The following is a 55,573-nucleotide window of genomic DNA, read 5'->3' on the forward strand; positions in this document are numbered from 1 at the left end:
GATCTGGTGAACTGGATCGCAGGCGGCGGGATCTGGAGCCCGGAGGTCCGCCCTATCTACCATCTGAGCGCGGTGCTGAAACCCGGCGATGTCGTGCTGGCGGCGGGGCTGTCGCTGTTCCTGTCCTTCGTCGTCACCCTCTTTCCGGCCTGGCGGGCCGCCCGCATGAACCCGGTGGAGGCGCTGCGCTATGAATGAGGCATTGCGGCTGGAAGGCGTCACCAAGGCCTATAATCGGGGCCTGCCCGGCGAGGTGCAGGTGCTGCATGGGGTCGATCTGGTGATCGGGCGGGGCGAGGTCGTGGCGCTGGTCGCCCCGTCGGGCGCGGGAAAATCCACGCTTCTTCATATCGCAGGGCTGCTCGACAGCCCGGATGGCGGGCGCGTGATGATTGGCGGGCAGGATTTGACGGGCCTCGGTTCTGCCGCCCGCACCCTGACGCGGCGGGAATCGGTGGGCTTTGTCTACCAGTTCCATCACCTGCTGCCCGAGTTCAGCGCGCTGGAAAACGTGATCCTGCCGCAGCTTGCCAACGGTGTCGCGCAACGCGCCGCCGAAACCCGGGCCCGCCGTCTTTTGGAGGCGGTGGGCGTGGCTGACCGTGCGGGCCATCGCCCGGCGCAGCTTTCGGGGGGGCAGCAGCAGCGTGTGGCCTTCTGTCGCGGTCTGGCCAATGCACCGGAACTGCTGCTGGCGGATGAGCCGACCGGCAACCTTGATCCCGGCACCTCGGATCAGGTGTTTGGTGCCCTTATGGGGCTGGTGCGCGAGACCGGGCTTTCGGCGCTGATCGCGACCCATAACCTTGATCTGGCGGCGCGGATGGACCGCATCGTGCGGCTGGAAGCCGGGCGCATCCTGTAAGCGCAACCCTTGCGGCGCGCGCAAGGCCATGGTCTTCTGGACAAAAATCCGGAGTAGCCCATGCGCCTTGCCCAGCTTGCTTTGCTTGCCAGCCTGATCCCGCTTGCCGCCTGCCTGAAACCAGAACCCAAGACCCCTTCGGGGGCCGAGGATTTCGCCGATTACTGCTCGGGCTGTCATGGCGCGGGTGGCAAGGGCGATGGCCCGATGGCGGCCAGCCTTGGCAAGCGCCCGGCCGATTTGACCCGACTTGCCGGGGCGAATGGCAAGATCGCCATGGCCCCGGTGATGAGCAAGATCTACGGCGCAACCAATGTGCATCCTGGCGATCTGATGCCGGAATTCGGCACCCTGCTGGAAAGCGACAAGGTCGTGCTTTACGACAGCGGCGACGGCATTCCGACGCCCACGCCGCTGCGCTTGGTGCAGGTGGCCGAACATATCCAGTCGCTGCAGGAGTAGAGGCGCTGACGATGTTTGCTCGTCATCGCCGCTTTGTTCTGGCTTTCGTGATCGGGCTTGCATTGGCGGGCGGGGCGCTGGTCTTTCGCCTCGCGCCGGGCGAGGCCGTGCTGGTCGGGGCCAATGGGTTCTTCCTGATCTATCTGGCGATGATGGCGCAGTTCATCGCGGGGCAAAGCCCGGATGCGCTGCGCCGCCACGCCGCCCTGTCGGATGAGGGCGTGCCGCTGATCGCGGGGCTTGCGCTATGCGCCGTGGCGCTCAGCCTGACCGCCATTGGCCACGCCCTGTCACGCGGCCAGGCCTGGGAGGCGGTGCTGGCCATCGCCTCGGTGCCGCTTGGCTGGATGACGCTGCATGTGCTGGCGGCGTTTCATTATGCGGCACTCTGGTATGATGGTGAGGCGCGCGGCCTAGATTTTCCCGGCGCGGATGCGGCACCCGAGCCGGACGCCTGGGATTTCCTTTACTTCAGCTTCACCATCGGCATGACCGCGCAGGTTTCCGATGTGGTCATCACCCGCCCGACGCTGCGCCGCCTGGTTCTGGCGCATGGCGTGGTGTCGTTCTTCTACAATACGGTCATTGTTGCCCTGGCGGTGAATGCGGCCATCGGGTGAGGGGGCGCCCGCCCCCCGCTCCGGCCCGTGATTTGCGCAAACCCGCCCGCCTCTCAGTCGCCCCGATGATGGATTGGATGTTTTTTTAAATCAGTATGTTGCTGTCTCCCGTGTGCAATTCACGTTCATGCTTTGATCGCAGAATTTCGTGGTCTGGCGCGGGGCAGCGTAGTTTTCGACCCTGAGTTAGATTGGAATCTGACTAAAGGATGACGAGTCTTCGTCCGCGACGTGCGTCGATAGGAGCATGAGAGCGGGTGCCCGCAAGGAAAGAGAAGGATGAGGAGCGTAGGACGACGACGTCTTCGGCGCCCGTAGACCGACCACAAACTTTGAACAGGGCTATAACCTCAGCGCCTGCGGGCACACGAGTCAGCGCGGAGGGATCGGTCGCCCTCGGAGAGCTTATGTTTTGCTGGTTCTGCCGGTCAGGGCGTCGTGCAAATCCCGAACCTCGCGGTTGAGCGCGATCATCTCCTCTGCGGCCATGCCCGCCTTTGTAAACAGGGCTTCACCAAGGCAACGGCTCTCGCTCTTCAACGCTGCCCCTCGCGGGGTCAGCGCGACCGAGACACTGCGCTCGTCATCCGGGCGGCGGGTGCGGGTGACCAGACCGGCTGCCTCCAGCCGCTTGACCAGCGGCGTGATCGTGCTCGGCTCCAGATCCAGTCGTGTCGCTATAGCGCCGACGCCGCGGCCGTCCTCCTCCCAAAGCACGCTCAGCACCAGATATTGCGGATAGGTGATCCCCAGCTGGTCGAGCAGCGGCTTATAGAGACGGTTGATCGCCATGGAGGTCGCATAGAGCGAGAAACAGAGCTGGTCTTCGAGGGTCAGATCATGGGCCATGAGGCTGCTTATCGCGAAATTCGTTATCGCGACAATAAAAAGCTGGACAGGGTCGGGCGGGCGATCTAATAAACATTATCGCAATAAATATTATCGAGAATCAGGAAGAAAGGCGACCATGCCAGTCCAGGTTCTCTATCGCACCAAAGCCACCGCAACCGGCGGCCGTGAGGGGCAGGCCCGCAGTGAAGACGGCAGACTTGAGGTTGTGCTGTCGACGCCGAAGGAACAGCATCGTCTTCTACAATCTGACGCTTGCGGGTCAGGCGCTGCTTGAAGTGGACGGAGGCCCGCCCATCCTGCTTGAGGAGGTCGATTTCGCGCTGATCCCTGCCGCCCGGCGCTTCACGATCTCAAGCCCTGATTCCGTCCTGCCAAAGGGGCAGTTCTCCGAGCCTGTGTTGCTCGCGCCCGGGCAGATGCGCATCGGTGATCCTGATCTTCCGGTTACGACCCAGCAGTTGGTGGGACACTGCACCTTTGGCGCGCGGGATGCTGCGCTGCTGCTGACATTGCTGCCCGATCTGGTTGTGATCCGTGGCGAGGCGCGGCTGGCGATGCTGATCCGCCTCGTCGCCGATGAGGCGCGGGCAACACGGCCGGGGCGCGAGGTGGTACTGGAACGGCTGCTGGAAGTTCTGCTTATCGAGGCTTTCCGCGCATCCAGCGGCATCACGGCCCCACCAGGCCTGCTGCGGGGCCTTGGCGATCTGCATCTGTCCATCGCCTTGCGCGCCATGCACTCCGAAACATACTGCCCCGCAGCGATCGCTGGGCGCGGGGGGCGGCCGGAGCTTGGCGAGGTCGGCCCTTATCTGCCGGTCGTCATCGATCAATGCTGTGTGGCCGTATACCCGGAAGTCGACATCCGACCGGTATCGCAGCCGAGTCAAATTCGGTTCCGCTGTGGGGTTCCGCTCAGGCAGCTTCAGGAGCGGATCGTCAGAGCTATCTGACGCAGTCGTCTCCTTTGCTACAACAGGTTGCTCGGAGCCTGAGGGAACGTGCGGCAAACGTATCTGCGACTTGGATCACTCTTCGCTTGCGCGAAAGGCGATTGGGCGGCAGCCTCAACCTCATTCGCTTTGAACCAGCCCATTCCGAAACAGCAGGCCCTTGCCATGAGCCATTTCATCCTGCGATCTGCAGATCTTGAGGCACAGCGGCGGGTCGCCGAATTCGAGGCCGCCTGCGCCCATATCTGCCAGTTGCAGATCGAGCCGGGCGAGGGCGAGTTTGTGTCCAGGACCTCGATTGCGCTCGCGGGCGGGGTGGTGATGGCCGATACCGCCCATTCCGATTGTGTGACACATCGGACCATGGCGCTGGCTGCGGGCACCGGCGACAACCTGCTGCTGCATATTCCGTTCTCGGGCGGTTTCACCATCCGCCAACGCGGCGGGTCCGAGCAGGAGCTGCGGCCGGGGCAGATCTATCTCGATCCCAGCGAAGTGCCCGGGATTGCGCGCTTTCATGGGCCGGAGACGCATGGCTTCTATCTGTCGATCCCGCGCGGTGTTCTGGGTGCCGCAGGCGGGCTGCCGCTGCGCGACCAGATCGCGCTGACCCCACAATGGCGCCTTCTTCTAACCTATGCGCGGGGCGTTCATGCCGAGGCGGGGCACCTGCCGCCCGAGGATCTGGAGGCCTGCGCCACCCATATGCAGGATCTGGTGCTGATGGCGATCGGTGCCGATCGCGACACCGAGGCGATCGCGCGCGGGCGTGGTGTGCGGGTTGCGCGGCTACGCGCGATCCGCGCAGATATCGAGCGCCATCTTTCCGAGCCGGACCTGAATGCAGACCAGGTTGCGGCGCGTCACGGTATCTCGCCGCGCTATCTGCGCTCGCTCTTTGCCGAGGCGGGCACCTCTTTCGGCGATCATCTGGCCTTGCGGCGGCTCTTGCAGGTGCAAAGACACCTGAATGATCCGGCGCTGACGGGCCTGCCGATCTCGCGCATCGCGCTTGAGGCGGGGTTTGGCGACATTTCGGCCTTCAATGCCCGCTTCCGGCAGGTTTTTATGATGACGCCCAGCGATATGCGGGCGCTTGCACTTGAGCGCTGGCGCGAGGGGGGGTGACCTGCGGGGCAGTTCCGTCTGGCCTTGGTTTGGTGCCGCCTGGCCCGAGACTTGGGCCCGAAATGCGGTCAGGCTCACGCGCATTGAACGCCGGAGAGCCCCATGAAGTCCTTTCTTCCCCTGATCCTTGCCGCAGGGCTGGCCGTGCCTGCCGCCACTGTCCGGGCCGAGACCCCGGCCACCATCATCGTCATGGACGGCTCCGGCTCGATGTGGGGACAGATTGACGGGCGGCCAAAGCTGGAAATCGCGCGCGAGACAGTCAGGGAAGTGCTGGGTCAGATCCCGCCGGATCAGGCGCTTGGGCTTCTGGCCTATGGTCACCGCGAAAAGGGCAATTGCGGTGATATCGAACTGATGGTGCCGCCGGCGCAGGGCAGCGCCAGCCAGATCAGCGATGCGGTGGGCGCGATGCGTTTTCTGGGCAAGACGCCGCTTTCTGACGCCGTCCGCCAGGCCGCCGAGGCGCTGCGCTATCAGGAAGCCGCGGCCACTGTGGTTCTGGTCACTGACGGGTTGGAGACCTGTTCCGCAGACCCCTGCGCTCTGGGGCGCGAACTTGAGGCGGCAGGGCTGAACTTCACCGCCCATGTGATCGGCTTCGGTCTCTCGCAGGCCGAGGGCGCGCAGGTGGCCTGTCTCGCGCAGGAGACCGGCGGGCGCTATTTCGAGGCGGGGGATGCCGGGTCGCTGTCTGACGCGCTGACCGCGACGGTTGCCGCGTCCGAGCCGCTGCCCGAGACCCCGAAAATCACCCGTAGCTATTTCCCCGGTGCGGCCCTGATGGAGGGGATCGCCCTGTTTCCGACCGGCGGCACGACGGGCGCCGAAGATGTCTCGCTTGCCCCGTTCGATTTCGCGCGGGACGGCACCGTCGCGCATTGCGCGGCGCAGTGCGACGGCGATGCCCAATGTGCCGCCTGGCGCTATGAGCCGCCGGGCAGCCTTTTCGTCGAAGAGGCGCGCTGCTTCACCTATGGTGCTTCCTCCGAGATGGATTATAGCACCTATCCGCTGGAAGAGGGCTGGGCCTCGGGGATCAAGGACGGCGTTCTGATGCTCATCCAGCCTTATGTGGCACAGGAGGCGCTGCCAGATGCCGCGATCACCGCGCCGCCTTCGGCCGCCATCGGCGCATCGATCCAGGTCGGCTGGACCGGGCCTGCGGCAGAGCTGGACACGATCGAGATCGGCCTGCCGGGGGATGGTGAGCGTTGGGCCTATGCCTATGTGGCCAGCGGCAATCCCGTTTCGCTGGTGATCCCGGGCGAGCCGGGCGATTATGAACTGCGCTACAAGTTCCGCGACCACACCGTCATCGCCACCCTGCCGATTGCGGTGACAGAGGCACCGGTCACCATTAACGCGCCCGATCAGGCGTTGGCAGGGGCTGAGGTCGCGATCCATTGGACCGGGCCGGATGCCGACTATGACAATATCCAGATCGCCCTGGCGGGCAGCGACAGCTATGTCAGCTACGGCTATATCCGCGACGCCAATCCGCTGATCCTGACCATGCCAGAGGAGCCGGGGCTTTATGAACTGCGCTATAAGCTCAGCGACACGCAGGTGATCGCCACCCGCCCCATTGAGGTGCTTCCGGCGGGCGCTGCATTGCCTGACCCGGCCTCCGATGCCGCTTTGGCTCCTGTTCCGGTCGAGATCTCGGCCGAAACCGGCGGGCTTGATCTCGCTGTGACCTGGTCGGCCACGCCGGTCGCGGGCCAGAACCTGCCGCCAGAGGCCTGGGCGCTGAATCATGGCGTGACCGGCCCGGTGGGCGCCGATTTCCTGCCTGGCCGCTACGATGTCCTGGGCGATGCGGGCGACACTGTTTTTGCCGGGCAGATCGAGGTCGTCGCCGGTGGCGAAAACCGCTTCACCATTCCAGTTTCCAATGACCTCAGCCCGGCGGGGGAAGAGCAGATGGCTGACGCGGGCGAGGCCTCGACCGCAGAGGCACCCGGTGCGGACCCTGTCACCCTCAAGGTCTGGAACACCAGCCGCATCACGCTCAGTTTCGAGGACGGGCCGACAGGTCTTGGCTTTGCGCTACCTCCCGGCTGGGGCGCGGATGAGCCGTTCTTTTATGAAACTGCGGGCGGGGTTCGCGCCGACAATCCCACAATGGGGTTCTGGCTCAAGGATGATCTCGGGCAGGGGGCGCTGATCCTGCTGAACCCGATCCGACAGGCACCCGGACCCTGTATCGCGACCGCCGCCGGTGATCTGTGCCATGTCGGAACCGTAGCCGCGCTGGCTGCTGCCGAGGCCATCGCCCCGACGCTCAGCGTGAAGGGAGCGGCAGAGTGAAGCGCCTTCTTTTTCTGTTCATCCTAGCGGCATTGCCGATGGCCGCTAAGGCCGAAGGCAAGATGATCCTCGCCTCCTGCGCGGAAGGCCAGGGTTGTTCCTGCCGACTGTCAGAGATCACCCTCTCCGAGGCCATCGTGGTCCTTGGGCTGGAAGGGGGCGCGGGTGATGTCGTGGTCGAGGCCCCCGACGGTTCCCTTAGCCTCAGCACCGAGCACCCCGATGATCTGAACCGCCGCTATGGCGGCAGCGGCAATTGCAGCATCACGCTGTTCGATCCGCCGGTGCCGCAGGACGGGCTCTGGAGCTTTACCCAGCGGCCCCTGACCACGCGCGGCGCCTGCCTGCCGCAGGTCAAACCCATGGTCGATCCCATGATTGCGGCTATGGCGGCGGCGAGGCGGATCGTGTGGGGCGGCAGTTTCCACCCGGACCGGTTCCGTTTGTCCGAGGGCGGCAGCCCGCTGGTCTGGCACCAGACCGGGCCGGTTGATTACGCCTCTGAAGTTCGGGCGACCGATAGCCCGATGATCACCGCACGCTACCGTGCCACCCTGCTATCCGAGACCACGGCCCTTGCCACGGTCGACATCCTGCTCAGGGGTGGGCCGGCAGCACTTGGCATGGAGAATTGCACTTTCACGGCCGTGCTTGATGCCCGCCAGAGCGGTGACTGAGTTTTCAACCTTAATGAGATCCAAGATGAAACGCATTTTCCTTTCCGTAATCCTTGCCGCGCTTCCGCTTGCGGCGCAGGCTGATGAGGTGACCGATGCCCTTGCGGCGGCGCAGACTGCCTATGCTGCGGGTGATCTGAACGGGACGGCGGCGCAGATCACCACAGCGTCCAAGGCAATCCTTGCCCTTCAGGCGGCAAAGCTGGCGGGCTTCCTGCCGGAGCCGCCAGAGGGCTGGACGCGCGAAGTCGATGCCTCCGCCGCCGAAGGCATGGCACTGATGGGAATGGCTGGCAATTCCGTTCAGGCGCGCTACGAAGATGCCCAGGGCAAGGCCTTCACCCTGACCCTGACGGCCGACAGTCCTTTGGTGGCGCAGATGGCTGGCATCCTTGGCAACCCGCAGATGATGGCGATGATGGGCAAAGTGGTGAAAGTCGCGGGCCAGGACATGCTGGAACAGGACGGCTCGCTCTCTGCGCTGGTCGGGAGCCGGGTGCTGGTCCAGGCGCAAGGCGCGGACAGTGCCACCATGCAGGGCGTGCTTGGGGCAGTCGATTTCACCGGCCTCGCGCATTACGACAGCTGAGAAGGCCGGCATCGAAAGCAGCAGGCCGGGGAGCGATCCCCGGCCTGTTTCATTTCTGTCGGAAGGGCGCTCAGTCCCAGATCTCGTGATCCACGCCCTTCGAGATCGCCGGGTGATCGGCGGCGCGGAACTTCGGGTCCAGTCCGGCGCGACGCTGCTCGAAGTAGTTCTTCGTCAGCGCCACGACTGTCCCGGAAAGCGCGAGGATCGCGATCAGGTTGATCGTCGCCATCAGCCCCATCGAGGCATCGGCAAGGTCGAAGACCGTCGCAACTGCCTGAAGCGCGCCCCAGACCACCATGCCCAGCACCACACAGCGCAGCACCATCAGGCCGGTCTTGCTGCCGATCCCAAGGAAGGACATCGCCATTTCCGAATAGGCATAGTTCCCGATGATCGAGGTGAAGGCGAAGAAGAAGATCGCCACCGCCACGAAGACCGGGCCGACAGCGCCGATATGATCGGCCAGCGCCGATTGCGTCAGCTGGGTGCCGGTCAGCTCGCCCCCCGGGACATAGACGCCGGACAGCAGGATCATCAGCGCCGTCGCCGTGCAGACGAGGATGGTGTCGATGAAGACCCCGAACGCCTGGACGAAACCCTGGCTGGCCGGGTGATGCGGATTGGGCGTGGCGGCGGCCGCAATGTTCGGCGCAGATCCCATGCCGGCTTCGTTCGAGAAGAGGCCGCGCTTCACGCCGTTCAGCATGGCGGCAGCGACACCTCCGGTCACCCCGCCGGCAGCCTCGGCGAAGCCGAAGGCATTGCCGATGATATGCCAGAGCATCGCGGGCACTTCCGTGATGTTCATGATGACGACGATGATCGCCACCAGCAGGTAGATCCCCGCCATGAAGGGGACGACATATTCCGCCACCTGTGCGATCTGCCGGATGCCGCCGAAGATCACCACGGCGGTCAGGACAGCCAGGCCGAGGCCGGTCGCGATTTTCGGCAGACCGAAGGCACCCTGCATTGCATCGGCGATCGAATTGGCCTGAACTGCGTTGAAGACCAGCCCGAAGGACAGGATCAGACAGACCGAGAAGACAGCCCCCAGCCAGGGCATCCCGAGGCCCTTCGCGATATAGAAGGCGGGCCCGCCACGATAGACGGCCGAAGTGTCACTTGTGTCCTTGACCTTGAAAAGCTGCGCGAGCGTCGATTCCGCATAGGCCGTGGCCATGCCGACAAAGGCTACCACCCACATCCAGAAGATGGCACCCGGCCCGCCAAGGACCAGAGCCACCGCCACGCCGGCGATATTGCCGGTCCCCACGCGCGAGGCAAGGCTGGTGCAGAGCGCCTGGAACGGCGAGATGCCCTGCCGGTCCGTCGAAGGTGCGGCGGTGATCGAACGGATCATCTCGCCGAAATGCAGGATCTGCTGAAAGCGCAATCGGATGGTGAAATAGATCCCCACCGCGATAAGCCCGTAAATCAGGACATAGCCCCAGAAGACGGTGTTCAGGAAATTGATGATCGTCGTCATCCGCACGCTCCTTACTGTTCTAGATCACAGATCTGTTACGTTAGGCTCTTCTGAAAGGGATACCAGAGCAATCTTCGGTCTGCCTGGTGGGTGCTGGACGGGCTCTGAACCGGAGATGCAGCTGCGTGGGGGCAATCGATCAGGACGGTGGGAGAGCTCGGTCAATTGTGGCGAGCCCTGGCTTGATGTGCTTCGGCCCATTGCGGACGGTCAGGCCCGATCATTTTGCCCGCGACAGCTTTTCCGAAGCAATCGTCCGCGTTTGGGTGCTGCGTACCAAGGGTTCAAACGTCCGCTGTACGCTAATCATGGACCGGCGGCGCATAGCGCGTCAGTCATCCGCTCGGGGCCACGCCTCTCAGGAAGGCTGGGCTTCTGCGGCACGGCTGGCGTCCTCAGATGCGCAGAAGCGGTCCCAGTGGTTGAGGAGGAGAAGCTGCGAGGCAGAAGCCGTCAACCGCCTACCCTCGATGCCGTGGTAGTACTCTGGGAAACTAGGCAACAGCCGCCTTGCGAATCGCACCTGCGAGATCTCCGGATCGATGCTCCACCACAGCCCGTCATAGAGGCCATGGAGATCTCGTCTGAGCGGCAGGCCGTTCTCCGGGCGGTCCCAAGCCGGGTCACCATTGTGTGGGACCACGTGTGCTGCATCAAGCGCATCCTCTATCGAACATCCGGAGAGGAGGCACGCGACCCCCTTCAGCGCGAAGACCGCGCGGCGGAACTGCTGTTGTGCAGGCCGGGTCGCCATGTTCCGCCGCATCCGCTCCGGCGCCGGCAAATTAAGCCGGCGTTCGAGTGCGCACTGCCAGAAACTCTCATCGCAGCTCTCTAGCCGCGCGCCGGCATTCGCGAGGACGGCTTCCAGTTCGCTCACCTTGGCGACGTCGAGCGATCATGCCCCATGTTTCCACACTTTGGCTCCACGGCAGCAATGACCCATATTACAGCATCGCCCATTGCGTGAAAACCATGCACAGTTTCTGGAGGCGGGCGGCCTGGGCCAGTTTATCGCCCTGCGTGCAGGCCACGCGCTGATGTTCAAACCGGCACTCTGGGCAGTCCATATGGACGAAAATATCGACGCTCAGTTCCCGTTCCGAGCACCCTAGCCCCTATGTCTCATATTCCCGCCAGAAGTGTGCCAAGCGCCAGTAGCGCGGGCAGCGTCTGGATGAACAGGATCTTGCCTGTCACTGTCGTCGCACCGAAAATCCCTGCAACTGCCACACAGATCAGAAAGAACAGTTTGAAAGCCATCCCGGTCGGCCCCATCGCAAGGCCCGTGATAAGCCCGCTGCCAGAAACCCGTTGTAAAGGCCCTGATTGGCGGCCATCACTTTGGTCTTCTCTGCGAGCTCTTCGGTCAGATTGAACGCGCGCCGGGCCCTCGGTATGGTCCAGAGAAACATCTCAATGACCAGTATATAGAAGTGAAGCGCCGCGATCAGAGCGATCAGAATGTTGGCGATCATGGACGAACCTCCTTCAGCTTCGGTGTTTCCGACGTATCCCGGTAGATCGCCCCTATCACTCAGCTGCGAAGGTGTGGGCGGGGTAGGGCGCTCGCGCAGAAACAAGACCGTGCAGAGCTTCAGGACGAATATGGGTATATCGACGTAGAATCTTCCAATCCTTGTGCCCTGTCACAGAGCAACTTGTTCGATGGAAAGACCAAACTCGAACAATCTGCTCGTGCCCTCATGTCGCAGGTCATGAAAGTGCAGGTCTTCGACCTCGACCTCGGCGCATGCGCGACGGAACGCTGTGCCTACGGATCGGGAATTGTTCGGGAAAATCGCTCCTTTCGGGGTCCCAACGTGCATGGCTTGTTCCATTGCCAAGGCCCATGCGTGGAACCCAGTCGCAGCAAACAGAGGGATCCTTTGATCATTACCAGTTTTTTCCGAGGATCTTTACGGTCGCGGATCACCAACATACGCCGCCCTATGTCTAGATCATTCCAATCAACCCGACAAATTTCGTCGAGATGGAGCGCGGTCGCGATGGCAAACTGTACGATGCGGGACATTGGCATCGTCAAACGTGCGTTATCATCAAAGCAACGGAAAAGGCGGTTGAGTTCAGCCGTTGTCGGTCGGCGATCTCTCTCGACGCCCTTCCCGATCAGACCGAGCCGCTTGAGCGCCACGCGGGCGAGATCGACGGGTTCAGCTGAAATCTCCAGCCCGTGAACAGCGGCAGCATGGGTAAGGATCATCTTGATCACGCCGATGTCGATGCCGAGGGTTACAGGGCCGGCACCCTGATCCGCGCGCTTGCGACCATACTCGATCAGCTCGTGTCGATCGAGGTGACCTACCTTATCCTTGCCGAGGTTGCGCTTGAGTGTCGCAAGGGTAGCTTTCTTGCTGCGGCGGGGTGGTTTCCCTACCGCACACATATCGGCTATATGAAGGTCAATCAGGTCACCGAAGGTGTGCAGACGAGAGATGGACAATCTGTTGGGGGGAAGCCCCTGATCGACGAGCGTCTCAGCTTGCCGGGCCCATTTCAGCGCGTCTTCCCGACGCAGGAAAGTCTCGCTCGCGTAGCGGCCTTTCCGTCTGATCTGGACTCGGTATGCGCCGGATGGAAGCTTGGAGGTCGAGGCCATTTTCGTGTGCGCTCTGTGCGCAATGAGTCGTCGTATAGGGGGAAATTCGGGGATATCAGGGCGAAACCTGGCGTAGGGACAAACTGGGTCAACGGATTGAAGATACTATAAAAATGAATAAAAATCAATCACATAGAATATCTGTGGCCCCGATGATGGATTGGACGGATCGCCATTGCCGTTTCTTCCACCGGCTGATGACACGGAGGGCGATGCTTTACACCGAGATGGTGACCGCGCCCGCGATCATCCACGGGCCGAAGGCGCGGCTTCTGGATTTCAGCGAACAGGAACATCCCGTCGCGTTGCAGCTTGGCGGATCGGATCCGCGCGAGCTGGCACAGGCCACCGCCATTGCCCGCGACTGGGGCTATGACGAGATCAACCTGAATTGCGGCTGCCCCTCGGATCGGGTGCAATCGGGCTGTTTCGGTGCGGTGCTGATGGAAAAGCCGGACCTGGTTGCCGAATGTATGCGCGCCATGGCGCAGGAAACGGATGTGCCGGTCACGGTGAAATGCCGCATCGGGGTTGACGATCAGGAGCCCGAAGAGGTGCTGCCGCGCTTTATCGAAACCGTGGCCGCAGCGGGGGTCACCCATTTCGTGATCCATGCCCGAAAGGCATGGTTGCAGGGCCTGTCCCCCAAGGAAAACCGCGAGATCCCGCCGCTGAATTATCCGCTGGTTCTGGCGATGAAGCAGCGTTTCCCGGAGCTGACGATCTGCATCAATGGCGGCATCGCCGCGCTGGCGCAGGCGCGGGATCTGCTGGGTCAGGGGCTGGACGGGGTGATGATCGGGCGCGCGGCCTATCATGATCCGGGGCAAAGCCTGATCGGGGCGGATGCGCTCTGGGGTGATGATTTCGCCCCCGATGCCTTTGATGTCGTGGATCAGATGAAGCCCTATATCGCGGCCCATATCGCGGCGGGCGGGCGTCTGCACCAGATATCACGCCATATGCTGGGGCTGTTTTCCGGGCGACCCGGCGCAAGGATCTGGCGCCGGGTCATATCCGAGGGGGCAAGCAAACCCGGCGCGGGCGTCGAACTGATCGACCGCGCCGTTGAGGAGGTCCGGCTTGCAGCTCAGGCGGTGGCTGCGGCCTCCTGAGCCGGCAGCCGCGCCACCACCAGCGCAAGGACCAGTGCAATGGTCGCACAAAGCGCGATGGCGGCCAGCATCGGCAGCACGGTGCCATCAAAGAACGGTCCGCAGGCGGTAATCATCACCCCGCCCGCCAGCATCTGCAATGTGCCGCCCAGCGACGAGGCGAGGCCCGCAATCGGCCCATGCTCATCCAGCGCCATGACCATCGCGGTCGGGATCACCAGACCAAGGCAGGCATTGGCCAGGAACAGCCCCGCCATGGTGACCCAGAGATTGGCAAGCCCCAAAAGCCCCAGCCCGAACAGCGCGATGGCGAAGGCGGCAAAGCCAAGCGTCGCCCGCACCATCACCACCCGCGCGCCATAGCGCATTCCGAGCCGCGCCGCGACTTGCGAACTGGAGAAGAAGCCAAGCGCATTCACCGCGAAAGCCAGCGAGAATTGCGTCGGGCTCAACCCGAAATCCTGCCCGTAAACGAAGGGGGCAGAGGCGAGGAAGACGAAGAAACTGGCCATGCCAAAGCCGCCAAGGAAGGTCAGCGCCATGAAGGTGCGATGGGTCAGCAGGAACTTCGCGCCTTTCAGCGTGGCCGCCATCGAGACCGGCTGACGCTGTTCCGGCGGCAGGGTCTCGGTCAGCAGAAAGCGCGTCATGGCAAGGCTGATCAGGGTGGCAAGGGCAAGCACGCCGAAGATTGCGCGCCAGCTGCCGATTGCCATCAGCCCGGCACCCGCCAGCGGGGCAAGGAAGGGCGATACCGAGATCACCAGCATGATCGCGGCCATCATCCGTGTGGCATCATGGCCGGTGGTCAGGTCGCGGATGACTGCGCGCGGCACCACCATCACGGCTGCACCACCAAGACCCTGGACGAAGCGCCCGGCCAGCAGGGCTTCGGTATTGGGGGCAAAGGTGCAGATCAGCGTGCCGATCAGGAAGATCACCAGACCGGCATAGATCGGTGTCTTGCGCCCGGCCTGATCGGCCCAGGGGCCATAGATCAGCTGAGCCAGACCGAAGGCCAGGAAATAGCTGGAGATTGTGGCCTGCATGGCGGGCATACTGGCACCAAGATCGGCACCGATGCTCTCCATTGCAGGAAGATACATATCGATCGCGAAAGGACCGACGGCGGAAAGCAGCCCCAGAACAAGGGCGGGACGCATAAGCGAGCTAGACATGGAAAGAACCATTCCGTTCAGACAGGGTTTCATGCGCGACGGCTGACGCAGGACGGCGGCGCGCATCTATTCGGCGAAGGACCGGATCGGGGAAGGGGCAGTAGGCGGCACTGACCGGCCGCAAGGCGATAAGAAAAAAGATGGTGGCCTCAGAAACGCATGATGGCCAAGCAGGCCGCCGCGGCGTTGGTGAAAACCGGACACCCTGAGTAACCTTTTCTCCCGCCAGAGGCAATCGGGCTCTGGCACCCGCCGCAGCAAGGCTCTAGCCTGTGCGCGGGATGCAACAATCCGGCCATGCGGGGCGATGGGCCCGCGCCGGTGCGCAGCACGCCCTTTGGCATTTTCTGCCGCTTTGTTCTGCCGCCCCGTCGACCCCTTTGCCCGAGGACCCCGATGCCCGACCTTGCCACCCTCTCGCCGATGCTTCTGCTGCTGATCGTGATCGGAGGGCTGGCCGGGGTGATCGCTGGGCTTCTGGGCGTGGGTGGCGGTATCGTGCTGGTGCCAGCCTTCTTCTATGCCTTCTCGCATCTGGGATATGAGGGCCCGCAGTTGATGCAGGTCTGCCTGGGCACATCGCTGGCCACGATCATGGCGACCGCGATGCGATCCGTGAAGGGGCATGATCGCAAGGGCGCGGTGGATTGGGCGGTGCTGAAGGGCTGGGCCCCCGCGATTGCCATTGGCGCGGTCGCGGGGTTCCTGCTGGCCACGCGATTGAAATCGGTGACCTTGCAGGCGCTGTTTGGGGTGCTGGGGCTGATTGCGGGTCTGTGGATGGCCTTTGGTCGTGCCGATTGGCGGCTTGGCGCGGCGCTGCCGGATGGGCCCGGCAAATGGGCCATGGGCGGCGGGCTTGGCTTCCTGTCGGTGCTGATGGGCATTGGCGGCGGCACCTTTGGCGTCCCGATGATGACGCTGTTCGGTGTGCCGATCCATCGCGCGGTCGGCACCGCCTCGGGCTTCGGGTTGATCATCGCGATCCCCTCGGCCCTTGGATTTCTGACCATGAACATCGCTGATGCCCCGCCCTATACGCTGGGTGCGGTGAACCTGCCCGCCTTCGCGGTGATCGTCGTGATGACGCTTTTGACCACGCCACTGGGCGTGAAGCTGGCCCATGCGATGGACCCCAAGCCCTTGAAGCGCGCCTTTGCCGCCTTCCTGATCCTTGTCGCGCTGAACATGTTGCGCAAGGCCGCCGGATACTGAACGGCGATCCATGGGCGACGGGCGGAAGTTGCGCAACGGTCCTGCGACGAAGGCCGGAAACTGAATGGCGATCCTTCGACGAAGGATCGTGGGTGCTAGTCCTGTGACCGCAGCGCGCGGGCGGGCAGGTCGGCCATCACGGCGCGGCGCGCCTCGGGGCTCATGCTGGACCAGAGGCCGATTTCCTCCAGCGTGCGGTGGCATCCGGTGCAGCTTCGGGTCACCGGATGCAGCTGGCAGCGTTTCACGCAGGGGCTCTCGACCGCGCTATTCATCTTCTTGCGCGGCAAGGCGGGCGGCGTGCTCGGCTTCGCGCCGCAGATGCGCCAGTCGGTCCAGCGCGCCCTGCAGGATGAAGCCCGCCGCCACATGGTCGATCACTTCGGCGCGTTTCTTGCGCGAGGTATCGGCCTCCAGCAGCGCGCGTTCGGCGGCAACCGTCGACAGCCGTTCATCCCAGAACAGCACGGGCAGCGGTGACAGCGGTGCCAGATTGCGCACGAAGGCGCGGGTTGATTGCGCGCGCGGGCCTTCTGACCCATCCATATTGCGCGGCAGGCCGATCACGATGCCGACCACCTGCCGGGCGGTCAGCAGTTTCAGCAAGGCCTCGGCATCCTTGGTGAATTTCTCGCGCCGGATGGTCTGGCTGGGGGTCGCCACCCCGCGCATCACGTCTGATATGGCAACCCCGATGGTCTTGGTGCCCAGATCCAGACCCGCCAGCGCGCCGCTGCGGGGCAGGGTGGTCACAAATTCTGTCGCATCCTCGAAACCGCTCATTGCACCACCCCTGCCTGTTTGGCGGCGGACTCCAGTTGGGCCAAATCTTCCGCACGCCCCTCGAACCGCGCCTGCGCCTCGGCATAGATCGCGCGGGCGCGATCCGTCTCGCCCAGGACCCCAAGCGCGGAAATCAGTCGCGCCCATTCTTCCGCGCTGCCCCCATCGCGCGCAAGCCGGTCGTTCAACTGCGTGACCATGCCTTCGATCATGGCCTGACGGTCGGCCTCCGACATCTCGGAGGCTGCGGCGACGGCCGCGGCATCCGGGCCGGGCAAGGCGGAGCCGGGCAGGGTGGTCGCCTGCCCTGGCGGCAAGGCGTAACGCACCCCGGCAAATTGCGCGAGCTGTTCGATATCCTGCCGGATGGGTGCCACCCAGGGCGCATCGGGGGGCGAGACCTCCAGCAGATCGCGCCAGATCGGAAAGGCCAGATCCGGGCGCCCGGTCTGCATCAGCATCAAGCCGGAATAGAACCGGGCCGAGCCATTGGTCGGATCGCGTTGCAGCGCGGCTTGCAGCGCCGCCTCGGCCTCGGGCGAAACATAGCCGCCTGCGGCAAAGACCATAAGCTCCGCCTGCACGGCGTAATCCTCGGCGGTTGCCTGATCGCCCTTGATGCGGATGATCTGGGCCTGTGCCCGCTGCGCTGCACCATAAAATCCAAGCCGTGCCTCGTTCTGCGCCAGCAATTCCTGTCCGCGCAGATCATCGGGGCGGGCTTTTGTCGTTTCGCGCAGACGCTCCATCAGGGTCAGAAACTCAGGATCCACCTCTTCGGGTGCGACAGGCAGCGGGGCCTCCGCCTCGGCCAGTGCCTGGCCGGGGCGATTGAGCCGGGCCTCCTCGGCGACAGCAATGCGGGCGGCCAGCGGCAGGTCGGGGTAAAGCGGTGCGCCAAGTCGTGCCTGATAGAGCCAGATCGACCCTGCCACCATCGCAAGCATGACTGCGCCGGTCAGGGCAATGCCCGGCCCCTTGGCGCGGGCGGCGGTGCCTTGCGCCTGTTTGTCTGCCTCCAGAATGCGGCGCGATACCTCGATGCGCAGCCTTGCGGCCTCTTCAACCGACAGGGTGCCGCGCGCGGCGTCACGGTCCACTTCAGCCAATTGATCACGATAGATGCGCAGGTCGACCTGCGTCTCGGGCATTTGATCCTGTGCCCGTCCCCGCCACAGCCCGAGAAACAGCGCAGCGCATGAGGCCACCACCAGCCCCGCCGCCGTTACCCAGAACATCGCCATCGCTTTCTCCGTTCGCTCCATGCGCAAGGCCCCATGTAACCTTCCCTGCCGCGTGGCAAAAGGGGCTTGGAGTCGCAGGGGCGGCAACGGGGCAGCAAGGCCTGCGTCCCTTGCGACGACCATGTCGCAATTTTCCCCATTGTGCCGCTCCGCTTGGCGGAACATTTTGCGGTTCAGGGCATGATTCAACCATGGCGTTCACCACGCCAGACTTTCGGGGCCACACCCCCGGGGCCTGACAGATGCGGGAGCAAGATATCCAATGAAACGCTATTCGGTCTTTGCGATTGCCCGAGAAGCCATGCGCTACCATCAGGGATGGGAAAAAGCGTGGCGCGCCCCGGTGCCGAAAGCCGCCTATGACGCGATCATCGTGGGCGCGGGTGGCCATGGTCTGGCAACGGCCTATTACCTTGGCAAGAATTACGGCATTACCAATGTAGCGGTGATCGAAAAAGGGTGGCTCGGCGGCGGCAATACCGGGCGCAATACGACCATCATCCGCTCCAACTATCTGCAAGACTGCTCGGCCGCGATCTATGACAAGGCGCTCAGCCTTTACGAAAATCTCAGCCAGGACCTGAACTACAACGTGATGTTCAGCCCGCGTGGCCTGTTGATGCTGGCGCAGACCCATCACGAGGTGCGCGGCTACAAGCGCACCGTTCATGCCAATGCGCTGCAAGGCATCTCGAAAACCGAATGGATCGGGCCGGAACAGGTCAAGGAACTGGTGCCGATCATGAATATCGACGGGCCGCGCTATCCGGTGCTTGGCGCGCTCTACCAGCCGCGCGGCGGCACCGCCCGCCATGACGCGGTGGCCTGGGGGCTGGCCCGTGCCTGCAGCGATATGGGGATGGACATCATCCAGCAGACCGAAGTGACCGGCGTCCGCTCCGAGCAAGGCCAGGTCGTGGGGGTCGAGACCTCGCGCGGCTTCATCGGCTGCAAGAAACTGGGCATCGTGGTCGCGGGCCATTCCGGCCAATTGGCCGAGATGGCGGGCTTCCGCCTGCCGGTCGAATCGCTGGCCCTTCAGGCGCTGGTCTCCGAGCCGATCAAGCCCTGCATCGATGTCGTGGTGATGGCCAATACCGTGCATGGCTATATGAGCCAGTCCGACAAGGGTGAGCTGGTGATCGGCGGCGGCACCGACGGGTTCAACAACTTCACGCAACGCGGCAGCTTCCACCATATCGAGGAAACCCTGCGCGCGCTGGTCGAGACCTTCCCGATCATCAGCCGGGTCAAGATGCTGCGGCAATGGGGCGGCATCGTCGACATGACCGGCGACCGTTCGCCCATCATCTCCAAGACGCCCCTTGGCAATTGCTTCATCAATTGCGGCTGGGGCACCGGCGGCTTCAAGGCGATCCCCGGCTCCGGCTGGGCCATGGCCGAGCTGATGGCCAAGGGCGAGCCCGGGCCGCTGGCGGCCGAGTTCAACATGTGGCGCTTCCGCGAAGGGCAGTTCATCGATGAATCGGTGGCCGCCGGGGTGGCGCATTGATGCAGGGCACCGATTTTTCGCCGAAAAATCGCAGGCAGCATGTCTTCACCGAAGAGATGCGTTTCGCACAGGACAAGACCGATGCTTCTTCTTGAATGCCCCTATTGCGGCGTGAAGGCCGAGGAAACCGAGCTGAGCCCCGGTGGTGAGGCGCATCTGAAACGCTTCGGCCCCGGCTCGACGGCCGAGGAATTCGAGGCCTATATGTTTGCCCGCAAGAACCCCAAAGGCGTGCATTTCGAACGCTGGCGCCATGCCTATGGCTGCGGCAAGTGGTTCCTGGCCGCGCGTTGCACCGCCACGCTCGAGGTCTTCGGGACCTATCCCGCCCAGACCACCGAGCCGCCCGCCGACATTATCGACAAGATCAAGGCCAAGCGGCCGGACTGGAAGGGTTGGAAATGAGCACCCGTCTCGCCAAAGGTGGCCGTCTGATCGACCGCACCACCGCCTATGAATTCAGCTTCAACGGCAAGCGCCTGAAGGGCTATGCCGGCGATACGCTGGCCGCGGCCCTGCTGGCCAATGACCAGATGCTGGTCGGGCGCAGCTTCAAATATCACCGCCCGCGCGGCATCGTGGCCTCGGGCGCGGAAGAGCCGAACGCGCTGGTGAATATGGGCGAGGGCGGCCGGTTCGAGCCGAACCAGCGCGTAACCACGACCGAGCTGTTCGACGGCTTGACCTGCCGGTCGCAAAACCACTGGCCCAGCCTTGAGCTGGATGTGGGCGTTCTGAACAACTATGCCGCCCGCTTCCTGCCTGCGGGCTTCTACTACAAGACCTTCATCCATCCGCGTTTCGCCTGGAAACATGTGTTCGAGCCGGTGATCCGCCATTCGGCGGGCCTTGGCAAAGCGCCGAAGGAGCAGGATGCCGACCGCTATGAGCAGGCCTATGCCTTTTGCGACCTGCTGGTCGTGGGCGGCGGCATTGCCGGTCTTCAGGCCGCATTGGTGGCGGCCCAGGCGGGCAAGCGCGTCTGGCTGGTGGAGCAGACCGCGCATTTCGGCGGTCGTGCCATGGTAGACGGGGCCGAGATCGACGGCCAACCTGTCGAGGCCTGGGTCAAGGCCACGCTGGCAAAGCTGGAAGGCTTCGACAACGTGACGATCCGCGCCCGCTGCATGGCGGCGGGGTCTTACGATCACGGCTATGTCCTGCTGGATGAAAAGATCGCCGACCACACCCCCGGCGACGGGCGCCCGCGTCATCGCCTGTGGCGTCTGCGCGCGGGTCAGATCGTCGCCGCAACCGGCGCGATCGAGCGCCCGCTGTCGTTTGCGGGCAATGACATTCCCGGCGTCATGCTGGCCTCGGCCGTGCGCGACTATGTGGTGAATTTCGCCGTGGCCCCTGGCGACCGCACGGTCGTCGTGACCAACAATGACGATGCCTATCGCACCGCCATCGCGCTGAAACAGGCAGGGCTTGAGGTGCCGGTGATCCTTGATGCCCGCGCCACCGCCAATGGCGATCTGCCGGCACAGGCCCGTGCCCTTGGCATCCGGGTCGAGACCGGCAAGGCCATTGCCAAGGTGAAGGGCGGCAAGCGTGTGACCGCCGTCGCGATCTGCGCGCAGGCCGGTCAAGGAGCCGTGCAGGAAGAGATCGCCTGTGATGCGGTCGCCATGTCGGGTGGCTGGTCGCCGGTCGTCCATCTATGGAGCCATTGCGGCGGCAAGCTGACCTGGGATGCGGCACAGGCGCAGTTCGTGCCCAATCGCGAACAGCCGCCGCGCAACCACGACGGATCGGCGCTGGTGGTGACAGCGGGCACCGCCTCGGGCCTGCTGACCACGGCGGAGGTGCTGGCAGACGCCACGGCCTCGGTCGGCGGTGCGCAGGCACCCGCAGCGCAAGGCCCGGCAGAGGCCGCGATGGAGCCGGTCTGGGTCATGCCGCAAGGTGCCCCGATTGCGCTGCGCGCCAAGATGTGGCTGGACTATCAGAATGACGTGAAGGTCTCTGACGTGCAGCTTGCGGCGCGCGAAGGCTATACTTCGGTCGAACATACCAAACGCTATACCACGCTGGGCATGGCAACCGATCAGGGCAAGCTCAGCAATATCAACGGTCTGGCAGTTCTGGCTGACAGCCTGTCGGCGGCGATTCCGCAGGTTGGCACCACCACCTTCCGCCCGCCCTATACGCCGGTGACGCTTGGTGCCCTGGCAGGCGAGGCGCGCGGCGAGATCTTCCAGCCGCTGCGCCGCAGCCCGGTGCATGACTGGCATGTGTCGCAGCGCGCCTATCTGGAGCCTGTGGGCCTGTGGCAGCGTCCCTATTGCTATCCGCGCCCCGGCGAGACCCATGAACAGGCGGTTCACCGCGAGGTGAAGAACACCCGCAGCAATGTGGGCCTGCTGGACGCCTCGACCCTTGGCAAGATCATCGTCAAGGGGCCGGATGCGGGCAAGTTCCTCGACATGCTTTACACCAATGTCATGTCGACCCTGCCGATCGGCAAATGCCGTTACGGGTTGATGTGCAACGAGCAAGGGTTCCTCAGCGATGACGGCGTGGTTGCGCGCATCGACGAGGATACCTGGCTGTGCCACACCACCTCGGGCGGGTCGGACCGCATCCACGCCTGGATGGAAGACTGGCTGCAATGCGAATGGTGGGATTGGCAGGTCTATACCGCCAATGTGACCGAACAATTCGCACAATTCGCGGTGGTCGGCCCCAATGCCCGCAAGGTTCTGGAAAAGCTGGGGGGCATGGATGTCTCGAAAGAGACGCTGCCCTTCATGCAATGGGCTGATGGTGTGCTTGGCGGCTTCCGCGTGCGGGCCTACCGCATCAGCTTCTCGGGGGAGCTGTCCTACGAGATTGCGGTTCCCGCATCCGAAGGCCGCGCCTTCTGGGACGCGCTGCTGGCCGCTGGGACCGAGTTCGGCATGATGCCTTACGGCACCGAGGGCCTGCATATCCTGCGCGCCGAAAAGGGCTTCATCATGATCGGGGATGAAACCGATGGCACGGTGATCCCGCAGGACCTGAACCTTGGCTGGGCGATCTCCAAGAAGAAGGCGGATTACCTGGGCAAGCGCGGGCAGGAACGGCCCTATCTGGCCGGGACGGATCGCTGGACGTTGGTCGGCCTTGAAACGCTGGATGGCAGCGTGATCGAGGATGGTGCCTATGCGGTGGCCCCGGGCACCAATGCCAATGGTCAGCGCAATACACAGGGGCGCGTGACCTCCACCTATTTCTCGCCGACCTTGGGCAAGGGCATTGCCATGGGTCTGGTGAAAGGGGGCCTTGCCCGTCTGGGCGAGGTGGTCGAGATGACCAAGCTGGGGGGCGGCACCGTGCAGGCGAAGATCGTCGATCCGGTCTTCTACGACAAGGAAGGGGCAAAGCAGAATGTCTGACGCGATGAACACCCGCATCACCAGCGCTCTTGGCGGCGCTGTCGCTTCGGGCTTTGCCAGTATCCGCGAGATCGGCCCGCAAGGCATGATCACGCTGCGCGCCAAACCCGATGTGAAAGGGCTGGCCGCCGCCGTGAAGGCGGTGACCGGCACCAAACTTCCCGAAGCCCGGCGGATCGAGGTGGCGGGCGACAAGGCCGCAGGCTGGATGAGCCCGGACGAATATCTGCTGGTGCTGCCCTATGCCGATGTGGCGGCCGCGCTGGCCACGCTGGCCGAGGAGCTGGCAGGCCAGCACCATCTGGCGGTCGATGTGTCGGATGCGCGCGCGGTCTTTCGCATTGAAGGGGCGGATGCGGGACAGGTGCTGATGAAACTGGCCCCGGCAGACCTGTCAGAGCTGGAGCCGGGCGAGCTGCGCCGCACCCGTATCGCGCAGGTCGCAGGTGCGTTCTGGGCCGATGAGGGCGGCTTTACACTGGTCTGTTTCCGGTCCGTCGCGGGCTATGTGATGGGGCTTTTGTCGCATTCGGCGAAACCCGGTAGCGAACTGTTTTAAGGCGGAAAATTCCCCTTGGCATTGCCTTTGAAGGTTGTAATCTCCCGATGTTAACACGCATCGGGAGATTATCTTCGTGTTCAAAAGTGCCGTTGTCAAAAGTGCCTTTATCTGTGCCGCCGCTCTTTTCCTGACGGCGGGATCTGTTTCTGCAAAAACTGCGCCAGAATTCACTGGCTATGAATGTTCCATCAAGGCCTCGCAAGCCGGCATGGGATGGATTGCACCGACCATTATCTTCGCCATGCAGGGTGACCGCGTGGCGGTGATCGACGGGATCGTGCACGCCAAGAACAATGGTAAGCCAGTGGAAGCAACCGTTGTCGAACAAACCGACAAGAAGCTGGTGCTGCGCTGGGAACTTGCCTTGTCCAACCGTGGCCAGTCCACGATCATGCGCTATCGTGCCGTGCTGTTCCACGAGACCGGGAAGATCACGGTGGATGCCCGCCCGGCAGGCTATGACAACAAGTTGCAGGATCGTGGCACATGTCAGCGGATCACCGCCAAGCCGGGCAAAAAGTCCAAGGGCTGATCCGCCTGTGGCCAAATCTCGGGGTGGTTCTGTCGGAAATACAGTGACCGCCCCTTGACCTTACCATCCCGCACCCTCTTATTGGGCAGCAAAGGACCAATCCCGAACAGGAGAAAGACCATGGCCTTCACGCTTCCCGATCTGCCCTATGCCCATGACGCGCTGGCCGCGCTTGGCATGTCGAAAGAGACGCTGGAATATCACCACGACCTGCACCACAAGGCCTATGTCGACAATGGCAACAAGCTGATTGCCGGCACCGAGTGGGAATCGAAGTCGCTGGAAGAGATCGTGGTTGGCACCTATGCCGCCGGCGCCGTGGCGCAGAACGGCATCTTCAACAATGCCTCGCAGCACTGGAACCACAACCTGTTCTGGGAAGTGATGGGTCCGGGCGAAGACAAGAAGATCCCCGGCGCGCTTGAGAAAGCCCTGACCGAATCCTTCGGTTCGGTCGCCAAGTTCAAGGAAGACTTCGCCGCCGCAGGTGCGGGCCAGTTCGGTTCGGGCTGGGCCTGGCTGGTGAAAGACAAGGACGGCGCGCTGAAGGTCACCAAGACCGAAAACGGCGTGAACCCGCTTTGCTTCGGCCAGACCGCGCTTCTGGGCTGCGACGTGTGGGAACATTCCTACTACATCGACTTCCGCAACAAGCGCCCGGCCTATCTCACCAACTTCCTCGAGAAGCTGGTGAACTGGGAAGCGGTTGCCGCCAAGCTGTGATCTGACGATCCCCTGAATGGAAAAGGCCTGCCGGAGCGATCCGGCAGGCCTTTTCTATTGGTGACACGTTGCAGGAAGAAACGGCAAGCTATTGTTTTTGAACGGATATCAATTCAATTCGTCGTGGATTGCCTGGCGCAGCGTGGCGATATCAGGTACGGCGGTGAAATGGCCAAGCAGGCTTTCATCGGCAAAGCCTTCCGCGATCACATGGTTCACAAGACCGATCAGGGGTTGCCAATAACCATCTGTATCCAGAAGGAAAATCGGCTTCCGGTGCAGGCCGATCTGCGCCCAGGTCACCACCTCGAAAAATTCATCCAGCGATCCTGCACCGCCCGGCAGCACCACGATCGCATCGGAGTTCATGAACATGACCTTCTTGCGTTCATGCATGTCCTCGGTGATCACCATCTGGGTCAGGTCGCGCTTGCCGATCTCGCGCTTCATCAGATGGGTCGGGATGATGCCCATGGTAATGGCCCCTGCCGCCTGCGCGGCGCGCGCGACCTCGCCCATCAAGCCGACATCGCCTGCGCCGTAAACCAGCCGCCAGCCCTCTGACGCCAGCATGGTGCCGGTATCCCGGGCGGCCTGTGCGTAAGAAGGCCGCGCGCCAGGGCGCGATCCGCAGAAAACGCAAACGGAATGGGTGAAGGACATGGGGGCCTCGGAAATATTGGTTGCCATTTCGGATCTATCGGGGTTCCTCTGAAAGAGAAAGCGGCGCCGGGCAAGAGCGCGCGGAGGGATGCGATGGTGAAGGAAGCGGGGGCAGGCGGCGCGGTTTCGGGCAGCGCCGTTGCGGGGCTGGCGATTGCGGCTGTGGCGGCGATCACTGGTGGGCTGGTCTGGTATGTCCAGCGACCTGCGGAGCCGGAGGCCCCGGTCGCGCTTCTGTCGCCGGGTCCCACACCTCAGACGCCAGTTGCAGAGACACCCGCCGCAAAGACACCAACAACGGCAAGTCCAACGACAGCGAAGCCGCAGACAGCGGCCTCCGCCGCCAGCCCCGAGGCCGCTGCCGCAGCACAGATCCCGCCGGGCTTTGATACCGTTCGCGTCACGCCCGAGGGCCAGGCGCTGGTGGCCGGGCGGGCCCGTCCGGGGGCAGAGGTGCAATTGCGCATCGATGATGCCGAGGTGGCGCGGGCGACGGCGGACGGGCAGGGCACCTTCGTGGCGCTGTTCGATCTGGCCCCATCTGACGCGCCGCGTATGCTGACCCTGGTGCAACTGGGCACGCCAGAGGTTCCGGGCCGCGATTCGGTGGCCCTGGCCCCGACCTCTGCGCCCGCGACCACGGCTGCGGCTGAGGCTGAGGCTGAGGGCAATGTTGTGGCGGAGGCCGTGTCACCAGCGCCAGCGCCAGCCCCCCTTCTGGTTAACGATCAGGGGGCGACGGTTCTGCAATCCGATCTGCCGCCGGGCATGGTCAGCATCGCCTCGATCGCCTACACGCCGGGGGGCGGGGTGCAGTTGGCAGGCCAGGGCGATGGCGGGGCCAATTTGCGGATCTATCTGGACAATGCGCCGGTGGCTGAGGCGCTGGTTGCGACCTCGGGCCAGTGGTTTGCCACGCTGCGCGATGTCACGCCGGGCCTTTACACGCTGCGTGCCGATCAACTGGATGCCAGTGGCAAGGTGACCGCCCGGTTCGAGACCCCCTTCCTGCGCGAGACACCCGAGGCGCTTGCCGCCGCGCTGAAGCCGCGGGCGACCCCCGGCCAACCGCTTGCGGCATCGACCCAACTCCCTGAAGCTCCTGTGTCCGGCACATTGCCGCGTCCGGTGCAGGCCGCGCCCAGCACGATAGGCGCGCGCCCCGCTGTCGCCAGCCTTGGCGCGCCATCCGATGTGGTGGCTGATCCCGTCGCCGATGTCACCCGAGCAGAGCCCGCCCCGGCCGAGACTGGCGCCGCACCGCTGACGGTAACGGTGCAGCCCGGCTTCACGCTCTGGCGCATTGCCCGCGAAAACTTTGGCGATGGGGTGATGTATGTGAAAGTGTTCGAGGCCAACAAGGCCCAGATCCGCAATCCGGATCTCATCTATCCCGGTCAGGTCTTCACGATTCCGCAGTAAGGGTATCGGCCAGTCCCGCTGCCTCATCTTCCGGCGGGCAGGCCGAGCAGCAGGCCCGCACCTCCGGGTGATCCAGACAGCAATCAGCCAGAAGGTAGGAAATCGTGCCGCCGATCCCCTGCAGGTCGGCGCTGTAGATCACGTTGCGCGACACCCGGCGCGAGCGGATCAACCCGGCCTGTTCCAGCGCCGCCAGATGGAACGACAGCCGTGAGGCCGAAAGGCCAAGCGCGCGCGCGATCTCGCCCGCAGGCAGGCCGTCATCGCCATGCGGCACCAGCAGGCGCACCAGTTCCAGCCGCGATTCATGCGCCAGCGCCGAGAGGCTTGCGAGGACTTTACCTTGCTCCATATTTCAACTACTCGTGAAGCGTTGAATTGACCCTGCATAACCCAAGCCCCGCCGCCAATCAACCGGCAAGGGCCAGGAACCCGACATGGCAGCCCCAGATACGATCCCGGAAAACGATACCCCCACGACGACAGGCTGGGAGACGATCCGCCGCGTCTCGCCCTATCTCTGGCCCAAGGGCGAGGGCTGGGTGAAGCGCCGTGTCGTGCTGGCACTGGTCATGCTGACGCTGGCCAAGATCGTCTCGGTTTCCACCCCGTTCTTCTTCAAGGCGGCGGTGGACAAGCTGGCGGGCGATGCGCCATCGGGCGCAATGCTGATGGGGATCACGGCGGTCGGCCTGACGCTGGCCTATGGCATGGCGCGGCTGGGGGCTGCGGCCTTTGGCGAATTGCGCGATGCGATCTTTGTGCGGGTTGGCCAGCGGGCGCTGCGCAAGCTGGCGCTGGAAACCTTTACCCATATCCACCGCCTGTCGATGCGCTATCATATCAGCCGCAAGACCGGGGGGCTGTCGCGCATCATCGAGCGGGGCGTGAAGGGCGTCGATTTCCTGCTGCGCTTCCTGCTGTTCTCGATCGGGCCGCTAATCCTCGAACTGAGCATGGTTTCGGTGCTGTTTGCGGTGCTGTTTGGCTGGCAATATATGGTCGTCGTGGTGCTGACCATCGTGCTCTATGTCTGGTTCACCTTCAAGGTGACCGAATGGCGCGTGGCGATCCGGCGCGAGATGAACGACCAGGACACCGATGCCAATCAGAAGGCCATCGACAGCCTGCTGAACTTTGAAACCGTGCGCTATTTCGGGGCGACTGCGCGCGAGGGGGCGCGCTACGATCAGGCGATGGCGCGCTATGAAATTGCGGCGGTGAGGACCGGGCAGTCGCTGGCGCTGCTGAATGGCGGGCAGGCGCTGATCATCACAGTGGGTCTGGTCATTGTCATGGTGATGGCTGCCATGGGCGTGCAGGCCGGGCAGTTGACGGTCGGCGATTTCGTCATGGTCAACGCCTATATGATCCAGATCACCATGCCGCTCAGCTTTCTTGGCACGGTGTATCGCGAGATCCGCCAGGCCCTGGTCGATATGGGGCAGATGTTCGGTCTTCTGGCGCAACCGGCCGAGATTACAGACAAATCAGACGCGCAGGCGCTGCGGGTGCAGGGTGGCACCGTGCGGTTTGAGAATGTGGGCTTTGCCTATGACAGCGAGCGCCCGATTCTGCGTGGCGTCAGTGTCGAGGTGCCTGCTGGCCAGACTGTGGCGCTTGTGGGCCCCTCTGGTTCGGGGAAATCCACCATCGGGCGGCTGCTGTTCCGCTTTTATGATGTGACGGCGGGCGGCGTCAGCATTGACGGGCAGGATATCCGGGACGTGACGCAGGACAGTCTGCACGCGGCCATCGGTGTCGTGCCGCAGGATACCGTGCTGTTCAACGACACGATCTATTACAACATCGCCTATGGCCGCCCGGAGGCCAGCCCGGCAGAGGTGGAGGCCGCGGCAAAGGCCGCGAAGATCCATGATTTCATCCTGTCGCTGCCCGATGGCTATGGCACCACGGTGGGCGAACGTGGTCTGAAATTGTCAGGTGGCGAGAAGCAGCGCGTGGGCATTGCCCGCACCCTGCTGAAGAACCCGCCGATCCTGCTGCTGGATGAGGCAACTTCGGCGCTGGATACCCAGACCGAGGCCGATATCCAGCAATCTCTGCGCGAGATGGGGCAGGGCCGCACCGTGATCACCATCGCGCACCGCCTGTCCACCATCGCCGATGCCGACCGCATCGTGGTGCTGGAGGCGGGGCGGGTGATCGAAGAGGGCACGCATGAGGCGCTGCTGGATCTTGGCGGGCGCTATGCCGCCATGTGGGCGCGTCAGGCGGCCGAAGACGGTGCCGCCGAGGCTTTGGCACAGGAGGCGGCGGCAGAGGCCGCAGCAGAAGCCGACTTGTGCCAGTCCGAGCGTCGCAATCCCGGCACGGCGGCCTGATCGCCGGGGCGCGACCACGCGGCGGCATGTCATCGGCGGTCAGGCTCGGGCCGCCGATCCCTGCGGGGTGCCCTTGATCAGCTGGGCGAACGGTCACGGCCATTCCGCCTTGAACCTGTATCGGCTTGCACCTTAGCCGCGATCCTGCCAGGGCGTCACCCGCGGGCCCAAGTCTTGTCGCGCCGCGCAAAGACCACGCAGAACAGAGACGGGGTCATGAAGGACGCCGTCCTTTTCTGGCCATGATCCGCCGATCTGGCGGTCTGGAAGGTCATCGCAGGGCCGGGCCAAACCCTTTCGCACCGGGGCAAGGCTTGGCAAGCGCGCGGCCTTGCGTGTAAGACGGGGACGAATGATGGGAGAGACTTTGTGAGCAACCCCGATAGCTTCATCGACGAGGTGACCGAAGAGGTGCGCCGGGACCGGCTTTTTGCAGCCATGCGCAAATATGGCTGGATTGGCCTTGTGCTGGTTGCCGCCGTCGTCGGTGGCACGGCTTGGCAGGAATGGCAGAAATCCGAACGCGCGGCGCAGTCGCGTGCCTTTGGTGACGCGATTCTGAAGGCAACCGAAAGCGGCACGGCCGATGAACGCCGTGCGGCCCTTGCGGCCATCCCGGCAGCGGGCGAACAAAAGGCCGTGCTGGATCTGCTGCTCGCTTCGGACCCGGAGGAAAACCCTGCCGCGACGCTGGAGGCGCTGCGTGCGATCGAGGCCGATCTGACCTTGCCGCAGCTCTGGCGTGATCTGGCGGTGCTGCGCCGTGTCGGCCTGCAAGGCAAGGAACTGCCCCTATCTGAGCGTCGTGCAGCCCTTGAACCGCTCGCGGTGCCGGGACGCGTTTTCCGCCCGATGGCCGCAGAGCAGCTGGCCTATCTGCTGGTCGAGGAGGGGAAGTCGTCCGATGCGATTACGGCGCTGCAGGCGCTGACGCAGGATCAGGATGCGCCCGGGGGCTTGCGCAACCGCGCCGCGCAGATGATTGTCGCCCTTGGGGGCGTGCCCGAACAGGGCTGAGGCCTGAATCGCCGAAAGGCAATGCCGCAGGCGCGGGCCCGCCCGCCGTTTGCGTTGATACGGAGTGCAGAGCGTGCCGCCGATGAAAACCGCGATCTCCAGCCTGGCGCTTCTGGCGCTGCTTGCCGCTTGCGAGAAGGAGGTCATTCTGCCGGGTGAGCGGTTCGGCACCAGAACCCCACTGGAAGACAGTGTGGCGACCACGACCAACCCTGCGCCGCGCGATGGTCAGTCCGTGCAGGTGAATCAGTCGGTGCCGATCGCGCTGCCCGCCGCAGTCGCCAATGCCGATTGGACCCATCGTGGTGGCAATGCCCGTCACCTGCCACCGCATGGCGCATTGTCGGCCGCCCCCGTGCGGATCTGGAGCGCGAGTATCGGCCAGGCCTCGACCCGTCGCAACCGGATCTCTGCCGCGCCTATCGTGGCCGATGGCCGGATTTTCACGCTGGATGCGGAAATGGGGCTGCACGCGACCGCGCTGAACGGTGCGCCGCTGTGGGGCAGCGATTTGACCCCGCAGGGCGACCGCCGGTCGGAAGTGTCGGGCGGCGGCATCGCCTATGGTGCGGGCCGGGTGTTCGTGGCAACCGGCTATGGCGAGCTGATCGCGGTGGAACCGGCATCGGGCCGGGTGATCTGGCGCCAGCAGCTTGGGGCCTCGGTCGCAGGTGCGCCTGCGGTTGAGGGCAATACCGTTTATGTCGTCGGCCGTGACAGCGCCGGATGGGCGGTGAATGCAACCGACGGCAAGGTGCTGTGGCAGATCGACGGGACCACCGCCAATACCGGGATGGTCGGATCCTCGGCACCGGCGATCACCGACCGTCTGGTGATCCTGCCGATGCCGTCGGGCGAATTGCGGGCCGTGCTGAAATCGGCCGGGGTCGAGGTCTGGGAGGCCGAGATTGCCGGCGGTCGTCTGGGGCGCGCCTATGCGCTGATCTCGGATGTCACGGGCGATCCGGTGGTTGTGGGCGACACGATCTATGCCGGCAATGCCTCGGGGCGCAGCTATGCCGTCTCGGGCAATGGCGAGACGTTGTGGTCGGCCCCCGAGGGCGCGCTTGGCCCCGTGCTGCCGGTGGGCGGATCGGTCTTTCTGGTGAATGATCAGGCAGAGCTGGTGCGTCTGGATGCGGCCACCGGGACGGTGATCTGGAAAGCCGAGATGCCCTATTTCGATGCGGTGAAGCCCAAGAAGCACAAATCGATCACCGCGCATTATGGCCCGGTTCTGGCGGGCGGCCGCATCGCGGTCGCCTCTGGCGACGGGGTGCTGCGCTTCTTCTCGCCGCAGACGGGGGCCATGGTCGGCAGCGCCGAGATCCCCGGCGGGGCGGCGGCCCAACCGGCTTTGGCGGGGGGCATGTTGCTCGTTGTTGGCCAGAACGGGCAACTTCACGCTTTCCGTTGACCCGTTTTGGGTGTAACGGCAGGCGCTTGACCGTATGACAGGCCCCAAGGGGCGCGCCCACGGAGGGCCAGATGACCTTTACACTCGCCATTGTCGGCCGCCCCAATGTCGGCAAATCGACGCTGTTCAACCGGCTGGTCGGCAAGAAGCTGGCGCTGGTCGATGACCAGCCCGGGGTGACGCGCGATCTGCGCGAGGGCGATGCAAAGCTGTTCGACATGCGCTTTACCGTCATCGACACCGCAGGCCTTGAGGAAATAACCGATGACAGCCTGCAGGGCCGGATGCGCCGCCTGACCGAGCGCGCGGTGGACATGGCCGATATCTGCCTGTTCATCATCGACGGCCGGGTGGGGGTGACCGCCACGGATGAGGTCTTTGCCGATATCCTGCGCAAGAAGGGGGCCAAGGTCATCCTTGGCGTGAACAAGGCCGAGGGCAAGGCGGGTGACGCGGGCGCGCTGGAGGCCTATAGCCTGGGCCTGGGTGAGCCGGTTCGCATGTCTGCCGAACATGGCGAGGGGATGGATGATCTCTATTACATCCTGCGCCCCCATAGCGAAGCGTTCGAGGAACGTGCCGCATTGGATGCGCCGCTGGTCGATGTCGATATCCCGGAAGACGAGGCCGAGCTGGAGGCGGATGAAAACGCCCATAAGCCGACCGAACGCCATCCGCTGCAAATCGCGGTGATCGGGCGCCCGAATGCCGGGAAATCGACGCTGATCAACAAGATCATCGGCGAAGACCGGCTGCTGACCGGGCCCGAGGCCGGGATCACCCGCGACGCGATCTCGGTGCGCAACACCTGGTTCGGCACGCCGACCCGGATCTTCGACACTGCCGGGATGCGCAAGAAGGCCCGCATCAACGACAAGCTGGAAAAGCTGTCGGTGGCGGACGGGTTGCGCGCCGTGCGCTTTGCCGAGGTCGTGGTGGTGCTTCTGGATGTGGAAATCCCCTTCGAGGTGCAGGATCTGCGTATCGCGGACTTCGCCGAGACCGAGGGCCGCGCCGTGGTGGTTGCGGTCAACAAATGGGATCTGGAAGGCGAGAAACAGGAAAAGCTGGCCGAGCTGAAAGAGATGTTCGAACGTCTCTTGCCGCAGCTGCGTGGTGCGCCGCTGATCACCGTATCGGCCAAGACCGGCCGGGGCCTCGACCGTCTTCATGCCGCAATCCTGAAGGCGCATGACATCTGGAACCGCCGCATCCCGACCGCGCGACTGAACAGCTGGCTGGGTGCCATGACCGAGGCGCATCCGCCGCCGGCACCGGGCGGCAAGCGTATCAAGCTGCGCTACATGACGCAGGTGAAGACCCGCCCGCCGGGCTTTGTCGCCATGTGTTCGCATCCCGATCTGATGCCGGAAAGCTATCGCCGCTATCTGGTGAACGGGCTGCGCGACCATTTCGACATGCCGGGCACCCCGATCCGGGTGACCTTCCGCGGGCAGGGCGACAAGAACCCGTTCAAGAACGCGAACAAGTTCCGCACGCCCTCGCGCCTGCGCAAGCATATGGAAGGCCGCAAGGACTGACACTCCGGCACGCGCGATTTTTCGTCGAAAAATCGTGGCCATTTGGTGGATGGTCTTTCAAAGGTCCAAATTCGGTCATGCCGGGATGCCATCGTCCCGGCATGATGGTTTTGAAATCCCTTGATTATGAACGCTCTGCCCGCCGCGACCTGACGGTCTGGCTGATGCTGCTGGTGGGTCTGGGGTTTCTGGCGGCGGGTCTAAGCGTGGTGCCGGAGGAAAACTGCAATGCCGCAGGCGAATGCGCGCCATGGCTGGTGCCGGTTGCCAAATGGATGGGGGCGGGTTTCGCGCTGATGGCGGCGGGGCAATTGCTGGCAAATCCAACGCGCGGATGCCGGATCGATCCCGAAAGCGGGGATCTGATCTGGTGGAAGAACCGCAATGCCGCATTTCCGGGGCAGGCGGGGCGGATCGCGCCCGCGCAGATCGCCCGCATCACCCTGCGTCGGGTCAGCGAGGGCGATGATGCGATCAGCCTGTTTGATCAAGATGGCCAGCGGCAGTTCTGGTTCGATGCCGAGGTGCTGCCCTGGCCACAGGATCGTTGGCTGAAGGCGCTCGTCGCGCGCCATCCGCATATCAAGCTGGAGATCAGCGGCTGAAGCGGTGCCTTACTGCTCACGCCGGAAGGCGGTTGGCGATTTGCCGACCTGATGCTGGAAGGCGCGGGTGAAATAGGCGGGCGAGTTGAAGCCAAGGCTTTCGGCGATGATGCCCACCGGCAGATCGGTCTCTTTCAACAGTCGCCGCGCCTCGAAAATCAGCCGGTCATGCAGCAGCGCCGAGGCGGGCCGGCCATTGGCCTGACGGCAGCAGCGCGTCAGATGGGTCGGTGTCACGCCCAGTTGCGCGGCAAATTCCGCAACGCCGCTGCCGGAGCGAAAGTCACGCTCCAACAGGGCCGTGTAGCGCGCAACCAGCCGCCGCGCGGCATCGGGCCGGCTTTCGGGGCTGGATTTCGCAATCTGGCGTTCCAGCCACACGCCCAGCAGGCCAAGATAGGCCTGTGCCGCGCGGTCGCTGGCCGGGCTGTCCGAGGCCAGCTCACGCCCGATGGCGTCGAGGGTGACGTTCAATTCCTGCGCGGCAAAGGTCTCGCGGATGCGCAGATGTTGCGGCTCTTTCGGCAGGGTGACTGCGCAGTCACGCCCAAAGAACACAGCCGTTCCAAAGACTTGCGGGCCAACCTCAAAGCCGTGCATCACGCCGGCCGGGATGAAGATTGCGTTATGCGCGGTATAGCCCCGCGTCACACCCGCCACGGTGATCCGGCCCTGACCCTTGGTGAACCACAGCAGGCAGGCCTCGGAATAGGCGCGCATCGCCTCCACCCGCCAGCGACCGCCCGCCGCAAGGCGCGGGATAGCGACAAGACGCAACGAGGAGGGGGCGGAGTGGTCTTCCATGATGGGCTTTCGGCAGCAACGGCTTCGGAACGGGGCAGATAACGGCAACCAATCACAAGGCGACCCCGGCAGTTAACCCGTAGGAAGCAGATAACCCAAGCAGAAATATGGCGAAACCGGCGGCATGTGCAGAAAGTCGCGTCTTATCCCCGGGCTTCTGTCAGCCTGTGGATAAGTCTGGTCGAATCTCGGTCCAATCGGTCATGCGGGCACGGAACCAGCTGCGTTGCCGCTTGGCATATTGCCGCGAGGCGAGCTTGGCGGCCGCAACCGCAGTCTCCAGCGGCATTTCGCCCTGCAGATGCGCGATCAACTCCGGCGCGCCGATCGCGCGCGCCGAGGGGCGCAAGGGTTGCCAGAAGGGCAGTTCTGCCCGTGCTTCCTCCAGCGCGCCCTGTGCCATCATCTGGTCGAATCGCAGATTGATCCGTGCATTGAGCCAATCGACAGCCGGGCGCAGCACGAAAGCCGCGCAAGCGGTGCGCGGCAAAAGCGGTGGCGGCGTATCGCGCTGCCATGCCGCCAGGCCTCGGCCTGTCGCGCGCAACACTTCCCAGGCGCGCTGGACGCGGGCCAGATTGGCCAGATCGGTGCGCGCGGCTGTGGCTGCATCCAGCGCCGCAACCATTGCTGCCGGATCACGCTGGCGCAGGGCGTCGCCCTCGGCGCGGATATCGGCGGGAATCGGTGGGATCTCGGCCAGCCCCTCGGTCAGCGCCATGAAGTAAAGCCCGGTGCCGCCCACGATCACCGGGCGCGCGCCTTCGGCAAGGATCCCTGCAACCTCGCGCAGCCAATGCCCGACAGAATAGGCATCATCGCGTCCGATATGGCCATAAAGCCGATGCGGCGCCGCGGCCTCTTCGGTGGCGGAGGGACGCGCCGTCAAAAGTCGCCAGCAGTCATAGACCTGCAAGGCATCGGCATTGACCACGACCCCGCCCTGCGCCGCCACGATGCGCATCGCCAAGGCCGATTTGCCGCTGGCCGTCGGCCCCGCGATCAGGACCGGCTGATCGGGCGCGAGTGTCGCCAAAACCTCGTCCACGCCTGCTCCTTCTTCATCTTCCAAATATTCCGGGGGCGGGCCCCACCTTCAACAACAGTCTCGGACGGCCCCCGTCCTGCCCCAAAGGCCCAGGCTGGCCCTCGCCTGTGCCATTCGTGGGATGGCCGGTGTTTTCGGGCTTGTCCTCTGGTCCGGCCCGGCGATTTGCCATTCCCGCCGTCAGGCTTTGCGTCCCCGGTTGAACCTTGCGCCGTTTTCCGACATTTTGCGCCGCGACAAAAGCCCCACAATCCAGATTTGCCAACCAGAAGGGATCCCCCATGACCGCTGCCGATGCCGCCACCCCAGCCGTGAAATACAAGCGCGTCATGCTGAAGATTTCCGGGGAGGCGCTGATGGGCGATCAGGGCTATGGCCTGCACCCGCCGACCGTCGCGCGCATCGCGCAAGAGGTGAAATCGGTGCGCGACATGGGCGTCGAGGTCTGCATGGTGATCGGCGGCGGCAATATCTTCCGCGGCCTTGCCGGATCGGCGCAGGGGATGGAACGCACCACCGCGGATTACATGGGGATGCTCGCCACGGTGATGAACGCGCTGGCCATGCAATCGGCGCTGGAGCAGATGGGCGTCTTTACCCGCGTGATCAGCGCAATCCCGATGGATCAGGTCTGCGAGCCCTATATCCGCCGGCGCGCCGTGCGCCACCTGGAAAAGAAGCGCGTCTGCATCTTCGCGGCAGGCACTGGCAACCCCTATTTCACCACCGATACGGCCGCGACCCTGCGCGCCAATGAAATGGCCTGCGAGGCGATCTTCAAGGGCACCAAGGTGGATGGGGTCTATGACAAGGACCCCAAGAAGAACCCCGATGCCAAGCGGTATGACACGGTCAGCTATGATGAATGCCTGGCCAAGCATCTGGGCGTGATGGATGCGTCAGCCATTGCGCTGGCGCGCGACAATGATCTGCCGATCATCGTCTTCAGCTTGGATGAGCCGGGCGGCTTCCGCACCATTCTGGCGGGCGAGGGCACCTATACCAAGGTCACCGGCTGAGACCGGCATCCGGGCCTGTGCGATTTTTCGCCGAATAATCGTGCCCCCACCCGGATGCGATACATCCCGAGAGGGCCCGCCGTGATGCGGGCCTTGTGGCTTTGCCCGGCCCGGATCGCAATGACGGCATCGGAAAGGTGTCACCATGTGGGCACCACCGGCAATGTGCCTTTGGAAACAGGGGATTGGGCGCGGGCATTGCGGGACGCCCCGGCATCCGGGCTTGACGCCCCGGCACAGGGGGGCATCACAGCCGATCGGCGCTGCCCGTTTTGTCTACGAAGCCTGATCCAGTTGGCACAAGGTCGCCCGGCCTTGCGCATCCCCCGACCGGGTGCCCGGTTGGCCGGCCGCCGGAACGCCGCAGCCCCGTGGCGCAGGACGCGTTGGTCCTGCATCGGCGGCAAGATGATCAGGCCGCTTGCGGGGCTCTATACCCGATGGACGCCATGTCTTATAGAAGCGTAAACCTCCCGGCTGTAAGCCGGTCGGCAGAATTAGGAAGGATCCCCATGTCTGACGATCTCGAGATCGACCTTGACGCCATCGAGCGCCGGATGGATGGCGCAATGAACGCGCTCAAGATGGAATTTGCATCGCTTCGCACCGGCCGTGCCTCGGCCCAGATCCTCGATCCGATCCAGGTCGATGCCTATGGCCAGATGACTCCGATCAACCAGCTTGGCACTGTCAACGTGCCCGAGCCGCGCATGGTGGTCATCAATGTCTGGGACAAGGGCATGATTGCCAAGGTCGAAAAGGCGATCCGCGAATCCGGTCTGGGGATCAACCCCGTCACCGACGGGCCGCTGATCCGCCTGCCGATCCCCGAACTGAACGAAGAACGCCGCAAGCAGCTGACCAAGGTCGCTGCGGGTTACGCTGAGGCCGCCAAGGTCGCGATCCGCAATGTGCGCCGTGACGGCATGGACCAGATCAAGAAGGCCAAGGCTGCCGGCATGGGCGAGGATGACCAGAAGATGTGGTCCGACGAGGTGCAGGACCTGACCGACAAGCATATCGTGCAGGTCGACAAGGCGCTGGAAATCAAGCAGCAGGAGATCATGCAGGTCTGAGGACCTGCGTGATCCGCGCATGAGGGGCAGATCCTTGGCCACCCGCGACACCGCCTCAACCGCCGCCATTGCCGGGTCCGGCCGCAAGGTGGAGCATGTCGCCATCATCATGGATGGCAATGGCCGATGGGCGACCGAACGCGGCTGGCCGCGGCTGGTCGGCCACCGCAAGGGTGCCGAGCGCGTGAAAGAGATCGTGCGCTGTGCGCCCGATCTCGGCATCCGCTGGCTGACGGTCTATGCCTTTTCGACCGAGAACTGGAAACGTTCCACCGAAGAGGTTCTGGGGCTGATGGCGATCTTTGCGCGCTATATCGAGCGCGAGGCGGATCGGCTGGCGGCGGAATCGGTGCGGATGCGCTTCATCGGCGACCGCTCGCGTCTGGACCCCAAGCTGCAACGCCTGATGGCCGGGATCGAGGCGCGCACTGCTTCCTATGACCGGCTGAACTTCACCATCGCAATCAATTACGGCGGCCGGGATGAGATCACCCGTGCGACGCGTGACATCGCGGCGGCTGTGGCGGCAGGGCTGTTGAAGCCCGAACAGGTGACCGACCAGTTGATCGCGCAGCATCTGGATACCGCCGATCTGCCCGACCCCGATCTGGTGATCCGCACCTCGGGCGAAACCCGAACCTCGAATTTCCTGCCCTGGCAGGCGGCCTATGCCGAATACGAATTCACCGAAACGCTCTGGCCCGATTTCAGCCCGGCCGAGCTGGAGCGTATCGTGTCGCGCTTTGGCAACCGGGAACGTCGCTTCGGCGGGGTAGTGGGCGCATGAGCGGGGGCAGCTGGACCGACCTGATGCCACGCGTCGTCTCTGCCGCCGTCATGGTGGTGATCGGGGGGGCCGCAATCTGGCTGGGCGGGGTGCCCTTCGCCGCATTGGTGATTCTGGCGGTTGGTGCCATGGCATGGGAACTTGCGCGCATGACCGCAGGCCCGGGCACCGTGCCAGCAACGGTGATCGGCCTGCTGGCAGCGGTGGCCATGGCGGGGCTGGTCACCATTCCCGGCTATGCCCGTCTGGCGCTTTTGCTGGTTCCCGCACTGGTGGGCAGTTTTGGCAACCGTCGTGATCCAGGTCTCTATGTGGCCTATGCGCTGCTGATCATGCTGACCGGGATCGGCCTTGTGCTGCTGCGCGAGCTGGGCATCGTGATGATCCTGTGGATCGTTACGGTCGTGGTGACCTCGGATGTGCTGGGCTATTTTGCCGGGCGCAGCCTTGGTGGGCCAAAATTCTGGCCAGCAATCAGCCCGAAGAAAACCTGGAGCGGCACCGTTGCCGGCTGGATTGGCGCGGCGCTGATTGGGACCGGCTTTTTTCTTGCGGGATATGGCGGGATCAGCCTGATCTGGATTTCCGTCCTTGTGGCCTTTGCGGGCCAGTTGGGGGACATTGCTGAAAGCGCGATCAAGCGGCGGGCAGGGGTCAAGGATGCCTCCAACCTCTTGCCGGGTCATGGCGGGGTGATGGATCGGTTCGATGCACTCTCGTTTGCCGTGGTGCTGGTGATGATCCTGCTGTTCATCCTGCTGCCGCAGGGCTTCGTCGGGGGCTGATCGGATGCGGCGGATTTCGATCTTCGGTGCCACCGGCTCCATCGGTGAGCAGACCATTGACCTTATGCGCCATTGCGGCGGCGCGCAGGCCTTTCACACCGTTGCTTTGACCGGCGGGCGCAATGTGGCGCGGCTGGCCGAACAGGCGCGCGAGCTGCGGGCCGAGATCGCGGTCACCGCCTATGAGGATTGCCTGCCCGCCTTGCGCGCGGCGCTTGCGGGCAGCGGCATTCCGGCGGCGGCGGGCGAGGCGGCATTGCTGGAGGCCGCGGACCGCCCGGCGGACTGGATCATGTCGGCCATCGTGGGGGCGGCCGGGCTGGCCCCGGGCTTCCGGGCGCTGCGCCACGGCACCACGCTGGCGCTGGCCAACAAGGAAAGCCTTGTCACCGCGGGCCCGCTGCTGCTGGCCGAGGCCGCGCGGCATGGTGCCCGCATCCTGCCGGTGGATAGCGAACACAGCGCGATCTTTCAGGCCCTTGTCGGTGAGGATATGGCGGCGGTCGAACGGATCGTGCTGACCGCCTCGGGCGGGGCGCTGCGCGACTGGCCGCTGGAGCGGCTGGCGCGCGCCACCGTGGCCGAGGCTTTGGCCCATCCGAACTGGTCAATGGGGCAGCGCATCACCATCGACAGCGCGTCGATGTTCAACAAGGCGCTGGAGGTTATCGAGACCCGCGAATATTTCGGCGTGGCCCCCGAACAGGTCGAGGTGATCGTTCACCCGGAATCGATCATCCATTCGATGGTGGGTTATCGTGACGGCGCGATCATGGCGCATCTGGGCGTGGCCGATATGCGCCATGCCATCGGCTATGCGCTGAACTGGCCCGCGCGGTCGGCGCTGCCGGTGGCGCGGCTGGATTTCACCACGCTTGGCAGCCTGACCTTCCGCCCGGCCGATGAGACCCGCTATCCGGCGCTGCGCCTTGCACGCGAGGTGATGGCGGTGCGGGGCCTGGCGGGAGCTGCCTTCAATGCCGCGAAAGAGATCGCTCTCGATCATTTCATTGGCGGTGGCATCGGCTTTGCCGATATGGCCGGGATCGTCGAGGAGACGCTTGACTTTCTTTCGGGCGGTGGGGGTCTTGGAAATGCCCCATTGTCGCTGGATGACGTGCGGGAGATGGACCGGATCGCGCGGGCCAAGGCGGCGGCATGTGCCGCCGGGTTGACGGCGCGGCGCGCGGGCTGAGCAGATAGGGACAACAGGGTAACATGGTCGGTTTGCTGCCGGATTTCGGCAATTTCGCCCTGACGGTGCTGGCATTCATTGCGGCGTTGTCGGTGATCGTCGCGGTGCATGAATATGGCCATTACATCGTCGGACGCTGGACCGGCATCCATGCCGAGGTGTTCAGCCTTGGTTTCGGGCCGGTTCTGGCCAGCCGGGTCGACCGGCATGGCACGCGTTGGCAGATCGCGGCGCTGCCGTTTGGCGGCTATGTGAAATTCCTTGGCGACAGCAACGCGGCCTCGGGCAAGGATGGTGAGGCGATCTCGGCGCTGACACCCGCTGAGCGCCGGCACACCATGCATGGTGCGCCGCTTTGGGCGCGCGCTGCGACCGTGGCGGCGGGGCCTGTCTTCAACTTTGCCATGTCGATTGCGATCTTTGCCGCGTTCTTCTGGGTGAACGGGATCGCAACAGATCTGCCGGTTGTGGGCAAGCTGACAGCGATCCCCGGTGCCGTGCAGGAATTGCAGCCGGGCGACCGCATCACCAGCGTCGATGGCACCGCGACCCCGGACCTCAAGACCTTCTCGGACGTGATCGAATTGCTGCCGCCCGCCGCTTCCGCCCGTTATGGGGTGGAACGCATGGGGGCGCAGACCGAGGTGACCGGCCCCTATCCTTTCCCGCCGCTGGTCAGCCAGGTGCAGCCGCTGTCGGCCGCCGCCGAGGCCGGGATGCAGGATGGCGATTATGTGCTGGCGCTGAATGGCACGCCCGTGCAGGCCTTCAACCAGATGCGCGACATCGTGGGTGCCTCCGATGGTCAGCCGGTTACGCTGTCGATCCTGCGGGCGGGCCAGCCGATGGAAGTGGTGGTGATGCCCAAGCGCGTCGATCTGCCCAAGCCCGAGGGCGGATTTGAAACCCGCTGGCTGCTTGGCCTGTCCGGCAGGTTGATGTTCGACCCCGAAACCCGGGTGCCGGGGCCGCTGGAAGGTGCCTGGCTGGGCGTGAAACAGGTCGGCAATGTCATCTCCACCAGCCTGTCGGGGCTGGGGCATATGGTGGCGGGTCAGATTTCCACCTGCAACATGCAGGGGCCCATCGGCATCGCGAAAACCTCGGGCGCGGCGGCCTCGATGGGGCTGTCCAGCTTCATCTGGTTCATTGCCCTGCTGTCCACCGCCGTCGGCATGATGAACCTGTTTCCGATCCCGGTGCTGGATGGCGGGCATCTGCTGTTTCACGCCTATGAGGCGGTGATGCGCCGCCCGCCGTCAGATGGGGCGATGCGGGTTCTGATGGCGACAGGATTGGCGCTGCTGCTGAGCCTGATGCTGTTCGCGCTGCGCAACGACATCTTCTGCCCCTGAGGCGCGTGACCTGACCCCGCCTGCCGAATGGCTGGCGGGTTTCCGCCCATATCCTGCCACATTTCCCGGCTATTTTCGGCGAAACAACTGAGGGTGTCGGGATGCAAACCGTTGTCAAAGGCTATCGCGGGTTGAGCTATCTTGTCGGGCTCAATTGGGACATGATCTTCGTTCTGGCGACCTTGGGTGCGGCGCTTTCGGTGGGCGCGTTTCTGGGTCTGCAAATGGCTCCGCTGCGCTGACGGCGCGATCGGATCACCCCCTGGTCCGGTTGATCTGGCCGCATCATGCAGGAATATTGAAGGGCGCGCCAAGGGGCTGCGCCCTTTTTGCGTTTTCGGACCGGCTTGGTGGTCCGGCGCGGGGGCAGGTTCGGGGATTGTCGCTGAGCGGATGCACGCGGATCGACTGGGCGCCGCAGGGCCTTGATCTGCCAGCGGATACCGGCCGCGCATCGCCTCTATTCACAGCAATCTGACCGGGCTTTGCCGCAGCTATGGTGGCTGCTGCGCCTTGGGCCGCAAATGCTGGTCTGCCTTTTGACAAGGCGGGGCTTTCAAGCTAGTCAGGTGGCAACATTTTGCATCGGATAGGACGGGCCATGGGTGAGGCATTGCGGGCGCAGTCGCGTGGGAGCAGGATCAGGGCCCGGTTGCTGCGTGGCGTGGCTGTCAGTGTTTTCCTTGGCGCAGCAGGGGTTTCGCTGCCGATCTTTGGACAGGCGCGGGCGCAGGGCTACAGCTTTTCGACGGTCACCGTCGAGGGCAACCAGAATGTCGACGCCGCGACAATCGTGAAACTGACCGGAATCGGGCGTGGTGAATCCATCAGCGCGGGTCAGTTGAATGACGCCTATCAGGGCCTGCAGAAATCCGGGCTCTTCGAAGAAATCGCGATCGAGCCGCAGGGGGCGCGCCTGGTGATCCGGGTCAAGGAATATCCGATCGTCAATGCCATCAACTTTGAGGGCAATGCCCGGATGAAGGATGAGGTGCTGGCGGGCGTCATCCAGTCCAAGGCACGCCGTGTCTATTCGCCCGCATTGGCCGAGGCGGATGCCGCCTCGATTGCCGAGGGGTACCGCGAGCAGGGCCGTCTGGCCGCCACGGTGACCCCCAAGATCATCCGCCGCACCGCCAATTCGGTCGATCTGGTGTTCGAGATCACCGAAGGCAAGACGGTCGAAATCGAGCGGCTGTCCTTTGTCGGCAACCGCGCCTTCACCGACCGCCGTCTGCGCCAAGTTCTGGAAACCAAGCAGGCCGGCCTGTTGCGCACCTTCATCAAACGCGACACCCTGCGCCCTGAACAGCTGGAGTTGGACAAGCAGCTTCTGCGCGATTTCTACCTGTCGCGGGGCTATATCGACGCGCAGATCCTGGATGCTGCCGCCGAGGTCGCGCGTGAGCGGGACGGGGTCTTTGTGACCTTCACCATGCAGGAAGGCCAGCAATTCCGATTCGGCACCATCTCGGCGGTGAGCGAGATCGAGGGGCTGGACGCGGCCGAGTTCGAGGCCGCGCTGCGCGTGTCTTCGGGCGGCGTCTATTCGCCCGCCGTGATCGAGAACAATATTGCGCGTCTGGAAAACCTTGCCTTGCGCAAGGGGCTGAACTTTGTCTCGGTCGAGCCGGTCATCACGCGCAATGAGCGGGACCGCCTGCTGGATGTGGCGTTCACCCTGAAGCGCGGCCCCCGTGTATTCGTGGAGCGCATCGATATCGAAGGCAATACGACGACTCTCGATCAGGTGGTGCGCCGCCAGTTCCGCACGGTCGAAGGCGACCCCTTCAACCCGCGCGAAGTGCGTCAATCCGCCGAACGTATCCGCGCACTTGGCTACTTCGCCGATGCCAAGGTCAATTCCGAACCGGGTGGTGCGCCCGATCAGGTCGTGGTGAACGTGGATGTCGAGGAACAGCCGACCGGGTCGCTGTCCTTCGGGGCCTCGTATGGGGTGGCCTCTGGTGTGGGCTTCAATATCGGCCTGCAGGAAACCAACTTCCTCGGTCGTGGCCAGACCGTGGGCTTCAGCGTCTCGACCGGCTCGGACAGCACCGACAGCTCGATCACCTTCATCGAACCCGCATTCCTTGGCCGTGACCTGCGTTTCAAGTTCAACGCCTTCTACCGCGTCACCGACAATGACAATGCAACCTATGATACCCGCTCGATCGGGATCATTCCGGCCATCGAATTCCCGATCAGCGAGAATGGCCGGCTGGAAACCCGCATTTTTGCCAAGGAATCCAAACTTTCGGATCTCTATGCAGGGCGGATCGACGATCCCGACACCACGGATGTGGATGAGTTCGATCTTGGCACTTCCCCCATCATCGTGCGCGATGCGGATCGTGGCGGGCTGCTGACCACGGGCGTCGGCATGACCTATAGCTATGATACCCGTCTGACCGGGTTGAACCCCAATGGCGGTGTCCTGCTGCGCTTTGGGGTGGATTATGGCGGGCTCGGCGGGGATCTGGATACGGTGACAGCGACGGCGCTGGCGCTGGCCGAGACCCGCGTCTGGAACGAAGAGGTCGCGATCCGCGCCATCTTTGAGGGCGGTGCCATTCACATGCTGGATGACGAAAACAGCCGCATCACCGACCGCTTCTTTGGCGGCAGCAAGATCCGTGGCTTTGAGCCGGCAGGGATCGGTCCGCGCGATCTGGCCTCTGACGATGCACTGGGTGGCAATATGTTTGCCGTCGCGCGGTTCGAGGCTGATTTCCCGATCGGTCTGCCCGAGGAATATGGCATCAAGGGCGGTGTTTTCGCCGATTTCGGCTCGGTCTGGAGCCTGAATGACGTGGCGGGCTGGAATGGCGTCACGGTGGATGACGGTTTCCATCTGCGTTCGGCGGTTGGTTTCTCGGTGTTCTGGGATACCCCGATCGGGCCGCTGCGCTTCAACTTCTCGAAGGCCTTGGCGAAACAGGATTACGACAAGGAACAGAACTTCGACCTGACGATCTCGACCAAGTTCTGACATGTCGCGCCCGGGGAAAGATCGCGGGATGCGGGGGGGGGGCTTTCCCGGCCCTTTCATCCCCGCCCGTCATGCTTTTGGGCGCAGGAAACGCGGCTGCGCGATTGTGACACTTGTGGCGCTGCCGCTTGCTCTGCTGGCCAGCCCGCTTGCGGCGCAGCACGCTGGCGGGCAGGCGGGAAGTGGTGGCCCTGCTGTCGCGCCGCAGGCCTATTCCCGCATCGCGGTGATCTCGCGCGAGGATCTGTTTCTGCGGTCGGCTTTCGGTGCCGCGATGCTGGCGCGCAGCGAGGCCGAGCGTGACGCCCTGCAAACCGAGAACCAGCGTCTGGATGCTGCCCTTGAGGCCGAGGAACGCGATCTGACCACCCGACGCGCGGGCCTGCCTGCGACCGAGTTCCGCAAGCTGGCCGCCGCCTTTGACGAGCGGGTGCGCGGCATCCGTGCGGCGCAGGAAACCAAGGCCCGCGATGTCACGCGCCGGGCCGAGGAGGATCGCGCCACTTTTGGCCGCGCTGCCGCCCCGGTGATTGCGGCGCTGATGGCTGATCTGGGGGCCTCTGTCGTGCTTGACAAGTCAACGGTGGTGCTGTCGCTGGATGAGGTCGATATCACCGATCAGGCCATTGCCCGCATCGATGCCGTGCTGGGGGCAGGACCTGCAGCACCCGATGCGGCGCCTGCCGCCAATCCCTGACCATCCTCTGACCCGAACCCGATCCGCTGCCGCGTGACCGCGCAGCCCCGACAGGAGACCTACATGTCCGAGACTGCCCCGCTTTCTGCCGATATGGCGCTGATCCAGCGGATCCTGCCGCATCGTTACCCGTTCCTGCTGGTCGACAAGGTGCGCGACATCTTCGTCAATGAAAGCTGCGTGGGCATCAAATGCGTCACCATGAACGAGCCGCAATTCACCGGGCATTTCCCGGATATGCCGGTCTTTCCGGGCGTGCTCATCATCGAGGCCATGGCGCAGACCTCGGGCATTCTGGTCGGTTTGTCGATGGATCTGGTGGACAAGAACGCCAAGGTCTTCTTCATGGGTGTCGACAATTGCAAATTCCGCCGCAAGGTTGGCCCGGGCGACGTGCTGGAACTGCATGTGAAGGCGCTGCGCGGTGGCGGCAAGGTCTGGAAATTCGAGGGTCGCGCCATGGTCGATGGCGAACTGGCCTGCGAGGCCACTTTCATGGCCATGATCGAAGTGCCGAAGGCCTGATGACATGAGCGAAACCGAAACCCGCATCCACCCGATGGCCGTGATCGAACCCGGTGCCGAAATCGGCCCGGGTTGCGAGATCGGCCCCTTTGCCGTGATCGGTGCCGAGGTCACGCTTGGCCCCGGTGTGGTGGTCAAGCCGCATGGCGTGGTCACCGGCTGGACCGAGGTGGGCGCGGGCACGGTGATCTTTCCGGGTGCCGTGGTGGGCGAGGTGCCGCAGGATCTGAAGTTTCGCGGCGAGCGCACGCGTCTGAAGGTCGGCGCGCGCTGCAAGATCCGCGAGGGGGCCACGCTGAACACCGGAACTGAGGGTGGCGGCGGGCTGACGCAGATCGGCGATGACGTGCTGATGATGACTGGCAGCCATGTCGGCCATGATGCGATTGTGGGCGACCGGGTGGTGCTGGCCAATCAGGCCGCCATTGCCGGGCATTGCCATATTGGCGATGACGTGATCGTGGGCGGTCTGTCGGGCGTGCATCAATGGGTGCGCGTCGGGCGCGGCGCGATCATCGGCGCGGTCACCATGGTGACCAATGACGTGGTGCCCTATGGCCTCGTGCAAGGGCCGCGCGGCGTGCTGGACGGGCTGAACCTTGTCGGCCTGAAGCGCCGCGGGGTGGAGCGGTCGGAGATCACCGCCCTGCGCGCCGCCTATCAGATGCTGGCGCAGGGCGAGGGGTCGTTTCTGGATCGCACCCGGCGTCTTGCCGATGAAACCGAAAGTGTCCATGTGCGCGAGATGACAGATTTCATTCTTGCTGCCACCGACCGCAGCTTCCTGACGCCGAAATGAGCCGGATCGCCATCATTGCGGGCGCGGGCCGCCTGCCTGTAACCCTCGCTGCGGGGCTGAATGCGCCGCTGATCTGCGCGCTGGATGGCTATGCGCCCGAAGGGCTGGCGGTAGATTTGACCTTCCGTGTGGAACGGCTGATGCCTTTCCTGCGCGCCCTTGCGGATGAGGGGGTGGAGCAGGTCTGTTTTGCCGGCGCGGTGCAGCGCCCGCGGCTTGACCCTTCGCTGTTCGATCCGGCCACGGCGCAGATGGTGCCACGGCTGCTGGCGGCGATGCAGGGCGGTGATGACGCCACGCTGCGCGCGGTGATGGCGCTGTTCGAGGAACATGATTTCGCCGTTGTGGCGGCGCAGGACCTGCTGCCCGAGCTGGTGCCTGGGCCGGGCGTGCTGGTGGGGGAACCCGGTGACGCTGACCGGCGCGACGCGGATCGCGCGGCCAGCATCGTGGCCGCCCTTGGTGCGGTCGATGTGGGGCAGGGCGCGGTGGTGGCGCAGGGGCTTTGCCTTGCCGTTGAGGCCCTGCCGGGCACCGATGCCATGCTGGACTTTGTGGCCAGAACGGCCCGTCGCCCCAACCCCAATGGCGCGCGCGGGGTCTTCTTCAAGGCCCCGAAACCGGGGCAGGATCGCCGCATCGATCTGCCGGTGCTGGGGCTTGATACGCTCGCGCGCGTTCATGCGGCGGGGCTTGCCGGCATCGCCTTTCAGGCGGGTGGCGTGATGCTGCTGGACCGTGCCGCGATGCTGGCCGAGGCCGCGCGCCTTGGCCTGTTCCTCTGGGCGCGGGAATGACGCTGTTTCTGGTCGCCGGAGAACCTTCAGGCGACCGGCTGGGGGCTGCGCTGATGGCCGGTCTGCGGCAGCTGGAAACGGATGTCCGTTTCGCCGGCGTCGGCGGGCCGATGATGCAGGCCGAGGGCATGACCAGCCTGTTCCCGATGGAAGAACTTTCGGTGATGGGCATTGCCGAGGTGCTGCCGAAGTATTTCCACCTCAAGCGCCGCATCCGTGAGACGGCCGAGGCGGTGATTGCGTCCGGCGCGCGGGCGCTGGTGACCATTGACAGCCCGGATTTCTGTCTGCGCGTCGCGCGGCTGGTCAAGGCCGCGCGCCCGGATCTGCGCTGTATCCATTATGTCGCGCCCTCGGTCTGGGCCTGGCGACCGGGGCGCGCGGTCAAGATGGCCGAGGTGATCGACCATGTTCTGGCGATCCTGCCGTTTGAGCCGCCCCTTATGACCGCCGCCGGGATGAGTTGCGATTTCGTGGGCCACCCGGTGGTGGCAGAACCGCTGGCAAGCCCGGCGGAACGCGCGGGCTTTGCAGGTGACGGCCCGCTGATCCTGACCCTGCCGGGGTCAAGACGCGGTGAGGTCACGCGGCTGGTGCCGACCTTGGGTGCGGTGCTGGCGCGGGTGCAGGCGGTGCATCCCGGCCTGCGCGTGGCGCTGCCCACTGTTCCGTCAGTAGAGGGGCTGGTGCGCGAGATGACGGCAGCCTGGCCAGTCAGGCCCCAGATCATCACCGATGCGGGCCAGAAGCGCGGGGCCTTTGCGAGCGCCGATCTCGCGCTTGCAGCCTCTGGCACGGTGTCGCTGGAACTGGCCGCCAATGCCTGCCCGATGGTGATTGCCTATCGGCTGCACCCGATCAGTTTCTGGTTGATGCAGCGTGCGGCACTGATCGATACGGTGACGCTGGTCAATCTGGTGTCAGAAAGCCGGGCCGTGCCGGAGTTTCTCGGCCCTGAATGTCGCGTTGAGACGATCACGCCCGCGGTTCTGGATCTGCTGGCAAATGGCGCGGCCCGCGCCGCGCAGATGGCTGCGATGGATCTGACCATGCAACGTTTGGGCCGGGGCGGTGAGGCCCCGGGCCTGCGCGCGGCGCGTTCGGTCCTTTCGGTTCTCTGACCGCGAGGCACGCACGGATTTTCGACGAAAATCCGTAGCCCTGAATGGAGCATTTTCGACGAAAACCCGGCGTCCTGAACGGATCATCTTGACGAAAATCCGTAGCCCCTAGGCGACCCGCAGCCCTGATCCGATCAGCGGCCGCGCCAGATCCAGCCGCCGCCCAGGATGCGCGAGCCTTCGGGGGCGTAGAACACGCAGGCTTGACCGGCGCTGACGCCGTCTTCTGGGTTCAGCAGTTCCACCTCGGCCTCGGTCGCCGAGATCGGACGGATCACCGCAGGCCGCGGTGGCCGTGTGGAGCGCACCTTCACATTCACATGCCATTCCGCCTGACTGTCGAGCGGCGCATCGCCCAGCCAGTTCACCTCGCGCACCGGCACGATGCGGGTCGACAGCGATTCTTTCGGGCCGACCACGACGCGGCGCAGATCGGGGTCCAGGCGCACCACATAGACCGGATCGCCAAGGCCCCCGATGCCCAGACCCTTGCGCTGGCCGATGGTGTAATGGATGACGCCGCGATGCTGCCCCAGCACCCGGCCCTCCAGATCGACGATCTCGCCGGGCTCTGCCGCGCCGGGCCGCAGCTTCTCGATCACCGCCGCGTAATTGCCGTTCGGCACGAAGCAGATATCCTGACTGTCGGGCTTGTCAGCAACCGGCAGCCCGTATTTCGCAGCCAAGGCCCGTGTCTCGGCCTTGGAGTGCAGATGCCCCAGCGGAAAGCGCAGGTAATCCAGCTGTTCCGGTGTGGTGGAGAACAGGAAATAGCTCTGGTCGCGATTGGCATCGGCCGCGCAATGCAATTCGGCACCAGTATCACCCATCTTGCGCTGGATGTAATGTCCGGTTGCCATGCAGTCGGCCTCCAGATCGCGGGCGGTGGCCAGCAGATCCTTGAACTTCACCCGCTCGTTGCAGCGGATGCAGGGCACCGGCGTCGCCCCTGCCAGATAGGCATCGGCGAATTCCTCGATCACCGCCTCGCGGAAGGTGTTCTCGTAATCCAGCACATAATGCGGAAAACCCATGGTCTCGGCAACGCGGCGCGCGTCATGGATATCGCGCCCGGCACAGCAGGCCCCCTTTTTCGCCAGCGCCGCACCGTGATCGTAAAGCTGCAAGGTGACGCCAACCACGTCATAGCCCTCGTCCTTCAGCATCGCCGCCACGACAGAACTGTCGACGCCACCTGACATGGCGACGACCACACGGGTCTCGGAAGGGGGTTTGGGCAACCCCAACGAGTTCAAAGGCAGATCGAGCATGGGTCCGGGTCCGATGGCCCTGCGCAGCGCGCGCGGGCGATAGGCTGCAATATATGAAAATGCTGTGCAGTCTCAAGATGCGGCTTCACCCTTGTTTAAGCGCGATCGCGGAAACTGGCGCAAGTCAGAAGGGGTCGGATATGTATCTCAAACGTGTTGATGGGCCGCGCCAGATCACGCTGCCGGATGGGACCATCCTGTCGCGGGCTGACCTACCACCGGCCGATACCACCCGCTGGGTGGCTTCGCGCAAGGCTGTGGTGGTGAAGGCCGTGCAATATGGGCTGCTCGCCGAGACAGAGGCGCTGGAACGGTATGCCCTGTCGGAGGAGGAATTCGCGCTTTGGCGCCAGGCAGTGGAAAAGCACGGCGAAAAGGCCCTGAAAGTGACGGCGATCCAGAAGTATCGACAACTTTAAGTTGTTTTTCGTTCCGCCCATGGCAGAGTAACCGCCAGTTAACCATTGCCACGCAGTATCAGTGATGTGTTTGGCGCTGGAGCGGAGAAACCTGATGCGCATCTTGTTGGTGGAGGATGATCCCACGACCTCGCGCAGCATCGAATTGATGCTGACCCATGCCAATCTTAACGTCTTCTGCACCGATCTGGGGGAAGATGGGATCGATCTGGCCAAACTATATGATTACGATCTGATCCTGCTGGATATCAACCTGCCGGATATGAGCGGGCATGAAGTGCTGCGGCAATTGCGGCTGGCCCGGATCGAGACGCCGATCCTGATTCTTTCCGGTGCCGATGACACCGAAAGCAAGCTGCGCGGCTTTGGCTTCGGTGCCGATGATTATATGACCAAACCCTTCCATCGCGAGGAACTGGTGGCGCGGATCCATGCGATCATCCGCCGGTCCAAGGGCCATGCCCAATCGGTGATCCGCACCGGCCGCGTCTGTGTCAATCTGGATGCCAAGACCGTGGATGTGGAAGGCAAGACCGTGCATCTGACCGGCAAGGAATATCAGATGCTGGAGCTGCTTTCGCTGCGCAAGGGCACCACACTGACCAAGGAAATGTTCCTCAATCACCTTTATGGCGGCATGGATGAGCCGGAGCTGAAGATCATCGATGTCTTCATCTGCAAGCTGCGCAAGAAACTGGCCGAGGCCACGGGCGGTCAGAACCATATCGAGACGGTCTGGGGCCGTGGCTATGTGCTGCGCGATCCGACGCCCTTGGAAATTGATCGCCGCTTTGCCCTTGGGGCGTGATCAGGGCGCGCCTGATCGCTTTACCTCGCGCCCGGCCTTGCCTAAATCTGGGGGCCAGAGCGGAGGAACCCATGGCCGAGTTGCAGCCCGTCAGTGAAATGTCCGAGCGTGATGCGCTGCAAGAACTGGCCCGACTGGCCAAGGCGCTGTTGCAGGCCAATGCTGCCTATCACCAACTGGATGCACCGCAGATCAGTGATGCCGAATATGATGCGCTCAAGCGCCGCAATCTGGAGATCGAGGCCCGTTTTCCGGCGCTGAAACGCGATGACAGCCCCTCGGATCAGGTGGGCGCTGCGCCCGCGGAGGGGTTTGGCAAGATCCGGCACGCGGTTGCGATGCTCAGCCTCGAAAATGCCTTCGAGGACAGCGATGTGGCGGATTTCGTGGCGCGCATCCGTTCCTACCTTGGCCATGAGGGTGCGCTTGCCTTCACGGCAGAGCCCAAGATCGACGGGCTTTCCCTGTCGTTGCGCTATGAAATGGGCGTGCTGGTGCAGGCGGCGACCCGCGGCGATGGCGAAACCGGCGAGAATGTCACGGCCAATGCCCGCACCATCGCGGATATTCCGCACCAGATCAGCGGTGCGCCGGATGTGCTGGAAGTGCGTGGCGAGGTCTATATGGCCCATGCCGATTTCGCCGCGCTGAACGCGCGGGCCGAGGCGGCGGGCGAAAAGATCTTTGCCAATCCGCGCAACGCCGCCGCCGGATCGCTGCGGCAACTGGATGCGGAGATCACCCGCAGCAGGCCCTTGCGGTTCTTTGCCTATGCCTGGGGGGCGGTGTCGGAGCCGCTGGCCTCGACCCAATCGGGGGCCGTGGCACGCCTGCGCGCGTTGGGCTTTCAGACCAATCCGCTGACCCGCCTTTGCTCGAGTGCCGAGGATATGCTGGCGCAATATCGCGTGATCGAGGCGCAACGCGCAACGCTTGGCTATGATATCGATGGCGTTGTCTACAAGGTGGACGATCTGGCGCTGCAGCGCCGCCTTGGTTTTCGCGCCTCGACCCCCCGCTGGGCGATTGCGCATAAATTCCCGGCGGAACTGGCCTGGACGCGGCTCGAGGCCATCGATATCCAGGTCGGCCGCACCGGCGCGCTCAGCCCGGTCGCGCGGCTGATGCCGGTCACGGTGGGCGGCGTCGTGGTTTCCAACGCCACGCTGCACAATGAGGATTACATCGCGGGCCGCAATTCGGCTGGCGCGCCGATCCGCGAGGGGCGCGATTTTCGTATTGGCGACTGGGTGCAGGTGTACCGCGCAGGCGATGTGATCCCGAAACTGGCCGATATCGACCTGGCCCGCCGCCCCGAGGGCACGGTGCCCTATGTCTTTCCCGAGACTTGCCCGCAATGCGGCAGCCCCGCGATCCGTGAGCCGGGCGATTCCGCCCGCCGTTGCACCGGCGGACTGATCTGCCCTGCGCAAGCGGTTGAGAAGTTGAAACATTTCGTCAGTCGCAATGCCTTTGACATCGAAGGTCTGGGCGCGAAACAGATCGAGATGTTCTATCCCGACCCCCTTCTTCCGATCCGAAGCCCGGCTGATATCTTCACACTGGCTGCGCGCGATGCGGCCAATCTGGCCAAGCTTGCCAATCGTGATGGCTTTGGCAAACGCAGCACCGACAAGCTGTTCGCGGCGATTGAAGATCGCCGCCGCATCTCGTTGGAACGGCTGCTGTTCGGCCTTGGCATCCGGCATCTGGGGGAAGTGGCCGCCAAGGATCTGGCGCGCCATTACAACAGCTGGCCTGCGCTGATCGAGGCGGTCGATGCCGCCCTGCCTGCGGCGCTGGCGCATCTGCAGGCCGATGCGGCCGAGGCCGAGGAACGCGCCATCGCGGGGCAACAGGGCCGCCGCGCCGAGATCGCGAAGGCGCGCGCCCACATCCTTGACGCGCTGGATCTGCCGGAGGCTGCCCGTGCCGCCTGGGCCGGGCTGCTGGCGATCGAGGGGATCGGCGCGGTGCTGGCAACCTCGCTCGTCACCACGCTGGCGCAGGGCGGGCATGAGCGGGCGGCGGTGGACGCGCTTATTGCGGAACTGCGCGAGATCATCCCGCCCGAGGCGCGGGCGACGCAAAGCCCGGTGGCGGGGCTGACCGTGGTATTCACCGGCACTCTGGAAAAGATGACCCGGGCCGAGGCCAAGGCACGGGCCGAGGCTTTGGGGGCCAAGGTCGCGGGATCGGTCAGCGCGAAGACCGATCTGCTGGTTGCCGGGCCGGGTGCCGGGTCAAAGGCCAAGGACGCCGAGAAACACGGGGTGCGTATCATCGACGAGGATGCCTGGATCGCACTGGCGGGCGAGGCCTGATGAGCCGCCCGGCAGAGCTTTTCCCGCTATTTGCCGGGCTGGAAACGCTGGAAGGCGTCGGCCCCAAGACGGCCAAGGCCATGGCGGGGCTGGGGGTTGAGCGTCCGCGCGATCTGCTGTTCGTTCTGCCGCATTCGGTGGTGGACAGGCGGCGCCGCGCCTCGCTGCGCGAGGTGATGCTGCCGGCCATTGCCACGGTCGAGGTCGAGGTCGGCGCGCATCTGCCCCCAAGGACTCGCGGCCGGCCTTACCGGATCAACGTGCAGGATGCCGAGACCGATTTTCAACTCGTGTTCTTCCATGCGCGTGGCGACTATCTGATGAAGCTGTTGCCGCCGGGCACGCGGCGGCTGGTCTCGGGTAAGGTCGAGTTTTTCGATGGCATGGCGCAGATGGTGCATCCAGATCACGTCCTGCCCCCGGATGAGGCTGGCGATCTGCCGCAATTCGAGCCGGTCTATCCGCTGGTTGCGGGTGTCACGCAAAAGGTTCTGGCGCGGGCGGTGCAGGGCGCGCTGACGCGGTTGCCGGATGTGCCGGAATGGATCGACGGGCCGCTGAAGGCGCGTGAAGGCTGGCCGGATTGGGCGGATGCCTTGCGCACGGCACATGCCCCCGAGGCGGCAGGTGACCTGTCGCCAACTGCATCTGCGCGCCAGCGTCTGGCCTATGACGAACTGTTCGCGCATCAGATCACGCTGGCCCTGGCGCGGCTGCAAGCCCGGCGCGGCAAAGGGCAGGCGACGCGCGGCACCGGGATCTTGCAGGCCCGGGTTCTGGCGGCGCTGCCCTATCAGCCGACCGCGGCGCAGAGGCGTGCGGTGGCCGAGATCACCGCCGATATGGCATCGGACCAGCGGATGAACCGGCTGCTGCAAGGGGATGTCGGGGCGGGGAAGACTTTGGTCGGCTTTCTTGCGCTGCTGGCGGCGGTGGAGGCGGGCGGGCAGGGCGTCTTGATGGCTCCGACCGAAATCCTCGCCCGTCAGCACCTGGAGGGCTTGCAGCCCTTGGCCGAACTTGCCGGACAACGGCTGGAGATTTTGACCGGCCGCGACAAGGGGGCGGAACGGGCGGCAAAGCTGCGGGCGCTGGCCGAGGGGGAGATCAAGGTTCTGGTCGGCACCCATGCCGTTTTTCAGAAGGACGTGTTTTTCAACGACTTGCGGCTGGCCATTGTGGATGAACAGCACCGTTTCGGCGTCTCGCAACGGATGGAGCTGGGGGCAAAGGGCGCGGCGGCGGATGTGCTGGTGATGACCGCGACGCCGATCCCGCGCAGCCTCGCGCTGGCCAGCTATGGTGATATGGATGTCTCGGTGCTGGATGAAAAGCCGCCGGGCCGCAAGCCGGTGAAGACGGTTCTGATCACCACGCAGCGTATCGACGAGGTGGTGGCCCATCTTGCCCGCGCCATCGCCGAGGGGCGGCAGGCCTATTGGGTCTGTCCACTGGTCGAGGAGAGCGAGGTGCTGGATTACGCCAGTTCCGAAGCCCGGTTCGAGCATCTGCGCGCCGCCCTTGGCGATTGCGTGGGTCTTGTGCATGGCCAGATGGCCCCGGCTGACAAGGATGCCGCGATGGCGCGGTTTGTCGCCGGGGAAACCCGGGTTCTGGTCGCAACCACAGTGATCGAGGTGGGCGTGAACGTGCCCAATGCCTCGATCATGGTGATCGAGCGGGCCGAGATCTTTGGTCTGGCGCAGTTGCACCAGTTGCGCGGAAGGGTTGGCCGCGGGGCCGCGCAATCGACCTGCCTGCTGATGTATCAGGCCCCGCTGAGCGAGGGCGGAGAGCGCCGCCTGACCATTTTGCGTGACACCGAAGACGGGTTCCGCATTGCCGAAGAAGATCTGGCGATGCGCGGGGCGGGGGATCTGATCGGCACCGCGCAATCCGGCTTGCCGCGATTTCGAATCGCGGAT

54 protein-coding genes and 1 pseudogene (2 of these 55 only partly in view) are annotated in these 55,573 nt (G+C 64.2%); 40 read left to right on the forward strand and 15 right to left on the reverse strand.

Features of this window, described 5'->3' with window-relative positions:
• The 4 genes in view from GBJ34_RS10465 to GBJ34_RS10480 are tightly spaced (at most 60 nt apart) and all read left to right on the forward strand, a layout consistent with a single transcriptional unit that may run on beyond the window.
• Positions 1 to 198 carry the final stretch of a lipoprotein-releasing ABC transporter permease subunit gene (locus tag GBJ34_RS10465; RefSeq protein ID WP_226341124.1) on the forward strand. Its footprint begins 1,086 nt before the window's first position, so the window shows 198 of its 1,284 coding nt (coding positions 1,087-1,284); its start codon lies off the left edge, out of view; it ends in the stop codon at positions 196 to 198.
• A complete protein-coding gene (locus tag GBJ34_RS10470) occupies positions 191 to 865 on the forward strand; it encodes an ABC transporter ATP-binding protein (protein WP_151719219.1) in 675 nt (224 codons plus the stop codon). Before GBJ34_RS10465 ends, GBJ34_RS10470 begins: the two co-directional genes overlap by 8 nt.
• Positions 866 to 925: 60 nt before the next feature.
• Positions 926 to 1,327, forward strand: a complete 402-nt coding sequence (locus GBJ34_RS10475) for a cytochrome c family protein (RefSeq protein ID WP_151719220.1) — start codon at positions 926 to 928, stop codon at positions 1,325 to 1,327.
• 11 nt (positions 1,328 to 1,338) lie between these two features.
• The gene (locus tag GBJ34_RS10480; protein WP_151719221.1) at positions 1,339 to 1,947 is read left to right on the forward strand and encodes a DUF1345 domain-containing protein; all 609 of its coding nucleotides are present in this window, start codon (positions 1,339 to 1,341) and stop codon (positions 1,945 to 1,947) included.
• Between the two features lie 405 nt (positions 1,948 to 2,352).
• On the opposite strand, the gene GBJ34_RS10485 is transcribed toward GBJ34_RS10480, so the two are convergent.
• Positions 2,353 to 2,796: a MarR family winged helix-turn-helix transcriptional regulator gene (locus GBJ34_RS10485; RefSeq protein WP_151719222.1), complete on the reverse strand. Its 444-nt coding sequence runs from the start codon at positions 2,794 to 2,796 to the stop codon at positions 2,353 to 2,355.
• A gap of 185 nt (positions 2,797 to 2,981) precedes the next feature.
• On the opposite strand from GBJ34_RS10485, the gene GBJ34_RS20540 reads away from it, so the two are divergent.
• From GBJ34_RS20540 to GBJ34_RS10510, 5 genes are all read left to right on the forward strand, one after another.
• Positions 2,982 to 3,752, forward strand: a complete 771-nt coding sequence (locus GBJ34_RS20540; RefSeq protein WP_192931186.1) for a cupin domain-containing protein — start codon at positions 2,982 to 2,984, stop codon at positions 3,750 to 3,752.
• A gap of 165 nt (positions 3,753 to 3,917) precedes the next feature.
• Positions 3,918 to 4,880, forward strand: a complete 963-nt coding sequence (locus GBJ34_RS10495) for a helix-turn-helix transcriptional regulator (RefSeq protein WP_151719223.1) — start codon at positions 3,918 to 3,920, stop codon at positions 4,878 to 4,880.
• Positions 4,881 to 4,982: 102 nt separating this feature from the next.
• Positions 4,983 to 7,193 (forward strand): vWA domain-containing protein, encoded by a 2,211-nt coding sequence (locus tag GBJ34_RS10500; protein WP_151719224.1) that lies wholly within the window; start codon positions 4,983 to 4,985, stop codon positions 7,191 to 7,193.
• Entirely contained in the window at positions 7,190 to 7,870 is a 681-nt protein-coding gene (locus GBJ34_RS10505; protein WP_151719225.1) for a hypothetical protein, read from the forward strand. The genes GBJ34_RS10500 and GBJ34_RS10505 overlap by 4 nt, the downstream gene beginning before the upstream one ends.
• 25 nt (positions 7,871 to 7,895) lie before the next feature.
• The gene (locus GBJ34_RS10510; protein ID WP_151719226.1) at positions 7,896 to 8,459 is read left to right on the forward strand and encodes a hypothetical protein; all 564 of its coding nucleotides are present in this window, start codon (positions 7,896 to 7,898) and stop codon (positions 8,457 to 8,459) included.
• Between the two features lie 70 nt (positions 8,460 to 8,529).
• Here the strand turns inward: GBJ34_RS10510 and GBJ34_RS10515 are convergent, their stop codons facing one another.
• From GBJ34_RS10515 to GBJ34_RS10530, 5 genes and pseudogenes are all read right to left on the reverse strand, one after another.
• Positions 8,530 to 9,951, reverse strand: coding sequence for an alanine/glycine:cation symporter family protein (locus GBJ34_RS10515; RefSeq protein WP_151719227.1), 1,422 nt, complete (start codon positions 9,949 to 9,951; stop codon positions 8,530 to 8,532).
• Positions 9,952 to 10,309: 358 nt separating this feature from the next.
• The gene (locus GBJ34_RS10520) at positions 10,310 to 10,831 is read right to left on the reverse strand and encodes an HNH endonuclease signature motif containing protein (protein WP_151719228.1); all 522 of its coding nucleotides are present in this window, start codon (positions 10,829 to 10,831) and stop codon (positions 10,310 to 10,312) included.
• Between the two features lie 245 nt (positions 10,832 to 11,076).
• Positions 11,077 to 11,429 (reverse strand): annotated as a pseudogene (locus tag GBJ34_RS10525) (DUF1304 domain-containing protein).
• A gap of 171 nt (positions 11,430 to 11,600) precedes the next feature.
• Positions 11,601 to 11,798 carry a tyrosine-type recombinase/integrase gene (locus tag GBJ34_RS21210; RefSeq protein ID WP_404811422.1) on the reverse strand — a complete coding sequence of 66 codons (198 nt, stop codon included), beginning with the start codon at positions 11,796 to 11,798 and terminating at the stop codon, positions 11,601 to 11,603.
• Positions 11,726 to 12,571: a site-specific integrase gene (locus GBJ34_RS10530; RefSeq protein ID WP_226341125.1), complete on the reverse strand. Its 846-nt coding sequence runs from the start codon at positions 12,569 to 12,571 to the stop codon at positions 11,726 to 11,728. The genes GBJ34_RS21210 and GBJ34_RS10530 overlap by 73 nt, the downstream gene beginning before the upstream one ends.
• 113 nt (positions 12,572 to 12,684) lie before the next feature.
• On the opposite strand from GBJ34_RS10530, the gene dusA reads away from it, so the two are divergent.
• A complete protein-coding gene (gene dusA, locus GBJ34_RS10535) occupies positions 12,685 to 13,686 on the forward strand; it encodes a tRNA dihydrouridine(20/20a) synthase DusA (RefSeq protein ID WP_151719229.1) in 1,002 nt (333 codons plus the stop codon).
• Here the strand turns inward: dusA and GBJ34_RS10540 are convergent.
• Positions 13,662 to 14,864, reverse strand: coding sequence for a multidrug effflux MFS transporter (locus tag GBJ34_RS10540; protein ID WP_151719230.1), 1,203 nt, complete (start codon positions 14,862 to 14,864; stop codon positions 13,662 to 13,664). The genes dusA and GBJ34_RS10540 overlap by 25 nt on opposite strands.
• A gap of 396 nt (positions 14,865 to 15,260) precedes the next feature.
• On the opposite strand from GBJ34_RS10540, the gene GBJ34_RS10545 reads away from it, so the two are divergent.
• Entirely contained in the window at positions 15,261 to 16,079 is an 819-nt protein-coding gene (locus tag GBJ34_RS10545) for a sulfite exporter TauE/SafE family protein (RefSeq protein WP_151719231.1), read from the forward strand.
• A gap of 95 nt (positions 16,080 to 16,174) precedes the next feature.
• Here GBJ34_RS10545 and GBJ34_RS10550 read toward each other — a convergent pair whose 3' ends face one another.
• The 3 genes from GBJ34_RS10550 to ccmI are packed head-to-tail and all read right to left on the reverse strand — an operon-like array spanning position 16,175 to position 18,106.
• Positions 16,175 to 16,327: a DUF1289 domain-containing protein gene (locus tag GBJ34_RS10550; RefSeq protein WP_404811423.1), complete on the reverse strand. Its 153-nt coding sequence runs from the start codon at positions 16,325 to 16,327 to the stop codon at positions 16,175 to 16,177.
• Between the two features lie 19 nt (positions 16,328 to 16,346).
• Positions 16,347 to 16,862 (reverse strand): Holliday junction resolvase RuvX, encoded by a 516-nt coding sequence (gene ruvX / locus GBJ34_RS10555; RefSeq protein ID WP_151719233.1) that lies wholly within the window; start codon positions 16,860 to 16,862, stop codon positions 16,347 to 16,349.
• Positions 16,859 to 18,106, reverse strand: a complete 1,248-nt coding sequence (ccmI, locus tag GBJ34_RS10560; protein ID WP_151719234.1) for a c-type cytochrome biogenesis protein CcmI — start codon at positions 18,104 to 18,106, stop codon at positions 16,859 to 16,861. The genes ruvX and ccmI overlap by 4 nt, the downstream gene beginning before the upstream one ends.
• Before the next feature lie 262 nt (positions 18,107 to 18,368).
• On the opposite strand from ccmI, the gene GBJ34_RS10565 reads away from it, so the two are divergent.
• The 6 genes from GBJ34_RS10565 (at position 18,369) to GBJ34_RS10590 (ending at position 24,816) form a co-directional block, all read left to right on the forward strand.
• Complete coding sequence (locus GBJ34_RS10565; RefSeq protein WP_151719235.1) at positions 18,369 to 19,619, forward strand: sarcosine oxidase subunit beta family protein; 1,251 nt, start codon at positions 18,369 to 18,371, stop codon at positions 19,617 to 19,619.
• Positions 19,620 to 19,700: 81 nt separating this feature from the next.
• Positions 19,701 to 20,024 (forward strand): sarcosine oxidase subunit delta, encoded by a 324-nt coding sequence (locus GBJ34_RS10570; RefSeq protein ID WP_151719236.1) that lies wholly within the window; start codon positions 19,701 to 19,703, stop codon positions 20,022 to 20,024.
• The gene (locus tag GBJ34_RS10575) at positions 20,021 to 22,999 is read left to right on the forward strand and encodes a sarcosine oxidase subunit alpha family protein (protein ID WP_151719237.1); all 2,979 of its coding nucleotides are present in this window, start codon (positions 20,021 to 20,023) and stop codon (positions 22,997 to 22,999) included. The genes GBJ34_RS10570 and GBJ34_RS10575 overlap by 4 nt, the downstream gene beginning before the upstream one ends.
• On the forward strand, positions 22,992 to 23,558 hold the full coding sequence (locus GBJ34_RS10580) for a sarcosine oxidase subunit gamma (RefSeq protein ID WP_192931187.1): 567 nt from the start codon (positions 22,992 to 22,994) through the stop codon (positions 23,556 to 23,558). Before GBJ34_RS10575 ends, GBJ34_RS10580 begins: the two co-directional genes overlap by 8 nt.
• Before the next feature lie 76 nt (positions 23,559 to 23,634).
• The gene (locus GBJ34_RS10585) at positions 23,635 to 24,093 is read left to right on the forward strand and encodes a hypothetical protein (protein WP_192931188.1); all 459 of its coding nucleotides are present in this window, start codon (positions 23,635 to 23,637) and stop codon (positions 24,091 to 24,093) included.
• A 120-nt stretch (positions 24,094 to 24,213) separates the two neighbouring features.
• Entirely contained in the window at positions 24,214 to 24,816 is a 603-nt protein-coding gene (locus tag GBJ34_RS10590) for a superoxide dismutase (protein WP_151719239.1), read from the forward strand.
• A 108-nt stretch (positions 24,817 to 24,924) separates the two neighbouring features.
• On the opposite strand, the gene GBJ34_RS10595 is transcribed toward GBJ34_RS10590, so the two are convergent.
• A complete protein-coding gene (locus GBJ34_RS10595) occupies positions 24,925 to 25,479 on the reverse strand; it encodes an LOG family protein (RefSeq protein ID WP_151719346.1) in 555 nt (184 codons plus the stop codon).
• 93 nt (positions 25,480 to 25,572) lie between these two features.
• On the opposite strand from GBJ34_RS10595, the gene GBJ34_RS10600 reads away from it, so the two are divergent.
• Positions 25,573 to 26,901 (forward strand): LysM peptidoglycan-binding domain-containing protein, encoded by a 1,329-nt coding sequence (locus tag GBJ34_RS10600; RefSeq protein ID WP_226341126.1) that lies wholly within the window; start codon positions 25,573 to 25,575, stop codon positions 26,899 to 26,901.
• Here the strand turns inward: GBJ34_RS10600 and GBJ34_RS10605 are convergent.
• Positions 26,885 to 27,253, reverse strand: a complete 369-nt coding sequence (locus GBJ34_RS10605) for an ArsR/SmtB family transcription factor (RefSeq protein WP_151719240.1) — start codon at positions 27,251 to 27,253, stop codon at positions 26,885 to 26,887. The genes GBJ34_RS10600 and GBJ34_RS10605 overlap by 17 nt on opposite strands.
• 85 nt (positions 27,254 to 27,338) lie before the next feature.
• Between GBJ34_RS10605 and GBJ34_RS10610 the strand changes: the two genes are divergently transcribed.
• From GBJ34_RS10610 to GBJ34_RS10630, 5 genes are all read left to right on the forward strand, one after another.
• Positions 27,339 to 29,246 carry an ABCB family ABC transporter ATP-binding protein/permease gene (locus GBJ34_RS10610; protein WP_151719241.1) on the forward strand — a complete coding sequence of 636 codons (1,908 nt, stop codon included), beginning with the start codon at positions 27,339 to 27,341 and terminating at the stop codon, positions 29,244 to 29,246.
• Positions 29,247 to 29,615: 369 nt separating this feature from the next.
• A complete protein-coding gene (locus GBJ34_RS10615) occupies positions 29,616 to 30,263 on the forward strand; it encodes a hypothetical protein (protein WP_151719242.1) in 648 nt (215 codons plus the stop codon).
• An 82-nt stretch (positions 30,264 to 30,345) separates the two neighbouring features.
• Positions 30,346 to 31,680: an outer membrane protein assembly factor BamB family protein gene (locus tag GBJ34_RS10620; protein ID WP_151719348.1), complete on the forward strand. Its 1,335-nt coding sequence runs from the start codon at positions 30,346 to 30,348 to the stop codon at positions 31,678 to 31,680.
• 71 nt (positions 31,681 to 31,751) lie between these two features.
• On the forward strand, positions 31,752 to 33,221 hold the full coding sequence (gene der / locus GBJ34_RS10625; RefSeq protein WP_151719243.1) for a ribosome biogenesis GTPase Der: 1,470 nt from the start codon (positions 31,752 to 31,754) through the stop codon (positions 33,219 to 33,221).
• 101 nt (positions 33,222 to 33,322) lie between these two features.
• Entirely contained in the window at positions 33,323 to 33,826 is a 504-nt protein-coding gene (locus GBJ34_RS10630) for a hypothetical protein (protein ID WP_151719244.1), read from the forward strand.
• A gap of 9 nt (positions 33,827 to 33,835) precedes the next feature.
• Here GBJ34_RS10630 and GBJ34_RS10635 read toward each other — a convergent pair whose 3' ends face one another.
• Together GBJ34_RS10635 and miaA are read right to left on the reverse strand one after the other, a co-directional pair.
• Positions 33,836 to 34,630 (reverse strand): AraC family transcriptional regulator, encoded by a 795-nt coding sequence (locus tag GBJ34_RS10635; RefSeq protein ID WP_151719245.1) that lies wholly within the window; start codon positions 34,628 to 34,630, stop codon positions 33,836 to 33,838.
• A gap of 160 nt (positions 34,631 to 34,790) precedes the next feature.
• A complete protein-coding gene (gene miaA / locus GBJ34_RS10640) occupies positions 34,791 to 35,678 on the reverse strand; it encodes a tRNA (adenosine(37)-N6)-dimethylallyltransferase MiaA (protein ID WP_151719246.1) in 888 nt (295 codons plus the stop codon).
• Positions 35,679 to 35,959: 281 nt separating this feature from the next.
• Here miaA and pyrH point away from each other — a divergent pair, with 281 nt between their 5' ends.
• From pyrH to lpxB, 13 genes are all read left to right on the forward strand, one after another.
• Entirely contained in the window at positions 35,960 to 36,697 is a 738-nt protein-coding gene (gene pyrH / locus GBJ34_RS10645) for a UMP kinase (RefSeq protein ID WP_151719247.1), read from the forward strand.
• A gap of 512 nt (positions 36,698 to 37,209) precedes the next feature.
• Positions 37,210 to 37,773, forward strand: a complete 564-nt coding sequence (gene frr / locus GBJ34_RS10650; RefSeq protein WP_151719248.1) for a ribosome recycling factor — start codon at positions 37,210 to 37,212, stop codon at positions 37,771 to 37,773.
• Positions 37,774 to 37,882: 109 nt separating this feature from the next.
• Complete coding sequence (gene uppS, locus GBJ34_RS10655; protein ID WP_404811425.1) at positions 37,883 to 38,560, forward strand: polyprenyl diphosphate synthase; 678 nt, start codon at positions 37,883 to 37,885, stop codon at positions 38,558 to 38,560.
• Positions 38,557 to 39,345: a phosphatidate cytidylyltransferase gene (locus tag GBJ34_RS10660; protein WP_151719250.1), complete on the forward strand. Its 789-nt coding sequence runs from the start codon at positions 38,557 to 38,559 to the stop codon at positions 39,343 to 39,345. Before uppS ends, GBJ34_RS10660 begins: the two co-directional genes overlap by 4 nt.
• Positions 39,346 to 39,349: 4 nt before the next feature.
• Positions 39,350 to 40,540: a 1-deoxy-D-xylulose-5-phosphate reductoisomerase gene (gene dxr, locus GBJ34_RS10665; RefSeq protein WP_151719251.1), complete on the forward strand. Its 1,191-nt coding sequence runs from the start codon at positions 39,350 to 39,352 to the stop codon at positions 40,538 to 40,540.
• A 23-nt stretch (positions 40,541 to 40,563) separates the two neighbouring features.
• The gene (gene rseP / locus GBJ34_RS10670; protein WP_151719252.1) at positions 40,564 to 41,895 is read left to right on the forward strand and encodes an RIP metalloprotease RseP; all 1,332 of its coding nucleotides are present in this window, start codon (positions 40,564 to 40,566) and stop codon (positions 41,893 to 41,895) included.
• 101 nt (positions 41,896 to 41,996) lie between these two features.
• On the forward strand, positions 41,997 to 42,137 hold the full coding sequence (locus tag GBJ34_RS20545) for a hypothetical protein (protein ID WP_192931189.1): 141 nt from the start codon (positions 41,997 to 41,999) through the stop codon (positions 42,135 to 42,137).
• A gap of 359 nt (positions 42,138 to 42,496) precedes the next feature.
• Positions 42,497 to 44,887, forward strand: a complete 2,391-nt coding sequence (gene bamA / locus GBJ34_RS10675; RefSeq protein ID WP_151719253.1) for an outer membrane protein assembly factor BamA — start codon at positions 42,497 to 42,499, stop codon at positions 44,885 to 44,887.
• Positions 44,888 to 44,993: 106 nt separating this feature from the next.
• A complete protein-coding gene (locus GBJ34_RS10680) occupies positions 44,994 to 45,584 on the forward strand; it encodes an OmpH family outer membrane protein (RefSeq protein ID WP_192931190.1) in 591 nt (196 codons plus the stop codon).
• Positions 45,585 to 45,647: 63 nt separating this feature from the next.
• Positions 45,648 to 46,109 (forward strand): 3-hydroxyacyl-ACP dehydratase FabZ, encoded by a 462-nt coding sequence (gene fabZ, locus GBJ34_RS10685; protein ID WP_151719255.1) that lies wholly within the window; start codon positions 45,648 to 45,650, stop codon positions 46,107 to 46,109.
• 4 nt (positions 46,110 to 46,113) lie between these two features.
• Positions 46,114 to 46,908, forward strand: coding sequence for an acyl-ACP--UDP-N-acetylglucosamine O-acyltransferase (gene lpxA / locus GBJ34_RS10690; RefSeq protein ID WP_151719256.1), 795 nt, complete (start codon positions 46,114 to 46,116; stop codon positions 46,906 to 46,908).
• Positions 46,905 to 47,705, forward strand: coding sequence for an LpxI family protein (locus GBJ34_RS10695; protein WP_151719257.1), 801 nt, complete (start codon positions 46,905 to 46,907; stop codon positions 47,703 to 47,705). Before lpxA ends, GBJ34_RS10695 begins: the two co-directional genes overlap by 4 nt.
• Complete coding sequence (lpxB, locus tag GBJ34_RS10700; RefSeq protein WP_151719258.1) at positions 47,702 to 48,826, forward strand: lipid-A-disaccharide synthase; 1,125 nt, start codon at positions 47,702 to 47,704, stop codon at positions 48,824 to 48,826. The genes GBJ34_RS10695 and lpxB overlap by 4 nt, the downstream gene beginning before the upstream one ends.
• 134 nt (positions 48,827 to 48,960) lie before the next feature.
• Here lpxB and mnmA read toward each other — a convergent pair whose 3' ends face one another.
• Positions 48,961 to 50,097 (reverse strand): tRNA 2-thiouridine(34) synthase MnmA, encoded by a 1,137-nt coding sequence (gene mnmA / locus GBJ34_RS10705; protein WP_151719259.1) that lies wholly within the window; start codon positions 50,095 to 50,097, stop codon positions 48,961 to 48,963.
• Between the two features lie 140 nt (positions 50,098 to 50,237).
• Here mnmA and sciP point away from each other — a divergent pair, with 140 nt between their 5' ends.
• The 4 genes from sciP to recG form a co-directional block, all read left to right on the forward strand.
• Entirely contained in the window at positions 50,238 to 50,516 is a 279-nt protein-coding gene (sciP, locus tag GBJ34_RS10710) for a CtrA inhibitor SciP (protein ID WP_151719260.1), read from the forward strand.
• A 94-nt stretch (positions 50,517 to 50,610) separates the two neighbouring features.
• Positions 50,611 to 51,324, forward strand: a complete 714-nt coding sequence (gene ctrA, locus GBJ34_RS10715; RefSeq protein WP_151719261.1) for a response regulator transcription factor CtrA — start codon at positions 50,611 to 50,613, stop codon at positions 51,322 to 51,324.
• 71 nt (positions 51,325 to 51,395) lie between these two features.
• Positions 51,396 to 53,648: an NAD-dependent DNA ligase LigA gene (gene ligA, locus GBJ34_RS10720; protein WP_151719262.1), complete on the forward strand. Its 2,253-nt coding sequence runs from the start codon at positions 51,396 to 51,398 to the stop codon at positions 53,646 to 53,648.
• On the forward strand, positions 53,648 to 55,573 hold the 5' portion of the coding sequence (gene recG / locus GBJ34_RS10725; RefSeq protein ID WP_151719263.1) for an ATP-dependent DNA helicase RecG. Its footprint extends 159 nt past the window's final position; 1,926 of the gene's 2,085 nt are visible here — the first part of the coding sequence; its start codon is at positions 53,648 to 53,650; the stop codon falls past the right edge of the window. Before ligA ends, recG begins: the two co-directional genes overlap by 1 nt.

It is taken from the genome of Gemmobacter serpentinus, assembly GCF_008973825.1.
Taxonomy (GTDB): Bacteria; Pseudomonadota; Alphaproteobacteria; order Rhodobacterales; family Rhodobacteraceae; genus Gemmobacter; species Gemmobacter serpentinus.

Excerpts from the sequence above, each read along its gene's own strand:
- GBJ34_RS10470 (WP_151719219.1), top strand. The coding sequence starts at position 191 with ATGAATGAGGCATTGCGGCTGGAAGGCGTCACCAAGGCCTATAATCGG.
- GBJ34_RS10475 (WP_151719220.1), top strand. The coding sequence starts at position 926 with ATGCGCCTTGCCCAGCTTGCTTTGCTTGCCAGCCTGATCCCGCTTGCC.
- GBJ34_RS10480 (WP_151719221.1), top strand. The coding sequence starts at position 1,339 with ATGTTTGCTCGTCATCGCCGCTTTGTTCTGGCTTTCGTGATCGGGCTT.
- GBJ34_RS10485 (WP_151719222.1), bottom strand. The coding sequence starts at position 2,796 with ATGGCCCATGATCTGACCCTCGAAGACCAGCTCTGTTTCTCGCTCTAT.
- GBJ34_RS10495 (WP_151719223.1), top strand. The coding sequence starts at position 3,918 with ATGAGCCATTTCATCCTGCGATCTGCAGATCTTGAGGCACAGCGGCGG.
- GBJ34_RS10500 (WP_151719224.1), top strand. The coding sequence starts at position 4,983 with ATGAAGTCCTTTCTTCCCCTGATCCTTGCCGCAGGGCTGGCCGTGCCT.
- GBJ34_RS10510 (WP_151719226.1), top strand. The coding sequence starts at position 7,896 with ATGAAACGCATTTTCCTTTCCGTAATCCTTGCCGCGCTTCCGCTTGCG.
- GBJ34_RS10515 (WP_151719227.1), bottom strand. The coding sequence starts at position 9,951 with ATGACGACGATCATCAATTTCCTGAACACCGTCTTCTGGGGCTATGTC.
- GBJ34_RS10530 (WP_226341125.1), bottom strand. The coding sequence starts at position 12,571 with ATGGCCTCGACCTCCAAGCTTCCATCCGGCGCATACCGAGTCCAGATC.
- dusA (WP_151719229.1), top strand. The coding sequence starts at position 12,685 with ATGAATAAAAATCAATCACATAGAATATCTGTGGCCCCGATGATGGAT.
- GBJ34_RS10540 (WP_151719230.1), bottom strand. The coding sequence starts at position 14,864 with ATGTCTAGCTCGCTTATGCGTCCCGCCCTTGTTCTGGGGCTGCTTTCC.
- GBJ34_RS10545 (WP_151719231.1), top strand. The coding sequence starts at position 15,261 with ATGCCCGACCTTGCCACCCTCTCGCCGATGCTTCTGCTGCTGATCGTG.
- ruvX (WP_151719233.1), bottom strand. The coding sequence starts at position 16,862 with ATGAGCGGTTTCGAGGATGCGACAGAATTTGTGACCACCCTGCCCCGC.
- ccmI (WP_151719234.1), bottom strand. The coding sequence starts at position 18,106 with ATGGCGATGTTCTGGGTAACGGCGGCGGGGCTGGTGGTGGCCTCATGC.
- GBJ34_RS10565 (WP_151719235.1), top strand. The coding sequence starts at position 18,369 with ATGAAACGCTATTCGGTCTTTGCGATTGCCCGAGAAGCCATGCGCTAC.
- GBJ34_RS10570 (WP_151719236.1), top strand. The coding sequence starts at position 19,701 with ATGCTTCTTCTTGAATGCCCCTATTGCGGCGTGAAGGCCGAGGAAACC.
- GBJ34_RS10575 (WP_151719237.1), top strand. The coding sequence starts at position 20,021 with ATGAGCACCCGTCTCGCCAAAGGTGGCCGTCTGATCGACCGCACCACC.
- GBJ34_RS10580 (WP_192931187.1), top strand. The coding sequence starts at position 22,992 with ATGTCTGACGCGATGAACACCCGCATCACCAGCGCTCTTGGCGGCGCT.
- GBJ34_RS10590 (WP_151719239.1), top strand. The coding sequence starts at position 24,214 with ATGGCCTTCACGCTTCCCGATCTGCCCTATGCCCATGACGCGCTGGCC.
- GBJ34_RS10595 (WP_151719346.1), bottom strand. The coding sequence starts at position 25,479 with ATGTCCTTCACCCATTCCGTTTGCGTTTTCTGCGGATCGCGCCCTGGC.
- GBJ34_RS10600 (WP_226341126.1), top strand. The coding sequence starts at position 25,573 with ATGGTGAAGGAAGCGGGGGCAGGCGGCGCGGTTTCGGGCAGCGCCGTT.
- GBJ34_RS10605 (WP_151719240.1), bottom strand. The coding sequence starts at position 27,253 with ATGGAGCAAGGTAAAGTCCTCGCAAGCCTCTCGGCGCTGGCGCATGAA.
- GBJ34_RS10610 (WP_151719241.1), top strand. The coding sequence starts at position 27,339 with ATGGCAGCCCCAGATACGATCCCGGAAAACGATACCCCCACGACGACA.
- GBJ34_RS10620 (WP_151719348.1), top strand. The coding sequence starts at position 30,346 with ATGAAAACCGCGATCTCCAGCCTGGCGCTTCTGGCGCTGCTTGCCGCT.
- der (WP_151719243.1), top strand. The coding sequence starts at position 31,752 with ATGACCTTTACACTCGCCATTGTCGGCCGCCCCAATGTCGGCAAATCG.
- GBJ34_RS10630 (WP_151719244.1), top strand. The coding sequence starts at position 33,323 with ATGATGGTTTTGAAATCCCTTGATTATGAACGCTCTGCCCGCCGCGAC.
- GBJ34_RS10635 (WP_151719245.1), bottom strand. The coding sequence starts at position 34,630 with ATGGAAGACCACTCCGCCCCCTCCTCGTTGCGTCTTGTCGCTATCCCG.
- pyrH (WP_151719247.1), top strand. The coding sequence starts at position 35,960 with ATGACCGCTGCCGATGCCGCCACCCCAGCCGTGAAATACAAGCGCGTC.
- frr (WP_151719248.1), top strand. The coding sequence starts at position 37,210 with ATGTCTGACGATCTCGAGATCGACCTTGACGCCATCGAGCGCCGGATG.
- uppS (WP_404811425.1), top strand. The coding sequence starts at position 37,883 with ATGGATGGCAATGGCCGATGGGCGACCGAACGCGGCTGGCCGCGGCTG.
- GBJ34_RS10660 (WP_151719250.1), top strand. The coding sequence starts at position 38,557 with ATGAGCGGGGGCAGCTGGACCGACCTGATGCCACGCGTCGTCTCTGCC.
- dxr (WP_151719251.1), top strand. The coding sequence starts at position 39,350 with ATGCGGCGGATTTCGATCTTCGGTGCCACCGGCTCCATCGGTGAGCAG.
- rseP (WP_151719252.1), top strand. The coding sequence starts at position 40,564 with ATGGTCGGTTTGCTGCCGGATTTCGGCAATTTCGCCCTGACGGTGCTG.
- GBJ34_RS20545 (WP_192931189.1), top strand. The coding sequence starts at position 41,997 with ATGCAAACCGTTGTCAAAGGCTATCGCGGGTTGAGCTATCTTGTCGGG.
- bamA (WP_151719253.1), top strand. The coding sequence starts at position 42,497 with ATGGGTGAGGCATTGCGGGCGCAGTCGCGTGGGAGCAGGATCAGGGCC.
- fabZ (WP_151719255.1), top strand. The coding sequence starts at position 45,648 with ATGTCCGAGACTGCCCCGCTTTCTGCCGATATGGCGCTGATCCAGCGG.
- lpxA (WP_151719256.1), top strand. The coding sequence starts at position 46,114 with ATGAGCGAAACCGAAACCCGCATCCACCCGATGGCCGTGATCGAACCC.
- GBJ34_RS10695 (WP_151719257.1), top strand. The coding sequence starts at position 46,905 with ATGAGCCGGATCGCCATCATTGCGGGCGCGGGCCGCCTGCCTGTAACC.
- lpxB (WP_151719258.1), top strand. The coding sequence starts at position 47,702 with ATGACGCTGTTTCTGGTCGCCGGAGAACCTTCAGGCGACCGGCTGGGG.
- mnmA (WP_151719259.1), bottom strand. The coding sequence starts at position 50,097 with ATGCTCGATCTGCCTTTGAACTCGTTGGGGTTGCCCAAACCCCCTTCC.
- sciP (WP_151719260.1), top strand. The coding sequence starts at position 50,238 with ATGTATCTCAAACGTGTTGATGGGCCGCGCCAGATCACGCTGCCGGAT.
- ctrA (WP_151719261.1), top strand. The coding sequence starts at position 50,611 with ATGCGCATCTTGTTGGTGGAGGATGATCCCACGACCTCGCGCAGCATC.
- ligA (WP_151719262.1), top strand. The coding sequence starts at position 51,396 with ATGGCCGAGTTGCAGCCCGTCAGTGAAATGTCCGAGCGTGATGCGCTG.